The sequence below is a fragment of the Mesoflavibacter zeaxanthinifaciens subsp. sabulilitoris genome (assembly GCF_014191595.1).
Lineage (GTDB): Bacteria > Bacteroidota > Bacteroidia > Flavobacteriales > Flavobacteriaceae > Mesoflavibacter > Mesoflavibacter zeaxanthinifaciens.
On the sequence record NZ_JACHWV010000002.1, the window covers coordinates 173,015 to 230,685 of the forward strand.

Sequence of the window (57,671 nt, forward strand, 5' to 3'; positions counted from 1 at the left end):
GATAAGCATGGTGTTTTCTTGCAATTTTTCTTCAGGTAAAACAAAAGCTTCACCCATTTTTGCATGAAAACGAGAGGCTACATCTCTTGTAAATTCGATATGTTGAAGTTGGTCTTTACCCACAGGAATAATCTCTGCATCATACAATAAAATATCTGCAGCCATAAGCATTGGGTACATAAATAATCCAGAGTTTACATCTTCTAAACGGTCTGCTTTATCTTTAAAACCATGGGCTAATTGCATTCTTTTAAACGGAAAAAAACAGTTTAAATACCAAGCAAGTTCTGTAACTTGAGGTATATCACTTTGTCTATAAAACACTGTTTTTTCTATGTCTAATCCAAAAGCTAACCAGGTTGCAGCAACAGAGTAGGTGTTGTGTCTTAACTCTTCTGCATTTTTAATTTGTGTTAAGGTGTGCAAATTTGCTATAAACAAATAAGACTCATTATCACTGTTTTCTGATAATTTTATAGCAGGTAAAATTGCACCTAATATATTACCTAAATGTGGTGTTCCTGTACTTTGAATTCCTGTAAGTATTCTTGCCATGATTAAATTTAATTCTGAATGGCAAAGGTAATTTTTTTAGTAGAATAGCTCAATTAATTTAATTAGTTTTGAATCCAAATGAAGATATTTAAGTACATTTTTTGGACATTTTACCGTATTTGGTTTTACGTTTTGGTAGCCTTACCAATAATTGTGTTATTTCCGTTGCTTTTAATTTCTATTTCTAAAGAATCTTGGTATCCATACTTTTTTAAATTAGCCCGCTTTTGGGCGCGTTTTATTTTAGTTGGAATGGGTATGCCAACAAAAATTAATTATCTGCAAAAAACCGAGCGCAAAAAAAGCTATATGTTTATTGCTAATCATACGTCTATGATTGACATTATGCTAATGTTGGTAGCAGTAAAAAATCCTTTTGTTTTTGTTGGTAAAGCCGAGTTGGCAAAAATTCCATTATTTGGGTTTTTCTATAAGCGCACTTGTATTTTAGTTGATCGTGGTGATGCAGAAAGCAGAAAACGTGTTTTTATGAGGGCACAAAAGCGATTAAAACAAGGTTTAAGTATTTGTATTTTCCCAGAAGGCATGGTGCCTGAAGAACATATAGATTTAGCCGAGTTTAAAGATGGTGCTTTTAGACTAGCTATAAACCACAAAATACCAGTTGTACCATTAACGTTTGCAGATAATAAAAAACGTTTTTCTTATACCTTTTTTAGCGGTGGACCAGGTGTATTAAGAGCAACAATGCATCCTTTTATACCGACATTAGATTTAAGCGTTAATGATACTAAGTCTTTAAATGAAAAGGCTAGATCAATTATATTAAAACAATTAAATTTATTCAAAGTTTAATAATTGATTTTTAGATACTAATTGACCAGATTCTGTTATACCTTCAATAAATATTTTAGCTTCTTTTTGATAGTTTTTAGGGACACTAAAAGTTATAGTTTTATTAGGCTCTAATATGATGTTTGGTTTCCAATAAATTGCACCAAATTCTTTATATGTTGAGTTTGAAAAAGATGGATATTTTGGTGAGTAGTATTCTTTTTCTTGGTTAAAGCCTACAGGTATTTTGACTGTGGAAAACTGATTTTTTTTAGAAGTATATTCTTGAGGTGAAAGAGTATAGATGTAAATTATTTCACCAAATCTACCTGGGTCTTCACCATAATAAACTTCTTTGACTGTATTTGTGTAGATGTTTTCTAATGCCCAAAGGGTATTAGTGATTTCATTATTATTTAAATATACTCGAACAGATGGATGTATTAATAAACCATCATCTTCTTTTTTTATTTGGTTTAAAACACTACCATCTATTGAGTTCTGATCTGTAGAGTTTCCTGTATTTTGATCCGTAGAACTTTCTATAATATCAAGTCTTATTTTTCCATTACTTAACTTTCTTCTAGGGAGAAAGCGATTATTTACATATCCAAACCCTTTAAATTTTAAAAACTCAATAATTGTTTCGCCAGAAGGGATTAAGACATCTTTCATTTTAACATTAGTAAGGATAGTAGCAGCACCATAAGGTTTAATTTCTTTATCTTTTTTATTAGCTTTAAGGATGACCTCTTCAAGAACTGTAACATTAGATGGTAAATCTTTAAAGTTTGAAACTTTAATTTCAAAATTTTTATTAAGTATTAAGTTTTTTTTATCAAATACATCTTTTAAACTATAGTTGTAATAGTTTATATAAGGGTTTATTTTTAGTGTGTTTTCGTTAAATTTTAATCCAAAATTAAAGTCACTATCTTTTTTTAAATAAAGGTTAGTTAATTCTACAGGAGATTGATTGTCTTTTATTTCTTTAACTAGGTTATTTTTATCAGAGAAGATTAAAATAGATTGTTTAGAGTTTAGTTTTTCTTTAAAAGTTAGAGTTACATCTATACCGTTTTCAAAATTAAAGTTGTCTTTAGGAGGATTGTTAAAGATATTGCCCCAGTTATACTTGCTCCAGCCTTGTGTAAGTAATAATAGATCTAAATCTTTAGATTTATTTTTTGAAGTGTTAAAATAATAATTAGCGTTTTCTATAAACCCTTTTACATAAGGTTGTAGTAAAATTTGTGATTTAATATTATTGTTAGGCTTATAAGCTTTAGTACTAGAAGGCAAAAAGCTTGAGCTTAAAAATATTTTTTCGTTAGAGTAGTTAATTATCGTAGCTTGAATAGAGTCATATTTGATTTTAGAGGTTGTAACTTTAATCTTATTAGAAGTATCTTCAAGATCGTTATAAATTAATCGTTCTAAGACAGGTTGATTTTTTTCGTTAAATAATGTAATAATATTTATGCCTTTAAAGAGCTCTTGTTTTTTAAGTAATAAAACGTAGTTTTTATCAGTATTATTAAAGTCAAAGAAAATGTTTTTAAAACTTCTAGTAGTATGTATAAAGACTCTATACTTTTTACCATTAAGGATGTTTAAAGATTTTTTATTGGTAAGTATATTTAACACAAAATAATCATCTAATATTTTTGTATTAAGCGTAACACCTGTTTGTTTTGGCACATTGGTATTTTGTGTTAAAGTAGTCCCATTGTTAAGTGTAGCTACAAAAGTATAAATTTCACCTTTTGTAATAGGTATGTTTACATTTGCAAAACCTAAAGTGTTAGTGTTAAATTCTCCAATACTATTACCGTTACTATCTTTAATAATACCTGTTTTAGTTTTTACACCTTTATTGTTTTGATTTTTAATCAATATAGCAATGTTATTAACTGTATTTTCAAGTAAATGACCACCTTCAGGCATAAGTTTGAACTCAAAAAAATCATCTTCAGAGCTTGCTTTAGCATTAATATTTTTTTGGTCAGATAGGATTGAAATTTTTTGAGTAAAAGAATTATCTTCACTAAAGTTTTTCATCCAGTTTGTAGACGCCTTAATGTAATAGTTGTTTTGAGTAAATGTAGAATCTATTGGGATACTACCATAACCAATACCATTTTTAACATGTATTAAATGTTGTTCTTTTTGTTGTCCGGCTTCATCAAAGATAGAAACATATAGATTAGATGTTGTCGGGTGAAGTTTATTAGAGTTTTGTTCAATAACGTAAGATTGAAACCAAATTTCTTCACCTTTTATAAAGGAAGTTTTATTAAGATGTAGGTAAGGTATTTCTCTAGTGTTTTCAAAATAATTAGAATAAAGTTGATCTATATTTTGAGATATACATTGAATAGAAAGAAAAAGAGCGATTAGTAAGTTGATTTTTTTCATGAGCTGGTTATATTGATTATTTATTCTAATCAAACTTTATGCCAAAAAAAAAGCTACTCTTGGCACAGAATAGCTTTTTTGTAATAGCAGTTTTTCTTCTATTTGAAGAAGAACAACTAAAACTTAGAATTTATAACTTAAGCCAGAATATAACCCAATAATATAAGGATTAAACTCTCCAGATGTATTATTGTAAGCATTAATTTGATATTTAAAAGTTGGTTCTAAATTTAACTGAAGATGTCTAGAAAAATTGTAATATAATCCAACACCGAAGTTTGTAGAAAAACTCACAGAATTTAGATTATTAGCTTCTCCTATTTTAGTTTGATTTCCTTCAAATTCAGATATTAACTCGTTATCGTCTAAAAAGAAAGAACTAACACCACCAATAATATTTAAACTAATTTTTTTATTTATTAAATTATATTCTACTTCTAAAGGAACTTCGAAATAAGATATACGTTGACTTAAAGAAACATTTCTAACAAAACCTATATTTGGTACTTGTAAAAAAGATTCATTTCCGCTAATAACGTTTATATCCAAGTTGTTAATTTTATTTAATCTAACGTTTCTCATAACTTTAGGGTTGTTACTTACGTTTTGATAAACAATTACATCATCGGTATCATAACTTAAATTTAGTTTATTAATACCTGTTCTAATTTTAACTTTATCGTTTACAGCGTAACCAAACTTAAGTCCGTAAGCAGTATTTATTTCGCCGGTTTTATTATTACCCATAAATTGCTCATCTATAGAAGACCCATTACCAAAACTATTGTAATAAACAGGTGCAGCATTAGCATAGATACTCCACCTGTTAAAATCTTCTTCTTTTTCATTATTTGATTCTTCGTTTTCTGCAATTGCAGTTTCAATTGCGTTTTCTTTTTGGTCTTCTTTTTCTTCTTTATCTAAATTATTTTTTTCTAAGCTGTTTTCTGCTAAAGCCTTACTGCTATCAAGTTTTAAATTATTGTTTTGTATGCCTTTAAGATTATTTGATGGCACTTTGCTATTATTAGTATTGTTAGAAGATTTTGCAATACCAGTTTGATCTAATTTATCTTCTAAAACAGCCTTTTTATTATTAGAAGTACTTTGTTTTTTTGTAGACGTTGTCTCAGAGTTATTTATTGCTGTTACAGCAGATTTTACACTAGAAGTAGTTAAGTTATTTGTGTTTTGATTATTTAATGGTTCTTTTTTATTAAAAGATTCTGTTTTATGTAAGTTAGATTCTGTAACAGAGTTCTTATTTTTTACTGTAGTAGTAATATTAGTTTCTTTATTGTTTAGCTCTGATTTAGGCTTTTTAGTTGTTGTGTTACTCTCTGTTTTTTGTGGAGAATCTACAATTATAGGCTGATTTTCTATATTAGTATTAAATAAAGAGTTGCCTAAAAACAACATTAATAATATAGAAACAGCAACACCAGAAAGTTTTAACCATAGTGGAATGATTAACACTGGTTTGTCGTTTTTTTCTTCTTCAAGTTGTTTTTTAATGTTTTGCCAAACATGTTTATCTGGCTTAGTATCAAAATCTTTAAACTTTTCTTGAAATAGTCTATCTAAATTCTTTTTACTCATCTATAAACTTTGCGAATTGTTACCGCTAGTATATGTTGTTATTTTTTCTTTTAATATTAGCCTAGCTCTTGCTAGGTTAGATTTGCTAGTACCTGTATTTATGTCTAGCATTTGTGATATTTCTTTATGAGAATAACCATCTAAAACGTATAAGTTAAAAACTAGCCTGTATCTATCTGGTAACTCTTGTATACAGTTTAATAAAAACTCAAGGCTTACGTTATTTTCATCTATATCTACTTCTTCTTCCTCTTCAATTGCATCCTCGTTAACAATGTCAAATACTTTTTGTTGCCTGTAACGCTGTAATGCAGTGTTGATTGTTATTCTTTTAAGCCAACCTTCAAAACTTCCTTTATTTTTATACTGTTTTATTTTGTTAAATATGGTAATAAAACTGTCTTGTAAATTATCTTCTGCTTCTGCGTAATTACGAGAATACTTTAAGCAGATTGAGAATAATTTACTTGAAAAAAGTTCATATAATTCACTTTGCGCTTTTGTGTCATTTTTTTGACAATTATATATGAGCTGTTCTAAACTCAATGCATATTTTATTAATTAAAAAAAATTATTGCTCAACAGGTACTTCAACGGTTAAGTAAATATCTTCTCCGCTATCATCAACACCTTGCCAAAACTTAAAAATATAGTTTTCTAATTGAGTTGCTTTAACTGTAAATGTTTTTTCTTCTATGCTTTGTAAGTCTACACAATTTACTACGTTATCCCATACTGTGGTCATTACTGCAACATTTCTTACATTATTGTTTTTTAAGAAATATATGTCATTAAATTCGTAACAAGTGCTAGGTCTAATATAGCTAACCGTAATTTCATGATCTTCTCCATATGTAAAAGATTCTGGCACAGTAGCAGACTCTACAGGTAGTATTTCTATATGATAATTTTCTGTTGGTGTATCATCCTCTACACTACAAGAAGTAATCATAAAGCTAAAGCTTATCAGTAATAATATTAATTTTTTCATCTATGTTTATTGCTATTAAGTACTTAATAGATGCATTAGTTGTAAAAAGGTTGCGTATAAAAATAAAAAATCCCGAATTAATCGGGATTTTATTTTATTGTTCTTCTTTTATTGCGGTTTTTATTTTGCCTTCTAGTTCTTCAAATAATTCTGGATTATCTTTTATAACTAGTTTTACAGCATCTCTACCTTGTCCTAATTTAGTGTCTTCGTAGCTAAACCAAGATCCGCTTTTCTTTACAATGCCTTTATCTACAGCTACGTCTAAAATTTCTCCAACTTTACTAACACCTTCACCGTACATAATATCAAATTCTGCTGTTTTAAATGGCGGTGCTACTTTGTTTTTAACCACTTTAACTCTTGTTTTGTTACCCATAACATCTCCGTTAGAGTCTTTAATTTGTGTAGATCTTCTAATATCTAATCTAACAGAAGCATAAAATTTAAGAGCGTTACCACCAGTAGTAGTTTCTGGGTTACCAAACATGACTCCAATTTTTTCACGTAATTGGTTAATAAATATTACGGTACAATTGGTTTTACTAATAGAAGCTGTTAATTTTCTTAATGCTTGAGACATTAAACGTGCGTGTAATCCCATTTTAGAATCACCCATTTCTCCTTCAATTTCACTTTTTGGAGTTAATGCAGCAACCGAATCGACTACAACAATATCTATAGCTCCAGAACGGATTAAATTATCTGCAATTTCTAAAGCTTGCTCACCATTATCTGGTTGAGAAATAATTAAATTATCGATATCTACATTTAGTTTTTCAGCATAAAAACGGTCAAAAGCATGTTCTGCATCAATAAATGCTGCAATACCACCTGCTTTTTGTGCTTCAGCAATTGCATGTAAGGTTAATGTGGTTTTACCAGAACTTTCTGGTCCATATATTTCTATAACTCTTCCTCTTGGGTAACCACCAACACCTAAAGCGATATCTAAACCTAAAGATCCAGAAGGTATAGCATCTACATCTACAACAGCAGCATCACTCATTTTCATTACTGTTCCTTTTCCGTAGGCTTTATCTAGCTTGTCTAGTGTTAGTTGTAAAGCTTTTAATTTTGCTTCGTTTTCTTTGCTCATTTTCAGTTCTTTTTATAAAATTTCAATGCTAAAATACTACTTTTTTAACCATTTTTATTTTTCTCACGCAACCTTTTTAAACTTTTTGCATCTACTTAACAAAAGAGGGAAAAAATAGCTATGAAAAAGAAAAAAATTTATTCCTCTTTATAGATATTAATTCTAAACTGCTAAGGAATGAAATATTTAAAAAAAATAATCTTGATTAATGCATTAGGCGTTTCAATCTCTATTTTCTTAAATAGCAGTTGTAAAGCCGATGGAGGTTAACTCGTAACATTTTTTAATAAAAAAATTAAAAAATTATTAACGAGTTAGTCTGTTAAAAGTCCTTTGTAAAACACAAAGGACTTTTTTCTTTTTATAAGTTAACTGTTTGTTTTTCATTAAAATAACATCAAAATGCAATCTTTAATCTTGCAATACCCATTTTAAATTCTACCTTTGCACCTCATTTATTAACTCTTAAAACGAAAGTATAGCATGCAACTGTACAACAAATTAAGTGCTAATGAACGTGCCGAACTTATTGAAAAAGCAGGTAAAGAACGTCTTACACTGTCTTTTTACAAATATGCGCGCATTAGCAATCCACAAGAATTTAGAGACCAACTATTCATAAAATGGGATAGTTTAGATGTTTTAGGTCGAATTTACGTCGCTACCGAAGGTATCAATGCCCAATTATCACTTCCAGCAGATAATTTTGAAAACTTCAAAACTCATTTAGACCGTATTGACTTTTTAGAAAATGTAAGACTTAACATTGCTGTAGAGCAAGACAACATGTCTTTTTTAAAGCTGAAAGTTAAGGTACGTGATAAGATTGTTGCAGATGGATTAAACGACGAAACTTTTGATGTTACTAACAAAGGAATACACGTTAATGCCGAAATGTTTAACGATTTAATAGAAGACGAAAACACGGTATTAGTAGATATGCGTAACCACTACGAAAGCGAAATAGGTCACTTTAAAAACGCCGTAACGCCAGATGTAGACACCTTTAGAGAGTCTTTAGATATTATTGAAGATGATTTAAAAGCACATAAAGAAGACAAAAAATTAGTAATGTATTGTACTGGTGGTATCCGTTGCGAAAAAGCTAGTGCCTACTTTAAACACAAAGGGTTTAAAAACGTCTATCAACTTGATGGTGGAATAATAGAATACACAAGACAAGTCAACGAAAAAGCTTTAGAAAATAAGTTTATAGGAAAGAATTTTGTGTTTGACGAAAGAAGAGCAGAAAAAATTAGCGACGATGTAATTGCACAATGCCACCAATGCGGAAAACCTTGTGATACGCACGTAAACTGTGCAAATGATGCTTGTCATTTATTATTTATCCAGTGTGAAGATTGTAAAGCTGAAATGGATAATTGCTGTTCATCTACGTGTAAAGATATAAACGCATTGCCTTATGAAGAGCAAAAAGCACTACGTAAAGGACAAGGTAACAGTAATGACATCTTCAAAAAAGGTAGAGCAGACCATTTACCATATAAAAAAGACTTACGCAATATTTTTGAAACTTTAAAAAAGTAAACAAGATTAGTGCGATGCAAAAGATAGAATTAATGGCGCCTGCAGGAAATTTTGAATCCTTGCAAGCTGCTTTAGATAATGGCGCAGACTCGGTTTATTTTGGTGTAGAGCAACTAAATATGCGTGCTCGTGCGTCTATTAATTTCACTTTAGACGATTTAGAAGAAATCTCTAAACGTTGTCAAGCTAAAAATGTAAGAACTTACCTAACTCTTAATACTATTATTTACGATCACGATTTATCCATCGTAAAAACCTTAGTAAAAAGAGCTAAAGAAGCTAATATTACTGCAGTAATCGCAATGGATCAAGCGGTAATTGCTGTAGCTAGAGAGTTGGGTATGGAAGTTCATATTTCAACACAAATTAATATCACAAACATAGAAACAGTTAAGTTTTACGCCATGTTTGCAGATACAATGGTGTTAAGTAGAGAGCTTAGTTTACGCCAAGTAAAACACATTACAGAGCAAATTGAAAAAGAACAAATTAAAGGACCATCAGGTCGTTTAGTAGAGATCGAAATTTTTGGTCATGGTGCATTGTGTATGGCGGTTTCAGGTAAATGTTATATGAGTTTACACTCACATAACTCGTCTGCAAATCGTGGTGCTTGCAAACAAAATTGCCGAAAAAAATATACCGTTATCGATCAAGAAACTGGTTTTGAAATGGAATTGGATAACGAGTATATCATGTCTCCAAAAGATCTTTGTACAATTGACTTTTTAGACCAAGTAGCTGATGCTGGAATCAAAGTTTTAAAAATTGAAGGTCGTGGTCGTGCACCAGAATATGTTGCTAGAGTGATTAAATGTTACCGAGATGCAATTGATAGTGTAGAAAATGGCACTTACGATAAAGACAAAGTTATTGGTTGGATGCAAGAGCTAGAAAAAGTCTATAATCGTGGATTTTGGAGTGGTTATTATTTAGGTCAAAAATTAGGCGAATGGAGTAAAGGTTCAGGATCTCATGCAACGCAAAAGAAAGTGTATATTGGTAAAGGCGTTCATTTTTATCCAAAAGCTAAAATTGGCGAATTTAAAATTGAAGCTTATGATTTGTCATTAGGTGATACTTTGCTAATTACCGGTCCAACAACAGGTGCTAAAGAGTTTGAGCTTAAAGAAATGTTGGTTAATGATCAAGCGTTAGAAAAAGGAACAAAAGGAGACTCAATCACTATTCCATTAGACTTTAGAGTAAGACCATCAGACAAACTTTATAAAATTGTAGAAAATAAAGTAGAAGCCTAATGGTTGTTGTTACCTTACAAAGAAACAAATGTATTGGTTGTAATTACTGTGTAGAGTTGGCACCAAACCAGTTCAGGATGTCAAAAAAAGACGGCAAAACAGTGCTGCTGCATTCAACAGATAGAAAAGGGTTTTTTACTCTAAAATCTAACGATTACGAGATTTTAGAACCATGTACAGAAGCTTCAAAAGCATGTCCAGTAAATATAATTTCGGTTAAAGACGTGTAAAAACACCTAAATTTTATTATTTTAAAGTCATAAGAATAATCTTATCTTTACAAATTGAAGTGGCTCATTTTCCGCGAAAGCGAAAAGTCACAAATTATTAATCGTCATCTAAAGCTAACTCCTTTAGATTCAATATATACATAAAATAGTATGGCTTGTCAAAGTTGCGCTACAGGAAAGGATGGACAGCCTAAAGGTTGTAAAAATAACGGAACGTGTGGTACAGATAGTTGCAATAAATTAACGGTTTTTGATTGGTTAGCAAACATGTCTTTGCCTAACGGAGAAGAACCTTTTGATTGGGTAGAAGTACGTTTTAAAAACGGACGTAAACACTACTATAAAAACACCGAAAAATTAACACTTAGTATTGGAGATATTGTAGCTACTCAAGCTCAATCTGGTCACGATATTGGTATGGTTACCCTTACGGGCGAATTAGTGCGTGTACAAATAAAACGCAAGAAAGTAGATACCAAAAACGATGTCTTAAAAATATACCGTAAAGCATCACAAAAAGATATAGATATTTGGAGCGAAGCAAGAGACCGTGAAGAACCAATGAAGGTTAAAGCACGTCAATTTGCTATAGATTTAAATCTTAAGATGAAAATCTCTGATATCGAGTTTCAAGGTGATGCAAGCAAAGCAACCTTTTATTACACTGCTGAAGAACGTGTAGATTTTAGAGAGCTAATTAAAGTATACGCTAAAGAGTTTAGAATAAGAATAGAGATGAAACAAGTTGGCTTTCGTCAAGAAGCTTCAAGACTTGGTGGTATTGGTTCTTGTGGTCGTGAGCTATGCTGCTCTACCTGGTTAACAGATTTTAGATCGGTAAGCACAAGTGCAGCACGTTACCAACAATTATCACTTAATCCACTTAAATTAGCTGGTCAATGTGGTAAATTAAAATGTTGTTTAAATTACGAGCTTGATGCGTATTTAGATGCTTTAAAATCGTTTCCTAAAACAGATACAAAATTATATACCGAAAAAGGTACTGCAGTATGCCAAAAAACAGACATTTTTAAAGGACATATGTGGTACGCTTATGAAGGCGAATGGATGAATTGGCACTTAATTACCACAGAACAAGCCAACGAAATTATAGAAATTAATAAACAAAAAAAGAAAGTTGCTAGTTTAGAAGAATACGCAGCAGACTTAACTGTAGATACTAAAACCGAGTTTGAAAACGTTGTTGGTCAAGATAGTTTAACACGCTTTGATAAACCAAAACACAATAAGAAACGTAAAACTAATAAAAACCGAAAGCGTAATAGACCAAATAAAGTAGAAGCTAAAAGTAATACAAACACTAATAGCAACTCAAACAATCATAAAAGAAGACCTCAAAAACGTCGACCAAATAAAAACAAACCAAACAACAACAATGAAAACAAATAATATAATTGTTTTATTACTATTTGTTTTAGCAATGTCGTGTGATTCTAAAGCTGTTTATGACGAATATAAAAGTGTGTCTACAGCTTGGAATAAAGAAGATGTAGTAAGTTTTAAAATAAATCCACCAGATTCTATAAAACCTTACAACCTGTTTGTTAATTTAAGAAACACCAATGCTTATAAATTCAGTAATTTATATTTAATTGTTGAAATGAAATTCCCTCACGGAAAAGCAATAACAGACACTTTACAATACGCAATGACAAAACCAAATGGCGAGTGGCTAGGCGAAGGGTTATCTTCTGTAAAAGAAAATAAGTTGTGGTATAAAGAAGGTGTAATTTTTAAAGAAAAAGGAGAATATAAAGTAAACATACAGCACGCAATGCGCCAAAACGGAAATGTAAATGGCGTAGTAAATTTAGAAGGTATTACAGACGTAGGTTTTAGGATAGAAAAAACAGAATAAATTGGCATAGATGGCAAAAACTAAAAAACAAGAAACAACAGGTTTCGAAAAATACATCAGATGGTTTTGGATGCTTTTTTTAGGAGGCATTCTTTTAATCGTTTTAATATTCTTTTTAGCATCTGTTGGTGCTTTTGGTGAAATGCCAGACCATACACAATTAGAAAACCCAGAAACCAATTTAGCTACCGAAATTATTTCTTCAGACGGTAAAACATTAGCTAAATTTTATTTAAACGATAATCGTACTCCAGTACGATATGAAGACTTACCTCAAAATTTGATAGATGCTTTAGTAGCAACAGAAGATGCTAGATATTATGATCATTCTGGTATTGATGCAAGAGGTTTATTACGTGCAGTCTTAAAACCAGGAAGTGGAGGAGCAAGTACCATTTCTCAACAGTTAGCTAAACAGTTATTTCATGGTGAAGGATCAAAAAATATCGCAGAGCGTTTAATACAAAAAATTAAAGAGTGGATTATTGCAGTTCGTTTAGAACGTCAGTATACAAAAGAAGAAATCATTGCTCAGTATTTCAACATATACGATTTTGGTAACAATGCAGACGGTATTAGGTCTGCAGCAAGAATTTACTTTGGTAAAGAGCCAAAAGAGCTAACAGTAAAAGAATCTGCCATGCTGGTAGGTATGTTTAAAAATTCATCTCTATACAACCCAAGACCAGATAGAAATCCTATAGGTGTAAAAAACAGGAGAAATGTTGTACTAGCACAAATGACCAAATATGGTGTTTTAGATCAAAAAATTAAAGATTCACTTCAAAAAACAGAGTTGGATTTAAATTTTAATCCAGAATCTCATAACGATGGTACAGCTACCTATTTTAGAGAATACCTTAGAGCATTTTTAAAAGACTGGGCAAACGATAAGAAAAATTATAAAGCAGACGGTTCTAAATATAATATATATCAAGATGGATTAAAAGTGTATACAACTATCGATTCTCGTATGCAAAAATATGCAGAAGATGCAGTTGTAAAGCACATGAAAAAATTACAAGCAGAATTTTTTCATCAAAATACACCAGACCGTAACCCAACAGCACCATTTTTAGATCTAGATAAAGATGAAATAGAAAGTCTTATGCAACGTTCTATGCGACAATCAGAACGTTGGAGACACATGAAGTACGATTTAAAAAAATCTGAAAAAGAAATTATAGCGTCTTTTAATAAGCCAACAGAAATGACCATTTTCTCTTGGGATAGAGGAGAAATAGATACCATTATGAAACCAATGGATTCTATGCGTTACTACAAACACTTTTTACAACCAGGTTTAATGAGTATGGATCCACAAACCGGACATGTTAAAGCTTGGGTTGGTGGTATGAATTATAAACACTTTAAATACGATCACGTAAAACAAGGTAAGCGCCAAGTAGGGTCTACATTTAAGCCATTTGTTTATGCAACAGCAATTAATCAATTGCACATGTCGCCATGTGATAAATTACCTAAAGCACCATACACTATTGAGGCTGGTAAATTTGGAAATCAAAAGGCATGGGCACCTAAAAACTCAAATGGAGATTATAGTGGAGAAATGACCTTAAAGGCAGCATTAGCCAACTCGGTTAACACCATTACAGCTAGATTGATGGATAAAGTTGGTCCTGAACCAGTATCTAAATTAGCAAGAGATTTGGGTGTAGAATCAGAAATACCAGCAGTACCATCAATAGCATTAGGTACACCAGATATAAGCTTATATGAAATGGTAGGCGCATATTCTGCATTTGCAAATCAAGGTGTTTATACAAAACCAGTAATGGTTACTACTATTGTAGATAAAAATGATACTGTTTTATACCAATTTGTACCAGAAACTAGAGATGTTTTAAGTGAAGAAGCTGCCTATGTTACAGTTAAGCTTATGGAAGGAGTAACCACTGAAGGATCTGGAGCTAGACTACGTCGTACTTGGATGCCAAATAGTGGTGTTTATAAAGAAATTATCACAGGATATCCATATGGATTTACAAACCCAATAGCAGGAAAAACAGGGACTACACAAAACCAATCAGATGGTTGGTTTATGGGTATGGTACCAAATCTAGTAACTGGCGTTTGGGTTGGTGCAGAAGATAGAGCAGCTCACTTTAAATCGATTACATACGGTCAAGGTGCATCTATGGCATTACCAATTTGGGGTATGTACATGAAAAGTTGTTATGAAGATAAAGAATTAGATGTATCAAAAGATCAATTTGAAAAACCTAAAGACCTTTCTATTATTGTGGATTGTGATAAGTATGGGGAAGGAAATAATTCAAATTCAGGAGATTTAGATATGCCAGAAGAAGATGTTCCTGATGAATTAGAATTCTAAAATATTTCAACGATAAATTTTAAAAGCCATTCTTTTCAGAATGGTTTTTTTTATTCTTAAATTTAAACCACTAAAAAACTAAATGATGATAAAAAAAACCGTTAATACAGTTCAGGAAGCTTTAGATGGTGTCGAAGATAACATGACTTTTATGTTAGGTGGTTTTGGGTTAAGCGGAATTCCTGAAAATGCAATAGCAGAATTGGTAAAACGAAACGTAAAAAACGTAACATGTATTTCTAATAATGCAGGAGTAGACGATTTTGGCTTAGGGCTATTACTTCAAAAAAAGCAAATTAAAAAAATGGTATCTTCTTACGTAGGAGAAAACGACGAATTTGAAAGACAAATGCTGTCTGGAGAATTAGACGTAGAACTTATTCCACAAGGGACATTAGCCGAAAGATGCCGAGCAGCTCAAGCTGGTTTTCCTGCTATTTATACACCAGCAGGTTATGGTACCGAAGTTGCAGAAGGTAAAGAAACCAGAGAATTTGATGGTAAAATGTATGTCTTAGAACATGCCTTTAAAGCAGACTTTGCTTTTATAAAAGCTTGGAAAGGTGACGAAGCAGGAAACCTAATATTTAAAGGGACAGCACGTAATTTTAATCCAGTAATGTGTGGCGCAGCAAAAATTACCGTAGCTGAGGTAGAAGAATTAGTACCGGCAGGAGAATTAGATCCTAATCAAATACATATACCAGGTATTTTTGTGCAACGTATCTTTAAAGGAGAAACTTTTGAAAAGCGTATAGAGCAACGTACAGTAAGACCAAAAAATTAAATGTTTATAAGGCTTATAGTTTTATAAACCACAACCTTAAACTAAATAAAATGTTAGATAAAAACGGAATAGCAAAACGCATTGCAAAAGAAGTTAAAGATGGTTATTACGTTAACCTTGGTATTGGTATACCAACTTTAGTGGCTAATTTTGTAAGAGACGATATTGAGGTAGAATTTCAAAGTGAAAACGGAGTGCTTGGTATGGGACCATTTCCTTTTGAAGGTGAAGAAGATGCAGATATAATCAATGCAGGAAAACAAACCATAACAACCTTACCAGGAGCTAGTTTTTTTGATAGCGCCATGAGTTTTTCTATGATTCGTGGTCAACACGTACACTTAACCATTTTAGGCGCAATGGAAGTGGCGGAAAATGGAGATATTGCAAACTGGAAAATACCAGGAAAAATGGTAAAAGGTATGGGAGGAGCAATGGATCTTGTAGCTAGTGCAGAAAATATTATTGTTGCTATGATGCATACCAATAGAGCAGGAGAGTCTAAACTTCTTAAAAAATGCTCTTTACCATTAACAGGTGTTGGTTGCGTTAAAAAAATAGTAACTAATATGGCTGTTTTAGAAGTAACAGACCAAGGGTTTAAACTATTAGAACGTGCTCCAGGAGTTTCAGTTGAAGATATTAAAAATGCTACAGAAGGCACATTAATTATTAATGGAGATATACCAGAAATGGATATTTAGATAATATTTTTTTGTAAGAAAAATAACACGAATATTTATAAAATTTCGATGAAATGTTAAAAAATAACGCATTTCATCGAAATTTTATGTTTTTAAACCGATTTAATTAAAATAAATCTCATATTAGTAATCCCAAATTATACCAAATAGATATCCCAAATCTACCATAAACTTTTGCTTATGTATTACGCTTCAAACCTACCTGAACAACCTACAAATTATATAAGCAAAGTTTATGTTGGTTTAAAAAATACATTTAGATTAACTAAAAATCTTTTAGTACTTACCAAAAAACTATTTATGCTATAATCCTTTAGGGATAGCTTCTATTAATTTTTTTGTGTACTCTTTCTTAGGAGATTCATAAATGGCATCTGCATCATCTAGTTCTTCAATTTTACCCTTATTCATAACTAATAATTGATCACTCATGTATTTAACAACTGCTAAATCATGAGAAATAAAAATATAGGTAAAGCCAAAGTTTTCTTTTAGTTCATTAAGAAGATTTAAAACTTGTGCTTGCACAGAAATATCTAATGCAGAAACAGACTCGTCACAAACAATTAGTTTTGGTTGAAGCGCAACTGTACGTGCTATACCAATACGCTGGCGTTGTCCGCCAGAAAACTCATGTGGATAACGGTTAAAAGCACTTTCATCTAAGCCTACACGGTTTAAAATGTCTATTGCTTTTTCCTTTCTTTCAGATTTTGAGTTGTAAAGCTTATGTACTTGCATAGGTTCCATAATTGCTTCTCCAACGGTTAAACGCGGATTTAAAGAAGCAAATGGATCTTGAAAAATAATTTGAATGTCTTTACGTAATACTTTTTCTTCAGCTTTATTAAGAATTGTAATATCCTTTCCTTTATAAAAAATGTGACCTGATGTTGGTCTGTTAAGCAATAAAATAGCGTTTCCTAAGGTAGATTTACCGCAACCAGATTCGCCAACCAAGCCTAAAGTTTCGCCTTCATATAATTTAAAACTCACGTTGTTAACTGCTTTGAAACTTTCTGGTTTAGAGAAAAGACCTGATTTAGAAATGTACTCTTTTTCTAAATTAACAACTTCAAGAATAGGAGCTTTACTATAGATTTCCTTGTGTGTTTTGGCTCTCAATTCGGCAGTAATAGTTTCTTTAGAAACCGTCTTTTGCATGACATCTTTTATGGTTGGTAGACGTTTAAGCCTTTCTTTTAAAGAAGGTCTAGCTTTAATAAGTGCTTTGGTGTATTCGTTTTCTGGATGTTTAAAAATAAGATTGGTTTTGTTTTGTTCTACAATTTCACCTTGATACATCACTAACACACGTTGCGCAATTTCAGAAATTAAAGACAAATCATGAGTAATAAATAAAATGCTCATTTTTGTGTCCTGCTGAAGTTCTTTCAATAATAAAATAATATCTTTTTGTACGGTAACATCTAATGCTGTTGTTGGCTCGTCTGCAATTAATAATTTAGGTTTGCAGGCAATAGCCATAGCAATCATGACACGCTGTTTTTGTCCACCAGAAATTTCATGAGGATAGGCTGAGTAAGCACGATTTGGATCTGGTAGTTTTACTTTTTCAAAAAGTGAAATCACTTCTGCTTTAACTTCCTTTTTGTTTAATGATGTGTGTTTAAATAAAATTTCCTCGACTTGTTTACCGCAACGCATAGATGGATTTAAAGAACTCATAGGTTCTTGAAAAATCATGGCAATCTCGTTACCTCTTATATTTTGTAATTGTTTGTAATTAAGAGATGTTAATTCTGTTTTATTAAAAACAATTTCTCCTGAAGTTATTTGACTTATTTTTTTAGGTAATAGTCCCATTATTGCTAAAGAAGAAACAGATTTTCCAGAACCTGATTCGCCAACAACACCAACAATTTCATTTTCAAAGATGTCGTATGAAATATTTTTAATAATTGGTTTTAATTCTTTATCAGATTTAAAGCCAATAGAGAGGTTTTTTATTTGAAGTAAATTTTTGCTCATTTAAGGTAAAAGTAATCAAATTCTTTCAATGCAATACGGTTAAAACCGTAAGTAAAGTCTTATATAATTTTTTGGTAAGTTATTTGATTATAATTTTAGTTTATTGTTGTGTATTTAATGTAATTGTTAATATATTCATAAAATATTAACTATTTTTTTAAACATTAAATATGAAAAACAAAATTACCTTAACTATTTTAGGTTTGTTTTTTGTGGCTTTCTCCTTTGCACAAAAACGTCATTGTGCAACAATGGAAAATTTAGAGTACAGAAAACAACAAAACCCAAAACTTGAGCAAAGAATGGCTCAAATAGAGGCATTTACTAAAACAAAAGTACAGCAAATGCAAAACAATACCAATAGGGTAGATGGTAGTGTAATAACCATACCTGTTGTAGTACATGTTTTGTATCGAAACTCTACAGAAAACATTAGTGTAGCTCAAATACAATCTCAGTTAGATGTATTAAACGAAGATTTTAGAAGGACAAATCCAGATGCAGATAACACTTGGTCGCAAGCTGCAGATACAGAGATTCAATTCTGTCTAGTAACTGTAGATCCTAACGGAAATGCTACAACTGGTATTACTAGAAAGCAAGTAACTAGACAAGATTGGGGAACAAGTGATGATATGAAACGTTCTTCTACTGGCGGAGTAGATCCTTGGAATACTAGTGAATATCTTAATATGTGGATTGTACCAAGAATGACAAGTAACGGTAATACTATTTTAGGATACGCACAGTTTCCAGGTGGTAATGCTGCAACAGATGGTGTTGTGATGGCATATAATTATTTTGGTCGTGTAGGTAGTGTTTCTGCACCTTTTGATGGTGGTAGAACAACAACTCATGAGGTAGGTCATTACTTAAACTTAAGACACATTTGGGGAGATTCTAATTGTGGTAACGATTTTGTAAGTGACACACCAACACACCAAACCGCTAATTATGGATGTCCAACAGGACAAACGTCTTGTGGATCTACAGATATGCCACAAAATTATATGGATTACTCAGACGATTCTTGTATGAACTTATTCACGCAAGGTCAAAAAAATCGTATGCGTGCTGTTTTAGAAGCTGGCGGAGTAAGAAGAAGTCTTGCTTTATCAGATAAATGTGGTGCAGCGCCACAACCAACATGTAACGATGGTGTACAAAATGGAGACGAAACAGGTGTTGACTGTGGCGGTTCTTGCGCGCCTTGCCAAACTGGTCCACAATATTGTGCATCACAAGGAAATAATGTTAATGACGAATATATTTCTAGAGTACAATTAGCAAGTATAGATAATACATCAGGAGCTCAAACGTATTCAGATTTTACAAGTATTTCTACAGACTTATCTAAAGGTTCTGGTTATACGGTAACAGTAACTCCAACTTGGACAGGAACTACTTATGCAGAAGGTTATTCTGTATGGATTGATTACAACCAAGATGGCGATTTTACAGATTCTGGTGAGCAAGTTTGGACCAATGCAGCAACACAAAATTCACCAGTTAGCGGAAGCTTTACAGTACCAGCATCTGCAACTAACGGAGCAACAAGAATGAGAGTTTCTATGAAATATAACGGTATACCAACATCTTGTGAGGCTTTTTCTTATGGTCAAGTTGAAGATTATACGGTTAACATTATAACAGGAACACCAGATACAACGCCACCAGTAATTACATTAACTGGAGCATCTACAATTAATTTAGAAGTTGGAGATACTTATACTGAATTAGGCGCAACTGCTACAGATAATGAAGATGGAGACATTTCTTCAAACATTGTCATAACAGGAACTGTTAATACAGACACAGCAGGAACATACACAAGATTTTATAATGTTAGTGACTCAGCAGGAAACGCTGCTTCACAAGTAACAAGAACAATAATTGTTACACAACCAACAACAGGATCTTGTTCTGACGGTATTAGTGCATTCCCTTATTCTGAAAGTTTTGAAAATACTTTAGGTGCTTGGACGCAATCAACATCAGATGACTTTAACTGGACTGTTGATGCCAACGGAACACCTTCTAGTAACACTGGACCATCTAGCGCAAGTGCTGGTACGTATTATGTGTATATGGAATCTTCTTCACCTAATTACTCGACAAAAAGAGCGATTTTAAACTCACCTTGTTTTGATTTAAGTGCAGAATCTCAAGCAACTTTTAGTTTTGATTATCATATGTACGGTGCAACTTCTATGGGAAGTTTAGCTTTACAAGCAAGTGATAATAATGGCGCAAGCTGGACTAATGTTTGGAACCAATCTGGTAACCAAGGTAATTCTTGGCAAACAGCTACTGTTGATTTAAGTGCTTATGTTGGTGGTACTGTTCAATTACGTTTTAATGGTGTAACTGGTACAACTTGGCAAGGCGATATGGCTGTAGATGCTGTTAACCTATCTACTTCTGGTGGCGGTAATGCAGGTTGTTCTAATGTAACATTATCAATTACTTTTGATAACTATCCAGAAGAAACCGCTTGGACATTAACCAACAATTCTGGTCAAACAGTTGCGTCTGGCGGTACTTATGGATCACAAGCAGATGGATCTACTTTAAATATTCCTATTGGATGTTTAGAAGATGGTTGTTATAACTTTACAATTACAGATGCTTACGGAGATGGTATTTGCTGTTCATACGGAAATGGATCGTACACATTAACAAATACAGATACAGGTGCTGTTTTAGCTTCTGGTGGATCGTTTACAAGTAATGAAACGACTAATTTCTGTTTAACAAATAACGTTAAAACATTTACTAGCATAGTAACTACAAAGGATGATTTTGATAAGCAGTTTAAACTATATCCAAACCCTGTTAAGCAAATACTTAACATAGATTTAGTTGGTTTTGAAGCACAAAGTTTTGAAATTAAAAATATGCTAGGACAAACAGTACTAAAAGGTAATTACAAGTCTAGTATAGATGTTTCTAAGTTTAATAGTGGAGTTTATATTTTACAATTGAACATTGGCGAAAAAACCAAAATCAAAAGATTTATAAAAGAATAATCCCTTAACTAACCAGCCAACCATTAAACTTGAAAATCCAGAGTGAAAACTCTGGATTTTTTATTTTCAGTTACCTCAAATGTGGTTTAGAATTAAAAAGAGTTAGGTCTTGACTACGCTCGACCTGACAACTTTAAATTTGAATAAAGATTTTAAACATGAAGTATTTCGTCTTCTTCTAATAAACTATCGCCTCTTAAGCGCAATAACACTTGTGCTACAGCTATAGTATCTTTTTCGCAATAGGTAATTATTCTGTCAATATTGTTTTCTTCGTAATACACTCTGCATACTTCACTACCATCTATATCATCTTTTGGAGAAGGTATACCTAAAACATTAGTCAATAATTTAAGAGAAGTAAAGGTTTTATAGTCGCCAAACTTCCATAATTCTAAAGTATCTAGATGAGGTACTTCCCAAGGTTTTTTACCAAAAAGGTTAAGTTTATATGGTAACTCTATATTATTTATAATCATACGTCTTGCAATGTACGGGAAGTCAAATTCCTTTCCATTATGCGCACAAAGTAAATGTTTTGCGTGACTAAAATGTGTAGTAAGCAGGTTTTTAAAATCCTGTAAAAGTTGACGTTCTTCACCAAAAAAAGAAGTTGTTCTAAACACTCTTGTATCACCATGAATTTTAAAATATCCAACCGAAATACATATAATTTTACCAAACTCAGCCCAAATACCTGCACGTTCATAAAATTCTTCAGCGGAAAAATCGTCTTTACGTTGGTATTGCGATTTGTGTTCCCAAAGAGCTTGTTTAGTAGTATCTAAATCAGAAAAATGCTGAGTTTCAGGAACGGTTTCAATATCTAAAAATAATATGTGTTCTAGGTTTAGTTTGCTAATCATTACTAAGGTTATTAATTAGTTTTCATCTAGCATTTTATAAGCTTCTTCTATATATGTTGAAATATCTGGTGTAAAAGTAGCTAAAGCGTCACCAGGTCCTTTACTGTGCCCAAGTCTAACAATAATTACGTTGTCTTCTGGCTCTACAATAACATATTGACCTAAATGACCGCGCATCATAAAAAAGGATTTGTCTCCTACCTTTTTTAACCACCAACCGTAACCGTATTCTGGACTTTCTTTAAATCTAGGTGTTACCGATTTTGCTATAAATGCCGAATCTAAGACTTGTTGTCCATTCCATTTACCATGGTCTTTGTATAGTTTTCCTAAACGTGCAAAATCTTTAGCATTGCTAGCAATACAGCAATAGGCTTTTACTAAATCATGTGCTTCGCTGTCTAATTGCCAAAGGGTTTGGTTTTCGCTACCTAAAGGTTTCCAAAAGCTTTCTTCTAAATAGTCGTATAGTTTTTTACCTGTTGCTTTTTCTATAACCATAGCTAGCATTTGTGTGTCACCACTTGCGTATTTAAAGGCTTGTCCTGGTTGATTAACAACCTTTAAACCATTGATTACTTTTGCTAAATCGTCATCAAAATAAGCACGTGTAGTGATGGATAAAGGCGAGTAGTAAGCTTCGTCCCAATTGGTTCCAGAACTCATTGAAGATAAATCTCCAACCGTCATTTGCGCTGCTTTACCATCGCAAAAAGCTGGTAAAAAATCACAAACTGGTTGATCTAGACTTTTTATATGACCTTCCATAATAGCTTTACCTAACATAGCAGATACATAGCTTTTTGCCATAGAGAATGAGTTTGATTTTGAGTTTTCATCATAGCCATCATAGTATTTCTCAAACCAAATGCTGTCATTTTTTATAATAACGTAAGCTATAGTTTTATTTTGTTTGTTTATTTCCTCAAGCTTTTTGGTAGGTTTAACAGTATTATAGTCTTTATGATTAGTCCATGGTTGAGGTTGGCTAATATCTATTGTTGCATTGTCAAAACGCTTATAATCATCTAAAAATGCAGTAGTATAACCACGTAGATAGATGGTGCGTACTGCTTTTATTAAATAGTCTGTATCGGTAATGTAAAGGGTTGCAATTATTAGTGCAAAAAGTTTGATTATTACTTTTAAAGTTTTTTTTAAGATTCTCATTTTAGAAAGTTAGTTTAGAAAAATTAAATATAAATAAATTCTAGTTAGTTTTTTTCTTTGCGTTTCTTGACGCAATTTTTTCTTTGTAAAACGTCTTTGTAGCGATGTATAAAGTTTTATCAAATTCGGCAATCGTGTCTCCTTTATCATTCACTAATTGCATGGTTTTTATAATGTCTATTTGAGGTGTTTGTTGTAGTTGTGATTTTAAATCAAGGATTTCATTTTTATCAAAAATAAATTCGCCATAAATTGTCCCTTTTCCTGGTCGTTTATATCGTGCAGTAACAGCTTTATCCCAAACAACGTAATCGTTACCAAGTATTTGAATTAGTTGTATCATATAAATTGGATCTGTTGCTGCAAGCATGCTTCCTCCAAATATAGAACCAGCATAATTTCGGTTTTTCCAATTTAAAGACATTTTGATTTTTACGTAATGTAAATTATCACTTACTGAAATTATTTTTGCAGTAGTACGTCTATACATTGGCGACCAATTAAAACCATATTTGTAAATGGTTGAAGGTTTTAAAAAACGTGTTAGAATCTGTGTCGCTGTTTTATACATTAAAATAAAGTTTGTTGTTTGTAAGGACTTTCATGCTCTAACAACCATTGTTTACGGTGCAATCCACCAGCATAACCTGTTAAACTTCCATCACTGCCAATAACGCGATGACACGGAATAACAATCCATAGCGGATTTTTACCATTGGCGTTTGCAACAGCTCTAATAGCTTTTACATCGCCCAATTGTTGTGATAATTTTAGGTAAGTGGTTGTTGTACCGTAAGGAATAGTTTGCAAAGCGTTCCAAACTTTTTGTTGAAAATTTGTGCCTTGCGGATTTAATTTTAAACTGAAGGTTTGTCGTTTACCTTCAAAATACTCGTTAAGTTGATAAACGCAGTCTTGTAAGAGTTCTGGAATGATATCGGTTAGTTTTTCATTAGAATTTAATACCGAAATAGACATTATACCATCTACATCACCTTCGATTTTAGTGACTCCTAAAGGCGAATTGATGTAGCAGGTTTCCATTAATTTTCGTTTTCTATAATTCCTAGTTTTTTAGCACGTGCTTCCCAACTTTTTCTTGCTAAATGTTGAAGATCTGAAACGTTATCACTTTCGTCCATAATTTCAAGTCCTAAAAGCGTTTCTATAACGTCTTCCATAGTTACTAAACCACTTACACTTCCGTATTCGTCAACTACTAAAGCCATGTGGTTTCTAGTTTCTACTAGTTTTTCAAAAAGGGTTGGTATTGGTAAATTTCTTTGAACAATTATAATATCTCTTCTTAAATCTGCTAGCTTTTTTGTGCCATTACCTAAAGCCATTTCTTTAAAGATTTCGTCTTTTAAAACTAATCCTTTAATGTTATCTTCTGCATCGGTATAAATAGGAATTCTTGAAAAACGAAGGTTTAGGTTTTTCTTGAAAAAGTCTTCTACAGATGTGGTATCACTTTCAGTTTTTATAACTGTTCTAGGCGTCATAACATCTTTAGCCATTACATCCTTAAAAGTTAAAAGATTTTTTATGATTTTACTTTCGTTTTCTTGAAATACACCTTCTTCGTGAGCCATATCTGTCATCGCATGAAAGTCTTCACGACTTAGTACGCTACCATGATGACCTTTACCACCAATTAACTTTGTAGTAAGTTGTAAAATCCATAAAATACCTGTCCATTTTAGCGGAAATATTAAAATATGAAGCGCTTTTGTAGTAAAGTTAGCTAACTTTTTCCAATACGTTGCGCCTATGGTTTTTGGGATAATCTCTGATGCAACTAATATTAAAACCGTCATGATTGATGATACAACACCAACCATTAAATCTTCTGTAAAACTTACACCTAAAATAGTTTTTGCTTCAGTGCCATAAAGTTCTGCATATGCTGCTTTTGCTTGTACACCAACTAATATTGCTCCAACTGTATGTGCAATAGTGTTAAGTGTTAAAATGGCTATTAACGGACGATCTACGTCTTTTTTTAATGATTCTAAATCTTCAGCATAATGTTTACCTTCTTGTTTTTTTACATTAATAAATGTTGGCGTAATACTAAGTAAAACAGCTTCTAAAATAGAGCATAAAAACGAAAAGAAAATAGATATAAAAGCGTAAAATAGGAGTAATCCCATAGGTTGTTTTTGATTTTAGTTTATGCTAAGTTACGATAATAATTTTACAACATCTTTAGCAAAGTAACTTGCAATGATGTCTGCGCCAGCACGTTTTATTGCTGTAACTTGTTCTAGCATTACAGCATCGTGATCTAGCCAACCTTTTTCGGCAGCAGCTTTAAGCATGGCATACTCACCAGAAACTTGATATACTGCAACAGGAACATCGACTTCGTTTTTAATTTCTCTTACAATATCTAGGTAGCATAATCCTGGTTTTACCATGACAATATCTGCACCTTCGTCTATATCCATTTCGGTTTCTCTTATGGCTTCAAAACGGTTTGCATAATCCATTTGGTACGTTTTTTTATCCTTTGGTACATCAACCATATCTACAGGAGCAGAGTCTAACGCATCACGAAATGGTCCATAAAAAGCAGATGCATATTTAGCAGAATAACTCATGATACCAGTGTTGATAAAACCTTCGTCTTCCAAAGCTTCACGAATGGTTAAAATACGTCCATCCATCATATCGCTTGGCGCAACAAAATCTGCACCAGCTTCTGCATGAGAGACGCTCATTTCTGCTAAAACTTCAGCAGTATCATCATTAATAATTTGCCCGTTGTCTACAATACCATCATGACCGTAAGACGAAAATGGATCTAAAGCCACATCTGTCATTACTAACATGTTTGGACATGCGTTTTTTACAGTTTTGATAGCGCGCTGCATTAGTCCATCTGGATTTAAAGCTTCTGTCCCTTTATTGTCTTTTAAGTTGTCGGGTACTTTTACAAATAGCAATACCGATTTTAAGCCTAACTTCCATAGTTCTTCGACTTCATTTTCTAATAAATCTAAGCTGTAGCGATAGTAGTTTGGCATAGAAGCAATTTCTTCTTTTACGCCTTTACCTTCTACTACAAAAAGTGGTACTAAAAAATCGTTTGGAGATATAATGGTTTCTCTAACTAAGCTTCTTATAGCCTCGTTAGTTCTTAGTCTTCTGTTTCTTCTTAAAGGATACATGTAATTATGTTTTTTAAGTGTTTACTTAAATGATTTATTTTGCAAAACCTAGATAATACCAATGGTTATTTTCTTTTACAAATTTAGAATTTTCGTGGATAACATCTGGTTTTCCGTTTTCAAAAAAAAACGCATTAAATTTTACTGTATTTACAGTAGTTTCTAATACTTCTAATTTTATCCATTGAACAGATTTTGCCCATTTTTCGATATTTTTCTTGTCTTTTGTAGGTCTTGTACTTTTATGATGTGTTTGCATTAGGTAATCGCCATTTGCCAATACAAAAGCAGAATATCTTGAACGCATTAATTGTTCTGCTGTTTCTGTTTTACCTCCATTTTTATGAAAGATTTCGCAGCACTCTTTATAGGACTTTTGTGATCCGCAATAGCAATCCATAAATTATACCCAGTTTTTAGGGTTTTTTAGTACGTCTAACAATTTAGCTTCGTCACTACCGTCTTCTGGATTATGGTCGTAAACCCATTGTACATGTGGCGGAAGACTCATTAAAATACTTTCTATACGTCCGTTTGTTTTTAAGCCAAACAAAGTCCCTTTATCATGTACTAAATTAAATTCGACATAACGACCACGACGTATTTCTTGCCAATCGCGTTGTACTTTTGTGTAAGGTAATTCTTTACGTTTTTCTACTATAGGGAGATAAGCTTCAAGGAAACTATTACCAACTTCGGTTACAAAATTGTACCAGTTTTCCATGCTCATTTCTTCTGTTGCTTTGCAATAGTCAAAAAATAATCCACCAATTCCTCGTGCTTCGTTACGATGTGTATTATAAAAATACTCGTCGCAACGGGCTTTGTATTTTGGATAAAACTCTGGATTGTGTTTATCGCAAGCTGTTTTACACACTTGATGAAAATGTTTCGCATCTTCTTCAAAAAGGTAATAAGGCGTTAAATCTTGTCCGCCGCCAAACCATTGGTCTACAATATTTCCGTCTTGGTCATACATTTCAAAATAGCGCCAATTAGCGTGTACCGTTGGCACCATTGGACTTTTTGGGTGAATAACAAGACTTAAACCACATGCAAAAAAATCGGCATCTTCTACACCAAAATACTTTTGCATACTATCTGGTAATTTACCGTGTACACCAGAAATATTGACGCCACCTTTTTCAAACACATTTCCGTTTTGGATTACGCGTGTACGTCCGCCGCCACCTTCTGGTCTAACCCAAATATCTTCTTCAAATTTGGCTTTTCCGTCTATAGCCTCTAAGCCAGCAGTAATTGTGTTTTGTAAGTCTTGTATGTATTGGTAAAATTTATGTTTCATTATGTAATTCGTATAATTCCATGTCTAATGGCTTTTCGCCATTTGGAGTAAATTCGTTTTTTAAAGTTTTAATCCATTTAAAATTAGTATTCTCGGCGACTTTTACGCTTCCAATATTATCTTTATGAACTATAATTTGTAAGGTGTTTAAATGTAATTGATTAAATGCAAATTCGCTTAAACATTTAACAGCTTTAGAGGTAATGTTTTTTCCTTCAAATGGATAACCAATGCAGTAGGCAAATTCCCCTTGTTTTGTATCCCAATTTAGCTCTTTTATATAGGTAATACCTGCTAATTCTCTTGACTCAGATTGTTTTATTGTAAATAGAAATTCTTCTTTATTATTAAACTGTTTTACTTTTTTGTCGACAAATAATTGAGATAACGTTGGAGTTAAATTTTGAGCTAATGTTTTAGGAAAATAGCGTTTTAACCTATCTTGATTTGCAACCATAAAATCGCATAATTTCCAAGCGTCACCGTTATGGATTGGATTGATTTCAAAGTTGTCAAATCTTAAATTCATTTTAATGGCTTAATTTTTCGGCATTAATCACTTGTACAGTTTTTAAAGACGCAGCTGTAACAGACAAAGGTAATACTAGTATGATACCAAAAATAGGGATTAAAAGTAGTAGCATAAAAACAATACCATTACCTATTGCAATACCGCGATAACGTCTGACAAAACTTATACTTTCGTTATACTTAAAATGTCTTTCTAAGGTGTAATCCATATTACCAAAACCAGCATAGTAGGCTTGTGTTAAAAATAGTAATATACTTGATACTATGCCAATTACAGGAATAAAACTAATTAATAATATTGGTATGGTTAGTAATAATTCTCTAGTTAAATTTCTTAGGTTTATTTTGATACCTCTTGATAATTGCTCTGAAAACGATGTGTTACGATGTTGGTGTTTTTGGATGCCTGTTAAATGTGCTTCAATTTTTTCTGAAACTGGACTCATAAATGGTGCAGAAAGTGCCATAATGATATGTCTGTAAAGAATTAAGCCTAAAGCAACAACTACAAAACCACCAATAAAAGAAGAAACGGTTGTAAAGGTTTCTTTTCCCCAATCCCAAAACCATATTTTTGCAATAAAATTTCCAATGTTATCTGATAATCCGTAAGCTGAAATACTAATAATTACTGCTGTTACAAAGCTAATGATGATGGGAATGAAAAAATATTTCCAGAGTTTTAATTTTGAAATTAAGCCAAAAGCTCCTGCATAACCTTGTAACCCTTGTAGTATGTGTTTTATCATAACTTTAGTTTAAAAAGTTGTGCTTTGACTACGCTCTCCTTGACACGTTAGCGATTGAACGGTTTGTTTGAGCTCCTCGCAGAGAGCGAGTAGTGAAAGCGCGACCTACTTTTTTACGTCTATTAGTTGAAATTTATGACTAAATGTTACTAAAAAAGTAGGTAACGCCTTAAAAATTTTAAGCTTTATAGTTTTTTACAGCATCTATAAATGCTTTTGCGTTTTCTAAAGGTATGTCTGGTAAAATACCATGACCTAAATTAACGATGTATTTGTCTTTTCCAAACTGGTTAATCATATCTGTCACCATAGTTTTAATTTTTTCTGGTGAAGAATATAATCGTGTTGGATCAAAATTACCTTGTAAAGTAATGTTATTGCCAGTTAAATAACGCGCGTTTCTTGGTGAGCACGTCCAATCTACACCTAAAGCAGATGCGCCAGATTTTGCCATAACGTCTAAAGCAAACCAACAACCTTTACCAAATGCAATTACTGGAGCATCGTCTTTTAAGGCATCTATGATTTGTTGAATGTATTTCCATGAAAACTCTTGATAATCTTCAGGAGAAAGCATTCCGCCCCAAGAATCAAATACTTGCACAGCGTTACAACCTGCTTTTACTTTTTCTTTTAAGTAAGCAATGGTTGTATCTGTTATCTTTTGAAGCATTTGATGCGCTGCAACTGGATTTGTAAAACAGAATTTTTTGGCTTTATCAAAGTTTTTACTGCCTTGTCCCTGTACACAGTAGCATAAGATTGTCCATGGTGAACCTGCAAAACCTATTAACGGAATCTCGTCATTAAGTTTTTCTTTGGTTGCTTTTATGGCTTGGTAAACGTAGTCTAAAGCTTCTGTAACATCTGGTACAATTACATTGTCTACATCTTGTTGTGTGCGTATTGGATTTGGTAAATAGGGACCAAAATTAGGCTTCATTTGTACCTCAATATTCATGGCTTGAGGAATTACCAAAATATCACTAAATAAAATAGCTGCATCCATACCGTAACGACGTATAGGTTGTACGGTAATTTCGCTTGCTAATTCTGGTGTTTGACAACGTGTAAAGAAATCGTATTTGGCTTTAATTTCCATAAATTCAGGAAGGTAACGACCTGCTTGACGCATCATCCATACTGGTGGACGTTCTACGGTTTCTCCTTTTAATGCTCTTAAAAATAAATCGTTCTTAATCATATTTTTGTCATTCCTGCGAAAGCAGGAACCTATTTAATTAATATTTCATTTTTATGGATTCCTGACTATGCAGGAATGACAGCTATCTTAATTTAATCATTAAGATTCCTACTTTTGCAGGAAGTAATCATTTACTAACTCTATAACGCTTTCTACAGTTGGTACTTTTGCAATACGTACATCTTTAAAATGTTTGCTTGCTTCTTTTGCTGTAGTTTCGCCAATGCAAAATGCAATACCATTAGCAATGTTTTCTTTTTTATAACTCTGTACTGTAGAAGGACTATAAAACATAACTCCTTCTACAGACTCAGGTACTTTTAAACTATCGTATTTTGTTTGGTAGGCTTCAATTTCGTTTACCTTAATATTGTTGTTTTCTAAAATGCTAGGTAAGTCGTCTAAGCGTAAGTTGCTACAGAAATAAGTTACTTCTGTACCTTCCATATATTCAACCAAATAATTGGCTAGTTTTTTTGCGTTTTTTTCGCTGTGTTTAACCTTGCCAATTCTTTTTTCTATTAGTTTTTTGGTACGTCTTCCAACGCAATAGATGTTTTTAAATTTAAGCTCGATAGGAGAGAAGCTTGTCAATAAAGCTTCGACAGCATTTTTACTAGTAATAACTACGTTTTCAATCTCGTTTTTTACAAATCTTGGATGAATGCGGTTAAGGCTTATTTTAATGAAGTCGCTACTTTCTGGCGTTACTTTTTCGTTGAATAAGAAGCGTTGATCTTCTGTAAATGATTTTGTAGAGTAGATATTAACCTGTTTATCTTCATCTTTTAACTGGTCCATTAAACGTTTTCCGCCACGTTCAATGATGTATTCTGCAGCCCATTCGGCTAAATCATAATGTTCACCAACAGGTTTTGTGCGCTTAACTTCAATTTTTTTAGTGCCATCTTTACTTAGTAATACACCATGGAAGTGAATTTCGTCATTTTTAATGTAAGCAGATCCACCTATTGGCGCACTACAACCACCTTCTAATTTATTTAAAAATGTACGTTCTATAGTTGTGCAGATCTCAGTTTCTTCGTGATTAATTTCAGAGATGATGTTTTTAGTTTCTTCGTCATCATCTAAAACTGCAACCATAATAGCGCCTTGTGCTGGTGCCGGTACCATCCATTCTAAATTTACAGAATTTTCTGGTCTTAAATTTAGACGACCTATTCCTGCTGCTGCAAAAATGGCGCCGTCCCAATCGTTATCTTCAAGCTTTTGTAAACGTGTGTTTACATTTCCTCTTAAATCTACAACGTTATGGGTTGGATAGCGGTTTAACCATTGTGCACGTCTACGTAAGCTACCAGTTGCAATGGTTCCGTTTTTTGAAGCTAAAAACTCTTCATTTTTTTTAAACACCAATGTATCACGGATGTTGCCACGTTTTAAAACAGCTCCTTGTACGATGCCTTTTGGTAATATTGTAGGAACATCTTTTAAAGAATGTACAGCAATATCTATATCGTTATTAAGCATTGCAATATCTAATGTTCTGGTAAAAATTCCGGTAATACCAAGCTCGTAAAGTGGTTTGTTTAAGACAATATCTCCTGTAGATTTTAAAGGTACTAATATGGTTTTATGACCTTTTTCTTCTAATAATTTTTGTACTACTTTGGCTTGATAAAGAGCTAGCTCGCTATCGCGAGTTCCTATTCTAATGGTTTTAGACATTGGTTGTGGTGTTTTCTAATTGAAACACTTTTTTTATAAGTTCTAGACTATCGTCTGTTGAGGTTAAATCGTCTTTTAAGTGATGCGCAAAATGGTTAGTAATTTTTTGAATGATATTATTACTAATTAATTCGGCTTGTTCTTCGTTAAAGTTAGCCATTTTTTTGCGTTGCGTATCTAATTCAGCAGCTTTAAAGTCTAATAGTTTATCTTTTAATGCTTTAATTGTAGGTGCAAATTTGCGTGTAGTTAACCAAGCATCAAAATCTGTTTTAATATCTTCTATAATAGACTCTGCTACAGGAATATGTTTTTTTCTACGTTCTAGAGTCTCATCGGTAATTTGTGATAAATCATCTAAATGTACCAGCTTTACATTTTTTAAGTCGGTTACATTTTCGTTGACATTTTTAGGTATAGATAAGTCTAAAATTAATAAGCCTTTTTTGGATTGGATAAGATGTTTGTCTACTGTTGGGTTTTGTGCACCAGTAGCAACAATTAAAATATCGGCTTTATTAATCTCTTCTTGCAGGTTTGCATAATCTTTTACAATGAGGTTAAATTTTCCTGCAATAGCTTCGGCTTTATCTTTTGTTCGGTTTATTAATGTGATGTGCGAATTTTTAGAGTGTTTTACTAAATTCTCACATGTGTTACGACCAATTTTTCCTGTTCCGAATAGTAAAATATTTTTTTCTGAAACATTATCTACATTATTTAAGATATAATGTACCGATGCAAATGACACGCTTGTTGCGCCCGTAGAAATATCTGTTTCTGTTTTTATGCGTTTACTAGCTTGTATTACCGAGTTAAGTAAACGTTCTAAAAAAGGGTTTAATAAATTATATTTTTTTGATTCTGAAGCACTCTTTTTAAGTTGCCCAATAATTTCAAAATCACCTAAAATTTGACTATCTAAACCAGATCCTACCTTAAATAAGTGAGAGACTGCATCATTACCTTTGTAGATATAAGCGTATTTTTGAAACTCTTCTACATTGCCTTTTGAGTTGTCACAAAGTAATTGAATTAGTTGATATGGATGTTGTGCAAAACCATAAATTTCGGTTCTGTTACATGTTGATGTGACTACTAAACTCTCTATTCCGTTGGCTTTAGCTTGTTGCAATAACGCAGTTTTAGAATTTTCATCTAAACTAAAATGACCTCTAATTTCTGCGTCTGCTTTTTTATAACTTAAACCTAAGGCATAGAAATAAGTGCCTAAAGACTTTTGATAATGCTCCATGTTTACCTGACTGGGACTTTATTACGATACAAATTTATATAGTAAGCTAAATAAAAAATAACGCTAAAGGAACTTTTAATATCGATTAGCGTTTTTTATGCATGTTTTTTTCAAAACAATGACAATTATCATACTTTTGTAGTAATCACAATGGTTTTAAGCGCTTTTGTTTAGAATCATTCTAAATAAAAGATAAATATGTCACTTTCAATAGCTAAAAAAAATAACGCTAAAGGTTCTTTTAATGAAACCCAAGTTGATGATGAGGTTTTTGTTTTAACTTATCAAAATGAAACCTCTGAAAATCAAGTTATTGAACGTTTTATAGATAGTGGTTTTATACAGTTTCATTTTTGCTTAAAAGGTGAAAGTACTTTTGTTTTTAATAATGGAACTTATCGTTTGGACATTAAGGAAGAATCTTCTTTATTGCTTTACAATCCAGAAAGAGATTTACCGATACATCTAGAAGTAAACTCAAATTGTTGGTTGGTGACGTTATTGATTTCAATAGAAAAATTTCACGGTTTATTTTCTCAAGAAGCAAATTATATCACCTTTTTAAGTGAAGATAATCGTGATAAAAAATATTATAAGGATGGAAAAATTTCGCCATCTATGGCTATTACATTAAATCAAATTGTGAATTATAATTTAAATTCGTCTATCAAAAATCTATACTTTAAGGGAAAAGCTTATGAGCTTTTAAGTCTTTATTTTAATAAAGGTGAAGATGCAGATATAGAGCAATGTCCATTTTTAGTAGACGAAAGCAATGTTGCAAAAATTAAAAAAGCTAAATATGTTATAATTACAAGGATGTCAGAACCACCAACTTTACAAGAGCTTTCTGACGAAATAGGTTTGCCTTTAAAAAAATTAAAAGAAGGTTTTAAACAAATTTACGGAGATTCTGTATTTAGTTTTTTATTTGATTATAAAATGGAAGTTGCTAGAAAACTATTAGAGTCTGGAGCGCATAATGTGAATGAAGTTGGGTTAAGGGTTGGTTATAGTACAGCAAGTCATTTTATAGCTGCTTTTAAGAAAAAGTATGGCATAACACCAAAAAAATATATTTTATCAAAATAAAAGAGGCGCTTTTTAGCGCCTCTTTTATTATTAATCATTAAGTCGTTTTCTGTCTTTGTATTTGACTTGATCTAGGACTTCTTCAATAAGTTTATCGTCTTCTTTATTGTCGTCAATATAATCACCACTATAACCAGATTTGTAGAATACTTTTGTTTGTAGTTTTTTAGGGTCTTCTGGATTCAAAAATGCAGCGTAGTAGAAGCGTTTATCTTCATCTTTTTCACGTTTTTTGATAAACATGTAAAAGTAAATTTCACCTTCTTTATTGTTGTCTGTTGTAAATTTTCTTTTGCCTATAAATTGAATAGAATCACGTTCTTCTTGAATTGTTTTATTTTCAAAAAGAGTAGATTTTGCATACATCTCTTGAGTTATTTTTTCTTTTAAGTATGGCTTAAATAGCTTATGGCGATACATTTTATCTACTAATATAGCTTGATTTTTAAATTCTTCTATGGTTTTTTTCTTAAGCTTTTCTGGGATATCTTCTTTAGCTTTTTCTAACAGTACGTAATAGGTTGTTAGTGCTTGGTTGTTGTCGCTGTCTAAGAGTTTTTCGAAAAAGATTTTTACGTTTTGTTCGTTTCTATAAGGAAATAGTAGTTTTACATATTGTGGTAAGATACTATTATAGGATTTGTAACCATAATTGTTACCATTACTTAAACTACGTTTTATCTCAATTTTACCGTCTGTTAAGATCTGTTTTTTGTATTTTTTGTAAATCTTAGTTTTTACTACATTACTATCTTTTAGTCTAGTTAAAAGTTTGTATACAGGTTCTTTGTATTCTTTTATTGTAGTGTATTGCATGATGTTAGGAAACAGCATCTTTTTTAATTCTAAAGAATCTTGATAGCTGTAAAACATGTAATTGATAGATTTATCTAGAGGTAAATCTTTACTTAGTAATTCTAAAAACTGACTATAAGACTTTTTTGTCTTTTTATTAATTAAAGATTTTAAAATGGTTGTTTGTATGTCTGGCTCTGAGTAGGAATCTAAGTATAATTGTCTTAGAAAAGCATCGGTACGAGGATCTTCTAAGTTATTTAATTCTGAAATTAAAAAGGTTTTTAAATCTTCTTTATTCTGTGGGAATTCGAAGTTTTTAATCAAATCTATCATTGTGCTAGCATTAGCTTTGCTAAACTTAATTTTAGATTCTGCATTTAAGACAATGCTGTCATTATTTTTTAATGCTTCAAAGAATAGAATGGTTTTATCGTTAAATACCGATTTACCTAAAAGTGTATCTAACGGTTCAAAGGTGTCGTAAAATTTAGTGATAAATTCTGAAGGTTCAGCAATAGAATCTGTTAAAGTTTTAAGTTCAAAAAGAGCACCTTTTTTAAGGATGTTTTTTACCAAGATTTCTTTAGCGCTTAACGAGTCTTTTATAGTGAAATCATAGTAATATTTATCATCTCTTTGATACTTTTTCTTATCTGTTATTATATATTTTTTATAATCACTACCGTAGTCTTTATAATCCTTAAAAGGATTTAATTTATTGTCAATCTCGTTCCATAAACTATCAATGTTTTTGTACATCTGCAGGTCATGAAATTTGATTTTAGTGATGTTTATTTGCTCGTTAGCTTTAGAGAAGTAAGTAGTGCTTTTTGTTTTTTCTTCATAATCTTTTTTCTTGCTGCTGTAACCGTAGTAATTATCAAAAGATGGTGCTTTTGTGTTTGTAATTACCGAAAAATATAGTGTAGTATCTATAGTTTTTTTAAATCCGTGATGTTTGGTAGCTTTAAATTTAAACGAATCGAAAAATGCTTTTGCTTTTTGGGTATCTTCACCAACGTAACCTAACAGATAATAACTACCATCTTTTATAATGCTTTTAAGATGTATGTTTTCTGCGTTGGTCGAATCTTTTTTTGCAATACCAGTATAACTGTAATATGGTTTTTTATCGAAGCTACCAGTATGGTCGTCAATATCTAAATCTTTAAAAAAGTTAGTGACAATAAATTTAGCTTCAAACTTATCTTCTTCTATGTAAAAAGTATCATTAAAAGCGCCTTCTTTTAAGAAGTAGTAGTTATTATCAACTTTACCTTGTATAAGTTTTTGTCCTGCATTTTCAAGGTTTTCTGTAATCATATATTCAGGAAAGTCAACTTCATATTTATTATAGTTTGAAGTGAAATTTTTAAACTCTGAAGTCTGTGTTTTAAAAGTAATAGAGTCAAAAATATCTGCCTCTTGATTTAAAACATAATTTTTTGGACCAGCTAATTTTATAATAATTATCTCTAAAGGTGTTTTGTAGATATGGTATTTTTGATAATCGCCTTTTTTGGTTTTATTCAAAATACTTATGCCAGGATAAGGTGATGTTATTTTTTCCTTTTTAATGATGTCTCCAGGAATATCTTCAAATAAAAAGTCATTTAAACGTTTTAAAGTAATGTCTTTTTCATGAGGTAAATAGTTAAAAGTATTAAAGCGATTAATGGTTAAATATGCACCATTAGTCATATCTGGAGAGATGTAATATTTTTGACTTCCGTAAGCAAACTCATATAGTTTGGTAAAAGTATTTAGGCTTATAAAATGATCTGGTGTACTATTTAAAGTTGTTTTTTCTGGTAGGATATAATCTTCAATTGCATCTTTTTTAGCCTTGCCAACCTCGGTTTGTTTAGATAATAATGGTTTTACTGTGTATCCTTTTTTTCTAAACATTTCTAGCATGCCTTTAGAGCCAGGTAAATGTGCGGCACCAACACCTGCAAATACAGTTTTAGATTGCATTAAACTATCCATAACATGCACCATATTTGCATTACGCTTGTATAGCATATGTTCTCTAAAAAACTCTGTATTTGTAGCTTCTCCAATAGAGTCTAAAAGCTTTAGGTTTCTGTCTCTGTAGGTGTTTTCTTGAAGCAAATACGGACTTTCTTTTTCGTAAATTTTTTGTAACCACGGGTCTATTTTTGGTTTTGTGGCATTGTGTTGAGCTTTACCAACTAAAAACCGAGACTCTTCTAAATCTTCTAAACTATAAACACCTTTTCCTTTTTTCTTACCAGCTTGGTAAATAAACATATCTAGGTAAGTTTCTTCTTCAAAGTTGTCAGAATATCCATCTTTACGATACAAATAACCGTTAATCATACGATTATCTGCTCTTATACTTCCTCTAATTTCTACTTCTTCAGGATGTTCAATTCCCATTAAATTAGAGTAAAAGTTTTTGTCATAATTTCTGTAACTATAATTTTGAGGAGAAAGTGTAAGGGTTTGGTAATTAAAAGGTAACCAAGAAGAAGGATCAGACTCTAAAGCTACAATTTCACTTTTATCTAAAGCTTCAAAAAAAACATCGTCTAGTCTAAAAGCTACTTTTTTACTAACGTGCATTGTCCCATAAATATAGGATGGTTTGGTTAGACCATTACCTGATATTTCCCATAATAAACTTTGATTTTTTTCTTGAGCAATTGATGTAAGCGAAATTGCGCAGAAAAGCGCAATGATATATTTTTTCATATGTTAATGTAATAGCAGTAAGGTAAATATATTAAACTAAATTTGATAATAAAGGTTTTATTTATGTAATCATAGACTTTAAGTATGTATAACTAAAAGAAATAAAATGGTATTATAAAATTAGAGTTGTATTTTTACACTCTTAAATTTTTGCAAATGAAAAAAGGAGTACTTCTAGTTAATTTGGGCTCTCCTGATAGCCCTAACCCGAAAGATGTAAAAAAATATTTAGGAGAATTTTTGATGGATCCGCGTGTTATTGATGTGCCAAAATGGGCAAGAACCCTTTTAGTTAAAGGGATTATTCTTAACACAAGACCAAAACAAAGCGCTAAAGCGTATCAAAAAATTTGGTGGGAAAACGGATCGCCTTTAATTGTTATTAGTGAAGAATTACAACAAAAAGTACAAGAGCAAGTAGAGTATCCTGTAGCGTTAGCAATGCGTTATGGAAGTATGACCATAAAAAAAGGATTGCAAGAGTTAGTTGATAAAGGTGTAGAAGACGTATATTTAATACCGCTTTATCCTCAATTTGCTATGGCAACTACAGAGACTATTTTGGTTTTAGCTGAAGAAATTAGGCAGCAACATTTCCCTAATTTAAAGATTGAAAGCCTGCCAGCGTTTTATAACAAACCAGAGTATATAAAGACGCTTTCAGAATCAATAAAATCTCATTTACAAGGTAAAAATTACGACCATTTATTGTTTTCTTATCATGGTGTTCCAGAACGCCATATTAGAAAAAGTGACATCACCAACGGACATTGTAAACCAAGTGATATTATAGATTGTGCATGTTGTAAAACCGAAAGTAAAGCACATGAGTTTTGTTACAAACATCAATGTAAAGAAGTAACACGATTAGTTGCAGAATATTTAAATTTAGAAGAAGGAACTTACTCAACATCCTTTCAGTCTAGGTTAGGGTTTGATCCATGGTTACAACCTTATACAGACCGTACTATAGAGCGTTTAGGTCAAAGTGGTATAGAAAATATGGCAATAGTAACGCCAGCTTTTGTTAGTGATTGTCTAGAGACTTTAGAAGAAATTGCTATGGAAGGTGAAGAGATTTTTCATGAAGTTGGCGGTAAAGATTTTACCACGGTACCATGCTTAAATACCGATCAAAATTGGGTAAATAATTTAGTCAAATGGATTGAAGAATGGGCAAAAACACCTGCAACAATCTAAATGAAAAATAGTAATTCATCTAATTTAGGAACAGAAACTATAAGTAAATTATTGGTTAAACAAGCAGTTCCGGCATCCATAGGTATACTAGTAATGTCTTTAAACATTTTAGTAGATACCATTTTTGTGGGTAATTGGATTGGATCTGTTGCTATTGCGGCAATTAATGTAGTACTTCCGGTATCTTTTTTTATTGCTGCTTTAGGGATGAGTATTGGTGTTGGAGGATCTTCTATTATATCTCGTGCTTTAGGTGAAAATAATTACAAAAAAGCATTACGTGTTTTTGGTAATCAAATTACGTTAACTCTATTATTCACAATAATATTTGTAGTTTTTGGGTTGTTTTTTGTAGATAATATCATTCCCGCTTTTGGCGGAAAAGGTGATATTTTTGAGCCAGCAAAAGTCTATTATACAATAGTTCTTTATGGCGTTCCGTTTTTGGCGCTTTGCATGATGGGTAATACAGTAATAAGAGCAGAAGGCAACCCAAAATTTGCAATGTACGCTATGCTAATACCATCTATCGGTAATCTTATACTTGATGTTGTTTTTATCAAGTTTTTAGATTTAGGAATGGCAGGCGCTGCTTGGGCAACAACAGGATCTTACTTATGTTGTTTTATGTATATTTTATGGTATTTCTACTCAAAATATTCAACCTTAAAAATTCAAACTAATCAATTTAGGTTAGATACTCCAATAGTAAAAGAAATAGCTAGTCTTGGATTTGTCACTTTATCTAGACAAGCTGTGGTTAGTGTTACGTATTTATTTTTAAATAATATTTTATACAAATTAGGAGGAGAAACATCGGTTACAGCTTACGCTATTGTTGGTCGTATGTTAATGTTTGCTCTATTTCCTGTGTATGGTATTACACAAGGGTTTTTACCAATAGCTGGTTTTAATTACGGTGCAAAAAACTATAAACGGGTCAAAGAAACCATTTTCACAGCCATTAAATACGCTGTTGTTTTAGGAACATTAGTATTTATTTTGTTAATGGTTTTTCCTGAGTTTATCACAAAACTATTTACTTCAGATACCGAAGTTTTAAAAGAAACACCTCATGCTATGCGTTGGGTTTTTGCAGTAACACCAATTATAGCCATACAACTTATTGGAGCAGCTTATTTCCAAGCAATTGGTAAAGCTACACCTGCATTATTACTTACTTTAACAAGACAAGGTTTTATTTTTATACCGTTGTTGTTGGTATTGCCAAATATGTTTGGAGAACTTGGTGTCTGGATTAGCTTTCCAATTGCAGATGTCCTATCTACTATAATTACAGCTTATTTTTTATATCGTGAAGTTAAAACTAACTTAGCACCAAAAGACTAATGGAATATTATAATTACATAAAAGCGTTACACCTTATTTTTGTTGTGACTTGGTTTGCGGGTTTATTCTACATTCCGCGACTATTTGTATACCAAATAGAAGCGTATCATAAACCATCGCCAGATAAAGAAATTTTAGGAGAACAATTAAAGTTAATGGCAAAACGCTTATGGTTTATCATTACTTGGCCAAGCGCAATTTTAGCAACTATTTTTGCAATTTGGTTGCTTATTTTGCAGCCTGTTTGGTTAAAACAACCATGGATGCATGTTAAATTAACCTTTGTAGTTTTATTATATATTTACCATTATATGACCCATGTTTACTACAAACAATTACAAAAAGATGAAGTTAAAAAGACTTCAAATTTTATGCGACTTTGGAATGAAGGAGCAACATTTATACTCTTTGCAGTTGTGTTTTTAGTAATTTTAAAAAGCGCCATAAACTGGGTATTTGGTGTTATAGGTATTGTAGTTTTAGGAGTGTTATTAATGCTTGGATTTAAGATCTATAAACGCATTCGCGAAAAAAATCCTAACGCTTAAATCTTAATCTAATATTTTGGTTTGATTATTGCTATATTTAAGAAATGAAATTCGGAAAACTTTCTTTACGATTACGCATATTTATAGCAATGATTTCTTTAGTGCTATTAGCTTCTATATTAATAGCATTAGTAGCTGCGTATCAATATAGAGAAGAAACACAAGATTACCACAAACAACGTTTAGAACGTAAAGAAACTAGTATAAAACGTCACATAAATTTTGTGATAAGAGAAACGTCTTTTGAGGTTGTTCCCGATAAAATTCCCTTCATTTTTAAAGAAGAAATCTATAAAATAGCAGACGTACATGGGCTTCAAGTTAATCTGTATGATTTAGAAGGTACTTTATTAATTTCGTCTAAAGCAGCATTACCACAAGATGTCAAAGAAAAATGCTTAAATGCAGAGGTACTTAATATTTTAAATTCGACTGTTGATCATAGATATGTGCAAAAACGTGATGTAAAAGGACAAAGTTTTAGGTCGTCTTATACCTACATTACAGATCAAAAATTTAAGCCTTTAGCAATTTTAAATTTACCATATTTAGAAAATGACGATTTTCTATCACGCGAGTTGAATGAGTTTTTTGAGCGTTTAGGATATGCTTATTTACTGATGTTAATCATAGCAGTGTTTTTAGCATTTTTAATTTCAAAATATATTACAAAATCCCTAAAAACGATTAGTGAAAAGATTAAGCAGATTAGACTTGAAAAACGTAATGAAAAAATTGCTATTAAATCGTCTTCTTCTGAAATTGATACACTTGTAAAATCTTACAATAGTATGATTGACGAGTTAGAGGAAAGTGCTGTTAAATTAGCAAGAAGTGAGCGTGAGCAAGCTTGGCGAGAAATGGCAAAACAAGTAGCGCACGAGATTAAAAATCCTTTAACGCCAATGCGTTTGACGGTACAAAGTTTTCAAAGAAAATTTGACCCACAAGATCCCGATATTATCAAAAAGTTAGACGAATACAGTAAAACACTTATCCAGCAAATAGACACAATGAGCTCTATAGCAAGTGCATTTTCTAACTTTGCAAAAATGCCTGCACAGCAAAACGAAATGCTTAACGTAGTTAAAATTATAGATTTAGCACTAGATATTTTTAACGAAGATTATATAGAGTTTTTACCAGAAAAAGAAGAAATTATTGCCAAGTTTGATCGTACTCAGTTAATACGTGTAGTTACTAACTTGGTTAAAAACGGAATACAAGCCATACCAGACACTAAACAACCAAAAATTGTAGTGCAGGTACTAGATTTAGGTACAGAAGTAAAAATTAATATTTCTGATAACGGTGTAGGTATTTCAGAAGAAAATTTACACAAAGTTTTTGAGCCAAAATTTACTACCAAGTCAAGCGGAATGGGGCTTGGGTTAGCTATGGTAAAAAATATTGTAGAAACTTATAAAGGAACCATTACCTTTGTAACTCAAGAAAACACAGGAACTACTTTTACGGTTTCATTTCCTAAATAACTAAAACTTTTCTATTATGAATTTTGAAAATATTTTAAGTACATCCAATCAAGGTGTAGCAACAATTACAATTAACAGACCATCAAAGTTAAATGCTTTAAATAAAGCTACAATTGAAGAACTTCATCAAGCTTTTAAAGCGGCAGATCAAGATAAAGATATAAAAGTGATTGTTGTTACAGGTAGCGGCGAAAAAGCTTTTGTTGCAGGTGCAGATATTAGTGAGTTTGCAAATTTTGATGTAGAAAACGGAGGTAAATTAGCAGCAAAAGGACAAGAAATTTTATTTGACTATGTACAAAATTTAAGTACACCAGTAATTGCTGCTGTCAATGGGTTTGCACTTGGTGGCGGACTAGAATTAGCAATGTCGGCTCATTTTAGAATTGCAAGTGATAATGCAAAAATGGGCTTACCAGAAGTTAGTTTAGGTGTAATACCTGGTTATGGTGGTACTCAACGTTTACCTCAATTAATAGGTAAAGGTCGTGCTATGGAAATGATTATGACTGCAGGAATGATAGATGCACAAACGGCGTTAAGTTATGGCTTAGTAAATCATGTGGTGACTCAAGAAGAATTATTACCATTAGCAGAAAAAATTGCTGGAAAAATCATCAAAAACTCTAGTGTTGCAATAGCTAAAGCTATAGATGCTATTAATGCTAATTATAAAGATGGTATTAATGGTTTTGAAGTAGAAGTTAAGCATTTTGGAGATTGTTTTGGTACCGAAGATTTTAAAGAAGGTACAACTGCGTTTTTAGAAAAAAGAAAAGCAGATTTTCCTGGTAAATAATCTATTAAAACATAATTTTATATAGGTGAGCTAAATATGGCTCACCTTTTTTATATAATATGTTTTAATGAGTGCTATTATTTATTAAAAATTAAAACATAAGCATAATATTGTTTTGTAATTTTACAAAAAATATAAAATATGTTTAATAGTTTGATAAAAAAAGGACGTGGCGCGCAGCAAAACATAAACAATCGTTTTTTTGAATTATCTCAAGAAGTAAGAGACGATTTTTTAGAATATTGTGAAAAAGAAGGTGAGGTAGCAGACAATGACAAAACACAATATTTAGAAGTCTATCCAAAAACTATTGTAAATAAAGTAAATTCTCCAGATGTTGGTATGTCATATTCTATGAATATGTATCAAGGTTGCGAACATGGATGCATTTATTGCTATGCAAGAAATAGTCACGAATATTGGGGCTATAGTGCAGGTTTAGATTTTGAAAGACGTATTCTGGTAAAAAAAAATGCGCCACAACTTTTAGAAGATTTTTTAAAGAAGAAATCATGGAAAGCACATCCAATTGTTATGTCTGGCAATACAGATTGCTACCAACCGGCTGAAAAGCAATTTGAAATAACCAGAAAATGTTTAGAGCTATTTTTAAAATATAAACATCCAGTCTCAATAATTACTAAAAATGCTTTGGTTTTAAGAGATTTAGATCTTTTAAAAGCATTGCAAAAAGACCAGTTAATTAGTGTAAATATTTCCATTACATCTTTATCAGAACAGACAAGGCGTATACTAGAGCCAAGAACAGCTACCATAAAAAAACGACTTGAAACCGTAAAAATTTTAAGTGAAAATAATATACCTGTTAATGTCATGTTAGCGCCAATAATACCATCTATAAACAGTCATGAAATTTTACCGTTAGCAAAAGCAGTAAGTGAAGCTGGAGCATTAAGTATTGCGCATACCATAGTAAGGCTTAACGGTGCAATTGGGCAAGTATTTACAGATTGGATACAGAAAAAAATGCCAGATAGAGCAGAAAAAGTACTTAATCAAATTAAAGACTGTCACAACGGAAATTTAAACGATTCTAGATTTGCAACACGCATGAAAGGTGAAGGTAATATTGCAAAACAAGTTTCAGATTTAATGCAACTGGCTAAACTTAAATATTTTAAAGATAAAGTAATGCCAACATTAAACACAAACCTACACGAAAGTTGTAAAGACGGACAATTAAAGTTATTTTAGTATTAATTTGTTAGTCATTTCGAACGTAGAGAGAAATCGCATAACGTATAAAAGATGGTGTGTTTTACTTTTTTATTTCACTTCGACTTCGTTCAGCGAACAAGATTAGGAATAATATTTTAAACTACTTCTCACCATGCCATTCAGCATAAAACTGCTTTAAAAAATCGACCATGTAGTTGTGTCTTTCTTCAGCAATTTTACGACCAGTTTTAGTGTTCATTTTGTCTTTTAACAATAATAATTTTTCGTAAAAATGATTTATAGTTGGTGCAGTAGATTTTTTGTATTCGTCTTTTGTAAGGTTTAAATTAGGTTTAATATCTGGATTGTAAAGTGCTCTATTTTTAAATCCACCATAATTAAATGTACGTGCAATACCAATAGCACCAAGTGCATCTAACCGATCTGCATCTTGTATCACTTCTAATTCTTTAGATTTAAATGCAGAAGCATTATCTATATTAGAACTAAAAGACACGTTTTCAATAATTTTAATAACGTGATTAATTACTTTGGTAGATACGTTTTGTTTCATTAAAAACTCTCCAGCTATTTTTGGTCCAACAGTATCGTCACCATCATTAAATTTACTGTCTGCAATATCATGTAATAAAGCGCCAAGCGCAACAACTAATTCGTCTACCGTTTCACCTTTACTAATTAATAACGCATTGTTGTAAACACGTTCTGTATGAAACCAATCGTGTCCACCTTCGGCATCTTTTAAAGTCGTTTTTACAAAGGTTTTAGTAGCTTCAATAATTTGATTATTTTTCAAAAGTGATGGCGTTTTTAATGGTGTTTTCTGTAGTTTCTATAAGTGTTTGTGTATCGTAATCACTAATTTTTAAAGGTTTATGTACAGTATATTTTAGGCGATAACCAATACCCATAGGAAATTTTCCGTAAATCAATGTTTTCCAAGAATTATTTATCGTAACAGGAAAAATATAAGCATTAGGCGCATGCTCGATTAAAGTTGCTAAACCACGTGTCTGAAACGGTTTTGGTTGTCCATCACGACTACGCGTTCCTTCAGGGAAAATAACTACGCTTCTATTATTTTTTTCAATATAAGCAGCCATTTCTTTAATCTTGCTAAGTGCTTGTTTGGCATCTTTACGATCTATTAAAACCGATCCACCATGACGTAAATTATAAGAAACACTTGGCAAGCCTTTACCTAATTCTTTTTTGCTAATAAACTTGACATGAAACTTGCGCATAAACCATATTATTGGTGGGATATCGTTCATGCTTTGGTGATTAGCAACAATAATTACAGGCACATTAGTAGGTAAATCGCTTGGCACTTTAAATTGATAAGTACAGCCTAAAAAATGCAAGCAACGTGTCAAGCAAAAATTAAGATAATCTACACTTTTTTTATGTGCTTGATAGCCAAACACATTAAAGCAAAACCATTGTATTGGATGAAAAACAAGTAAGCTTAACCCAAAAAATAGGAAGTAAATACAAGTTAACGGATAAGCTAAAAGTTTTCTCATTAGTAGTGATTTTTTAAGTTTCAAAAATAAAAAAACCACGATAAAAAATCGTGGCTTTTAAATAATACTTTAATCTTGTTAAGGCTTAGCAATGCTCATTATAAGCATCCATAAGGTTTTGTGCAATAAGTTCTGCAGGTCTACCTTCAATATGATGTCTTTCTAACATGTGTACTAATTCGCCATTTTTAAAAAGCGCCATACTTGGTGAGCTTGGAGGAAACGGTACCATGTGCTGTCTAGCAACATCAGTAGCTTCTTTATCAACACCAGCAAAAACCGTAACCGCATGATCAGGTTTTTTAGGATTGTTTAAACTCATTTTTGCTCCTGGACGTGCGTTAGCAGCAGCACAACCACAAACCGAATTTACAACCACTAACGTTGTACCTTCTTTTGCTAATGCAGCCTTTACCGCTTCAGGTGTATGTAATTCTTCAAAACCAACGTTTGTTAAGTCTTCGCGCATTGGTTTTACTAATTCTGCTGGATACATATTTATGTAATTTTTGTATTTATAAATCTATTCTTTGCAAAGATAAGCAAAAACCATGCAAAAGTTATTTTGGCGTTACCTTATAACACTTATGGTGTCATAAGGTCAGGCTATCGGCAGTCGCGCTTTGCAAGGCGCTCCAACAAAGCCTCTATCCTTAACGCAGTTACCAGCCAAAACCAGTAACAAAACCAACAAAAAGTATACTTACAAAGTATTATATTTACAACAAAAACAAATTAATGAGTGCATTAAAATGGATTGGTGCCACTTTAGGTTGGTCTTTAGGCGGACCAATTGGTGCAATAATAGGGTTAGCTTTAGGTAGTTTAGGAGACGCATTAGCAGACGGTAAAGAAACTTTGTTAGGCGACGGGCAACCAAAACAACAAAGACCAAGATACAGAACACGACCAGATTACCGTACACAGCAACAAAAAAGAGCACAAACCACTTCAGGAGATTTTGAAGTAAGTTTATTAATCTTAGCTTCTGTAGTTATAAAAGCAGACGGTAGCCAAGACCAACGCGAGCTTGATTATGTTCGTATGAAGTTTGTAGAAATGTATGGTAAAGACAGAGCTAACAAAGCCTTTAGATTATTTAAACAAATTAATAATCAAAATATAAATACGCGACAGGTTTGTTTGCAGATCAAAACTATGATGGATCATGCAGCGCGTTTGCAATTACTTCATTTTTTATTCGGAATAGCACAAGCAGATGATATTGTTGTAGATGAAGAAGAGCGTCAAATCTATACCATTGCAGGTTATTTAGGAATAAGCAGTCGTGATTATAATAGCATTAAAGCCATGTTTTATAATCAATCTGACAATGCTTATAAAATTTTAGAAATAGATAAAACAGCAACTGTAGACCAAATAAAACGTGCGTATCGTAAAATGGTGATGAAATATCATCCAGATCGTGTAGAGCATCTTGGCGAAGAACACAAACAAGGCGCAGAAGCAAAGTTTAGACAAGTACAAAAAGCTTACGAACAGTTACAGAAAGAACGTGGGTTTTAATTTGTCTTCCTGTGATTAATATAGAAGTCAACTTTTCAATTGTTTTAATATGAAATATAGCATTGCTCTTTTATTTTTTATTTGGAGTGTTTCAAGCACAGCGCAAGATATTTCTGGTGTGTACCTTTTGCATACAAATACTGAAAAATTCGAATTAAAGCGTACCTTAACGTTACATCAAGACGGAACTTTCAGCTTTCATAATTATAAAAGAGATGAAAACGGAATACCTAAAGAAACTAACACTTACGGTAAAGGATATTGGCAAATAGATAAAAAGGTTGTTTCTTTTTCATCTTCATCTCTAGACGATAAATTTACTTTAGATTTTAATGAAACTAATGCAAGATACATATCTAAATCACCAAGAGATACATCGGATAGAGTTATTAAAACAGCTTTACGTTTTTATCAATCTAACTTGTTTTGGGTAAAAGGTATGACTTTAGAAAAACAATAGAGTTACTTTAAAGTATAACGCATCCCAAAAAACACTCTAATTCCTTGGTTTGGTGCATAGACATAAGAAGGATCAAAGGTTAATGCATAAGGGTTATCTGGTGTTGCAACAACATTACCACTATTATCAAATTGAACATTTTCGTCAAAAGGATCGTTTGCTCTAGCAATGATAAAAGGGTTGCCTTTATTTGGTGTCCAGTCTAGTAAGTTTTTTACGCCACCATAAATGTCAAGGTTTTTAAACTTATCGTAGGTTAATTGTATGTTTTGTATGCTCCAAGTAGGCGAGTAGTCTTGTCTTGGATCTAAATCGCCTAAAGTTGGTAAACGCATTGGTCCATAAACATTACCCGTATAATCAATGGTTAAATGCGTTGGATAATGTTTATATGATATTCCCCAAGTTCCTGTAAAACGTTCGGTTAAAATTTGTCGTGTCGTTATGTTCTTTTCAGTTTGTGTAACATCTTGTACTGTCGCGCCAATATTAGCTTTAAAACCTGTTGCAAAAATAGCATCAAAGTTTAAGCTTAACCCTTTAGAAACCGAATGTCCATCTAAATTATCATATATAATTTGATTAGGATTAGTATCGTAATCTGGTAAAATTGCATTAGTAAAATAAGTATACCAAGCCGAAGCATCTAAAGTGAAAATCATACCTTTTTTAGTGTAAAATCTCTTTAGATAGTTAAGGTTAATATTGTACGATTGTTCTGGATCTAATGTCTCTTCAATTATTACATCTCTTGCTCCAGTTAGTGCAGCATGATCTTCGGTAAAAAGGTTTACAACTCTAAAACCTGTTCCTGCATTTAGTCTAATAATATCGTCTTCAGTTGGTTTGTATTTGTAAGCAATACGAGGTGTAAGGATAGACCCATGTCTGTTATCATAATCATACCGTACGCCTAACAATAAATTTTGTTTGTCGTTTAGCTTAATTTCATCTTGAACAAAAAGAGAAGGTATAGTAACTTCATCTGCATTTATAGTTGCAGTTGTATTATCGTTGTAATAGTTATAACGTAACGCTGCGCCAAATAATAAATCGTGATTTCTTAAAGGTTTATCCCAAACCAATTGCGTAAAACCAATACGTTGTTTTGCTAAATATGGCGTATCTCCATACACTGAGTTTTGATCATGATCAGAATATGAAAATTGCAGATTGATATGCTCATTAACCGGTAATTGATACTTACCTAAAATTTCAAATCGGCTAGTGTAAATGCTTTCGCCATAAACTTCGTTTCCACCTCGAAAATTTTTATTCCATTGTAATTCTCCACCATATCTATCTTCATAAAAATAGCGTCCAGCAATCGAAAATATGCGGTTATCTTGTCGTTTAAAATCCCATTTATTAAATATTGAAATTCGATCTTGAAGCGTTAAATCGGTAAAATTATCGTTGTTATTATCTATTGGATTATCATATTTAAAGTAGTTAGTTCCAAACAGCAACGTTGCTTTTTCGCCAACTTTAGCTTTAAAACCAGCGTCAACATTAAGTTCGCCCCAAGAATTTATAAAACTATCTGCAAAAACCGTTGGCGCATTGTCTGGACTTTTCGTGATAATATTTATTAATCCACCAACTGCTTCGCTACCGTACAAAGAAGATGCAGGACCTTTAACAATTTCGACTTGTTCTATTAAAGAATTTGGAATACCAGATAAGCCATAAACAGTAGATAAACCACTAACTATGGGCATACCATCTATCATTACTAAGGTGTACGGACCTTCAAGTCCGTTAATGTGTATATCGCCAGTATTACACACATTACAATTAAGTTGAGGTCTTACACCGTTTACGTTTTGCAACGCTTCAAAAATATTTGGAGTTGGGTTTTTTTTGAAAAATGTTGGCGTATACACTTCTACTGGAACAGCACTTTCTAATCGGTTTACAGCTTTTAATGTTCCAGAAACAACGACTTCATCTAAAGATTGGTCATTTATAAGTTGAAATGATAGGTTTTTAAAGTTTTTATCAACTATAATTTCTTTCTTTTCAGTTTTAAAACCAACGTAAGATGCAACAATTGTATAATTACCACTTGCGATGTTTTTAATTTCAAAATAACCATTTTCATTAGTTGTAGTTCCAATTTTGGTGTTTTCCAAATAAACGTTAGCGTAAGGTATACTTGCGTTTTCTGAAGAAACTGTGCCTGAAATTGTATATGTGTTTTGCGCAACACATATTACAGAAAATAGAGATATTAAGAGCGAAACTAGCTTCATTAGTCAATTATTTTTATGCAAATATAAACATATTTTTAGGCTTGTCTAAAAATATGTTTTTGAATATATTAAATTTGTATCTTTGTTTATCTAAAAATGAACTAGTGACTTTATCTGAAGAGAATTATTTAAAAGCAATTTATCATCTTGGTAAGCATGGAACTACTGCGGTAAGTACCAATGCAATTGCAGAGCAAATGGAGACTAAAGCGTCTTCTGTAACCGATATGGTTAAAAAATTAGCCGAAAAAGACTTGGTTAATTACGTAAAATATCAAGGTGTTAGCCTAACCAAAGATGGTAAAATTGTAGCGACTTCAATTATTAGAAAACATAGACTTTGGGAAGTGTTTTTAGTGCAAAAGCTAAATTTTACTTGGGACGAAGTACATGATGTAGCAGAACAATTAGAGCATATTAAATCTGATAAATTAGTCAACCAATTGGATGCGTTTTTAGAGTTTCCTACGCATGATCCACATGGAGATCCTATTCCGGATAAAAACGGAAATATGGTTACTAGAGAAAAAACAATTTTATCTAAAGTAAACATTAACAGTGTTGGTGTTTGTGTTGGTGTAAACGATTCTTCATCAGATTTTTTAAAATATTTAAGTAAGCATAACATAGCCTTAGGAACATCTATAGAAGTGGTTGGAAAAGAAAAGTTTGACGATTCTATGACTATAAAAATTGAAGACAAAACACTTCAAATTTCTAAATTAATTTCAAATAATATTTACATAAAACTAGTATAAAATGGATAGCATTATTCAATATTTTGAAAGTATAGATCCTATATTAGGTGCATTGTACGCCTCATTATTCACATGGATTTTAACAGCATCTGGTGCTGCACTAGTATTTTTATTTAAAGGAATGAATAGAGCCTTGCTAGACGGTATGCTTGGTTTTACTGGCGGTGTTATGGTTGCAGCCAGTTTTTGGAGCTTATTAGCACCAGGAATAGAAATGAGTCCAGGCGAAGGATTTGTAAAAGTGATTCCTGCTGCAGTAGGATTTGCTTTAGGTGCATTATTTATTTTTGGATTAGATAAAGTATTACCGCATTTACACATTAATTTTAAAGAAAGCGAAAAAGAAGGCGTAAAATCTCCTTGGCACAGAACAACCTTATTAGTTTTAGCAATTGCGCTTCATAATATTCCAGAAGGTTTAGCAGTTGGTGTGCTTTTTGGAGGTGTTGCTGCAGGAATACCAGAAGCTAGTATTGGTGGCGCTGTTGCTTTGGCATTGGGAATTGGAATACAAAATTTTCCAGAAGGTTTAGCTGTTTCTATGCCATTAAGACGTCAAGGCGTTAGTAAATTTAAAAGCTTTTGGTATGGACAAATGAGTGCAATAGTCGAGCCTATTTTTGCAGTTATTGGTGCTGTTGCAGTCACCTTTTTTATTCCAATTTTACCTTATGCATTAGCTTTTGCTGCAGGTGCTATGATTTTTGTAGTTGTTGAAGAAGTCGTGCCAGAAACCCAAAGAGATAAATATACAGACATAGCAACACTTGGATTTATTGGTGGATTTATTGTTATGATGACCTTGGATGTGGCTTTAGGATAGAGCTAACTACATCCACAATTATCAGTTCCGCAAGCTTTTTTCGATTTCTTTTTGTAGAAGAATTTTTTGATTAAAAATGAAATAGCTAAACCAAAGGTTAAAAAAACTAATATGTTTTGTAAAATGTTCATTTTATTTTAAAAATTGAAATGCCATTAAAGCAGTAATATAAGCAATTGAGGTCATAATTACAAGCTGTAAAATTGGCCATTTCCAGCTGTTTGTTTCTCGTTTTACAATTGCCAACGTACTCATACATTGCATTGCAAACGCATAGAATAATAATAAAGAAATACCAGATGCAAAATTAAATAAAGGTCCGCCAAGTATTGGATTTACTTCTCCTGCCATTCGGTTTTTTATAGTGTCTTCATCATCATTACCAACGCTATAAATGGTTGCTAATGTACCAACAAAGACCTCGCGAGCAGCAAAACTACTTACAATTGCAATTCCTATTTTCCAGTCGTAACCTAAAGGTCTAATAGCAGGCTCTATTGCATGTCCTGCAATACCAATAAAGGAATGTTCTAATTTTTGAGCAGCTATTTTTTGGCTTAATTCGTCTTCACTTAAATTTTGTAACGCGTATTCGGTTTTAATAATGTCTTCAGCATTATTAAAGTTTTCACCAGGACCATAGGATGCTAAAACCCAAAGTATAATAGAGATCGCTAAAATAATTTTACCAGCACCAAAAACAAACGACTTTGTTTTTTCTAATACCGTTAAGCCAACATTTTTAAACAATGGTAATTTGTAGTTTGGCATTTCTACCACAAAAAAGGTTTTACTTTTAATTTTAAGCACTTTATTTAAAATGTATGCCGAAATAATCGCAGTACCAAAACCTAGTAAATACAACAGCATTAAGGTTAATGCTTGGTAACTTAACCCTAAAAATCGTCCTTCTGGAATTACTAAAGAAATGATAATTAAATAGACAGGCAGTCTAGCCGAACACGTTGTAAAAGGTGTTACTAAAATGGTGATTAGGCGCTCTTTCCAGCTTTCTATATTACGCGTAGCCATTATTGCAGGAATAGCACATGCAGTTCCAGAAATTAGTGGTACAACACTTTTACCGCTTAATCCAAATCGTCTCATTATACGATCCATTAAGAAAACAACACGACTCATGTAACCACTTTCTTCTAGTATAGCTATGAATAGAAATAAAAATGCAATTTGTGGTATAAAAATGACAATTCCACCAAGTCCAGATATTATTCCTTCTGCTAATAAATTAGTAAATGCGCCTTCTGGTAATGTATTTTTAACCCAATCACTAAGATTAGCAAAAGCATTATCAATAAAATCCATAGGAACTGAAGACCAGTCGTAGATAGCTTGAAAAATTAGAAGTAAAATGATAAAAAAGATGGCGTATCCCCAAACTTTATGGGTTAAAATACGGTCAAATTTTGTGCGCAAATCTTTAGCTTGACTAACATCTATGGTTTGTCCAACTTTTAAGGTATTGTTTATAAATTGATAGCGCTTAATAGTTTCTTTTTGCTGTAGTCGTTTTAAATCGCTTTTAGATTTGGTTTTAAAACTAGCAATAGCTTCAATTTCATTTCTATCTGTTTTACCAAAGTTAACATCTTGTGTAATTACCAACCAAAGTTTATAAAGTAGTTGGTTAGGAAAGGCTTTACGTAGTTTGTTAAAATAATCTGGATCAATCTCAGATGCGTTTAAACACGGTTCTGTAGACAATTCTCTAAAATTAGAAATTAAATCTTTTAAACCTTCGATACCTTGTTTTTTTCTTGTACTTATTAAGGCGATTTTAGTGTTTAGCTCTTGTTCTAAATAAGGAATATCTAAAGAAATACCTTTGTAACTCATTCTGTCTGCCATATTAATAACAAGAATGGTTGGAATTTCTAAATCTTTTATTTGTGTGAAAAGTAAAAGGTTACGTTTTAAATTTTCTACATCACTTACTACGACAGCAACATCAGGAAAATCTTTATCGTTTTTATTTAAAAGAAGCTCTATAACTACATTTTCGTCTAACGAAGATGCATTAAGACTATAAGTTCCTGGTAAATCAATGATGTGCGCTTTAACGCCTCTTGGTAATTTACAGATACCTTCTTTTTTTTCTACAGTAATTCCTGGATAGTTTCCAACTTTTTGATTTAAACCTGTTAAGGCATTAAAAACAGAAGTTTTACCAGTATTAGGGTTACCTATTAAAGCGACATTTATTTGCTTACTCATGCAGTTTCTTTTTCAATTAAAATATGAATAGCAGTTTCTTTTCTAATTGCCAGATGACTACCGTTAATGTTTAAATACATTGGATCTGCAAAAGGCGCTAATTGAACCAACTGAACACTATTACCGGGCAAACATCCCATTTCTAGAAGTTTTAGAGGTATATGTTTTGAAGAAACATCTATTATAGTTGCTATTTCTCCTTTTTTTAATGTGTCTAGTGTATTGTTCAAGCTTATTTAGATTGATTTTAAAGAAGCAAAAGTAATGGAAAATTTTAGCCTAAAAAAATTGAAAGCTAAAAACTAATCTTCATATTCTTTTTTTAAAGTTTTTAAATCTTGTAAAAGACGTTTAATTTCATCTTTTTTGGTACCATCGTAATAGCCTCTTATTTGTCTCTTTTTGTCTATTAGCATAAAATTTTCGGTGTGTACCATGCCATAATCGTCTGGCATTCCATCATCCTTAACAGCTAAATAACTTTTTCTGGCTAATCGGTAAATTTCGCCTTTATCTCCGGTAACTAAATTCCATTTACTATCAATAACACCTTTTTTGATGGCGTAGCGTTTTAGCTGTGCAACACTGTCAATTTTTGGTGTAACAGAGTGAGAAAGCAGCATAACTTCATCATCATTTTTAATTTCTTTTTGAATATCTACCATGTTATCTGTCATAATAGGACAAATGGTTTGACAGGTTGTAAAAAAGAAATCGGCTACGTAAATTTTATCTTTATAAGTCTCTTGGGTAATTGTATCTCCGTTTTGGTTGATTAAACTAAAATCTGCTATTTTATGATATTTTATTTTGTGTTGAATGGTGCTATCAACCAATTCAGTACTTACATCTGCAGGTTGATAAATAGGTAAAGGTTTGTCTACCTTCAAAATGTTGTAAAAAATTGAAATAATTATAATTGAAATAATAGCAAATACGATAGCAAATTTTTTATAAGCTTTAAAAAAGTTAAGCATACCAAGTTAATTTAAATTCGGAATACAAAAATACGAGTAAAAAGAGGATTAACTACATGATATAGCTCATAAAATTTGTTAATTATACTTAAGCATAAGGTATTAAGTTTTTTATACTAAGCTTAAATACTTACTTTTGCCGACTACTATTGAATAACAATACTAAATGGAATTTATCATAAAAATTGGACAGTTTTTATTAAGTCTGTCATTACTAATTGTCTTACATGAATTAGGACATTTTATCCCTGCAAAAGCATTTAAAACCAGAGTCGAAAAGTTTTATCTTTTTTTTGATGTAAAATACTCTCTTTTTAAGAAGAAAATAGGCGAAACGGTTTACGGTATAGGATGGTTACCATTAGGAGGCTATGTAAAAATCTCTGGTATGATCGACGAAAGTATGGATACAGAGCAAATGGCGCAAGAACCACAACCTTGGGAGTTTAGGTCTAAACCAGCATGGCAACGCTTAATAATAATGTTAGGTGGTGTTTTTGTAAATTTCTTACTAGCATTAGTTATTTATATTGTAGCATCTTTTGTGTACGGAGATACAGATATATCTGCTTCAAGCTTAAAAGATGGGTTTGTAATAGAAAATCCAATCTTAACTAAAATAGGTTTTAAGACAGGAGATAAAATTACTAAGGTAGATGGAGAACCTGTAAAATATGAATCTGATATTAGACGAAATATTATTGGAGCTAATAATGTTACTATAAAAAGAGGAAAAGAAGAAAAAACAATAGAATTACCCATAGATTTTTTAGGACAATTATCTTCAAGTGATGATAGATCTTTATTTGATTTGCGTCAACCTTTTATAGTTGAAAAGATAATGGATACTTCTTTAAATAAATCTGTTGATCTACAAAAAGGAGATATTTTTAAATCCATTAATGGTAAACCAGCAGAATACTTTGATCAAGTAGCTCCGATTTTAGAAGATACAAAAGGGCAAACTATTAATGTAACTATACAAAGAGGTAATACTACAATTAATAGAGATTTAAAAGTTGATCAGTATGCTAAACTTGATGTTGTAACAACAAGAAGTTTAAAAACTTTTGAAGAATTAGGTTATTTAAAAATTATAACAAAAAATTATTCTTTTGGAGAAAGTTTTGGCGTTGGATTTAAAAAGTTTACCAGTCAAATCACCTCATATTTTGGACAATTAAAAGCAATTTTTAATCCTAAAACAGGAGCATATAAAGGTGTTGGTGGTTTTAAAGCTATTTACGATATATTTCCAAGCACTTGGAGCTGGCAAGCCTTTTGGGGATTAACCGCATTTTTATCTATAATGTTAGGTGTTTTAAATTTATTGCCAATACCAGCATTAGATGGTGGTCATGTAATGTTTTTATTATACGAAATGATATCTGGACGTAAGCCTGGAGAGAAGTTTTTAGAAAAAGCTCAAATGGTTGGTTTCTTCATTTTAATAGCTTTAGTGCTGTTTGCAAATGGTAATGATATAGTAAAAGCAATTTTTAATTAAATTTTTTAAAATTATTATTTGTAGTATTTAAAAAAACATATATATTTGCGCTCGCAACAGCGAAAATAAACACTCCTCCTTAGCTCAGTTGGTTAGAGCATCTGACTGTTAATCAGAGGGTCCTTGGTTCGAGCCCAAGAGGGGGAGCTTTCATGGACACCCCGTCATTTTGGCGGGGTGTTTTTATTTTCAATCTCTTGAAAGGCGCATGTTTACTAATGATTAGAGAGATGAAGGGATCCAAATTAGCGGTTCGATACTTGTTTTCTAAAAAAACGAGTTTTTCAGGGAATATCGAACCAACAATCTTTTTTTTAATATTTGAAGGCGAAGTTTTATAGAGTCTGTCTATACCGTGAAGAAATGAGATACCAAGTTTCAGATATTCTTCAATGTTTTTATCAAGGCTTTTAATATTAGTCATTTCACTCTTTAGGTCATTGATTTTCATCTGAGTTTTTCGTTTCAATGTTTTAAAGATAGATGCCTCAATCAAATCATCTAAAAATTTATTCTCTATAGATTCCATTCTAGCGTTTAGCGTCTCTAGCTCCCTATTGATTTGTTTAATACGCAATTGCCTATCTTTCTTTTCTCCATTAAAAGTTTCATCAAGAAGTTCCTTGTAGAGTTTTTTCACATCTTCCTTAATAACAAACTCCTTTAATAAGTTTTCAAAAAGAGCGTTGACTTCATCTGCTTTATAACGTTCCTTACATTTGGGTTGACAATGATAATAGAAATGACGTTTTCCATTTCTACCCTTGGAAGCGCTACCTGTTAATGCCCTTCCACAAGACTTGCACTCCAGATAGCCACGAAGAGGAAGCTCTTCATCAATTTCAGAAAACTTATGAATTTTAGCTTTCTGTTTCCCTTTTAGTAGACGTTGAACACTATCAAAAGTATCCTCATCAATAATTGCTGGATGAAGTCCCTGAACCAACACTTCCTCTTCCTTTCTCCAGGGTTTGATGTATATTTTCCCACAATACACAGGATTTTTTAAAAGGTTAAGCATGGTGTTTTTAGAGATTTTTAATCCTTTATGATAGTATTTCTTCCTTACTTCTTCAGCAGAAAGTATTCCTTTAGAATAATCTAAGAAAGCTTTTCTAATAAGAGGAGCCATAGTTTCATCAAAAGCTAAGGTTGACTTTCCTTGAGGATTTCTATGGTTAATGTAACCCTTAGGAGCTAAACCAACAAAACAGCCTTCCT

Annotated in this window: 51 protein-coding genes and 1 tRNA gene (2 of these 52 running past the window's edge); 23 read left to right on the forward strand and 29 right to left on the reverse strand. The window is 32.0% G+C overall.

The window, feature by feature from the left end; all coding sequences use genetic code 11:
• Positions 1-555: the 5' portion of a tryptophan--tRNA ligase gene (trpS, locus tag FHS04_RS03600; RefSeq protein ID WP_106680644.1), read on the reverse strand. Its footprint begins 414 nt before the window's first position; only the first 555 of its 969 coding nucleotides appear in the window; it begins with the start codon at positions 553-555; the stop codon falls past the left edge of the window.
• A gap of 78 nt (positions 556-633) precedes the next feature.
• On the opposite strand from trpS, the gene FHS04_RS03605 reads away from it, so the two are divergent.
• Positions 634-1,371, forward strand: coding sequence for a lysophospholipid acyltransferase family protein (locus FHS04_RS03605; protein WP_106680642.1), 738 nt, complete (start codon positions 634-636; stop codon positions 1,369-1,371).
• Here FHS04_RS03605 and FHS04_RS03610 read toward each other — a convergent pair.
• From FHS04_RS03610 to recA, 5 genes are all read right to left on the reverse strand, one after another.
• Positions 1,357-3,768 (reverse strand): hypothetical protein, encoded by a 2,412-nt coding sequence (locus tag FHS04_RS03610; RefSeq protein WP_106680639.1) that lies wholly within the window; start codon positions 3,766-3,768, stop codon positions 1,357-1,359. The two genes, FHS04_RS03605 and FHS04_RS03610, sit on opposite strands and share 15 nt — an antisense overlap.
• A 123-nt stretch (positions 3,769-3,891) precedes the next feature.
• Entirely contained in the window at positions 3,892-5,367 is a 1,476-nt protein-coding gene (locus tag FHS04_RS03615) for a hypothetical protein (RefSeq protein ID WP_106680637.1), read from the reverse strand.
• On the reverse strand, positions 5,368-5,913 hold the full coding sequence (locus FHS04_RS03620; RefSeq protein ID WP_106680634.1) for an RNA polymerase sigma factor: 546 nt from the start codon (positions 5,911-5,913) through the stop codon (positions 5,368-5,370).
• Between the two features lie 25 nt (positions 5,914-5,938).
• Positions 5,939-6,358 carry a hypothetical protein gene (locus tag FHS04_RS03625; protein WP_106680632.1) on the reverse strand — a complete coding sequence of 140 codons (420 nt, stop codon included), beginning with the start codon at positions 6,356-6,358 and terminating at the stop codon, positions 5,939-5,941.
• Positions 6,359-6,452: 94 nt separating this feature from the next.
• Positions 6,453-7,457, reverse strand: a complete 1,005-nt coding sequence (gene recA / locus FHS04_RS03630; protein ID WP_027879226.1) for a recombinase RecA — start codon at positions 7,455-7,457, stop codon at positions 6,453-6,455.
• Positions 7,458-7,940: 483 nt separating this feature from the next.
• Here recA and trhO point away from each other — a divergent pair, with 483 nt between their 5' ends.
• From trhO to FHS04_RS03670, 8 genes are all read left to right on the forward strand, one after another.
• A complete protein-coding gene (gene trhO, locus FHS04_RS03635) occupies positions 7,941-9,005 on the forward strand; it encodes an oxygen-dependent tRNA uridine(34) hydroxylase TrhO (RefSeq protein ID WP_106680629.1) in 1,065 nt (354 codons plus the stop codon).
• Between the two features lie 14 nt (positions 9,006-9,019).
• Positions 9,020-10,264: a peptidase U32 family protein gene (locus FHS04_RS03640; protein ID WP_221184955.1), complete on the forward strand. Its 1,245-nt coding sequence runs from the start codon at positions 9,020-9,022 to the stop codon at positions 10,262-10,264.
• Positions 10,264-10,494 (forward strand): ferredoxin, encoded by a 231-nt coding sequence (locus FHS04_RS03645; protein WP_106680623.1) that lies wholly within the window; start codon positions 10,264-10,266, stop codon positions 10,492-10,494. Before FHS04_RS03640 ends, FHS04_RS03645 begins: the two co-directional genes overlap by 1 nt.
• Before the next feature lie 150 nt (positions 10,495-10,644).
• Positions 10,645-11,904 (forward strand): PSP1 domain-containing protein, encoded by a 1,260-nt coding sequence (locus FHS04_RS03650; RefSeq protein ID WP_106680621.1) that lies wholly within the window; start codon positions 10,645-10,647, stop codon positions 11,902-11,904.
• Positions 11,891-12,373 carry a gliding motility lipoprotein GldH gene (locus tag FHS04_RS03655; protein ID WP_027879222.1) on the forward strand — a complete coding sequence of 161 codons (483 nt, stop codon included), beginning with the start codon at positions 11,891-11,893 and terminating at the stop codon, positions 12,371-12,373. Before FHS04_RS03650 ends, FHS04_RS03655 begins: the two co-directional genes overlap by 14 nt.
• A 10-nt stretch (positions 12,374-12,383) precedes the next feature.
• On the forward strand, positions 12,384-14,729 hold the full coding sequence (locus FHS04_RS03660; RefSeq protein WP_106680619.1) for a penicillin-binding protein 1A: 2,346 nt from the start codon (positions 12,384-12,386) through the stop codon (positions 14,727-14,729).
• Positions 14,730-14,814: 85 nt separating this feature from the next.
• On the forward strand, positions 14,815-15,516 hold the full coding sequence (locus FHS04_RS03665; protein ID WP_106680617.1) for a CoA transferase subunit A: 702 nt from the start codon (positions 14,815-14,817) through the stop codon (positions 15,514-15,516).
• 50 nt (positions 15,517-15,566) lie between these two features.
• Complete coding sequence (locus tag FHS04_RS03670; RefSeq protein ID WP_106680615.1) at positions 15,567-16,220, forward strand: 3-oxoacid CoA-transferase subunit B; 654 nt, start codon at positions 15,567-15,569, stop codon at positions 16,218-16,220.
• A 303-nt stretch (positions 16,221-16,523) separates the two neighbouring features.
• Here the strand turns inward: FHS04_RS03670 and FHS04_RS03675 are convergent, their stop codons facing one another.
• Positions 16,524-18,212 carry an ABC transporter ATP-binding protein gene (locus FHS04_RS03675; RefSeq protein ID WP_106680613.1) on the reverse strand — a complete coding sequence of 563 codons (1,689 nt, stop codon included), beginning with the start codon at positions 18,210-18,212 and terminating at the stop codon, positions 16,524-16,526.
• Positions 18,213-18,382: 170 nt separating this feature from the next.
• On the opposite strand from FHS04_RS03675, the gene FHS04_RS14395 reads away from it, so the two are divergent.
• Positions 18,383-21,241: a GEVED domain-containing protein gene (locus tag FHS04_RS14395; protein WP_317044640.1), complete on the forward strand. Its 2,859-nt coding sequence runs from the start codon at positions 18,383-18,385 to the stop codon at positions 21,239-21,241.
• Between the two features lie 152 nt (positions 21,242-21,393).
• On the opposite strand, the gene FHS04_RS03690 is transcribed toward FHS04_RS14395, so the two are convergent.
• The 13 genes from FHS04_RS03690 to hemA all read right to left on the reverse strand — a co-directional run bounded on the left by FHS04_RS03690 (position 21,394) and on the right by hemA (position 33,187).
• On the reverse strand, positions 21,394-22,107 hold the full coding sequence (locus FHS04_RS03690; protein WP_106680611.1) for a 3'-5' exonuclease: 714 nt from the start codon (positions 22,105-22,107) through the stop codon (positions 21,394-21,396).
• 15 nt (positions 22,108-22,122) lie between these two features.
• Positions 22,123-23,277 carry a serine hydrolase domain-containing protein gene (locus FHS04_RS03695; protein WP_106680609.1) on the reverse strand — a complete coding sequence of 385 codons (1,155 nt, stop codon included), beginning with the start codon at positions 23,275-23,277 and terminating at the stop codon, positions 22,123-22,125.
• A 40-nt stretch (positions 23,278-23,317) separates the two neighbouring features.
• The gene (locus FHS04_RS03700) at positions 23,318-23,848 is read right to left on the reverse strand and encodes a DUF4442 domain-containing protein (protein ID WP_036227042.1); all 531 of its coding nucleotides are present in this window, start codon (positions 23,846-23,848) and stop codon (positions 23,318-23,320) included.
• Positions 23,848-24,321 (reverse strand): methylated-DNA--[protein]-cysteine S-methyltransferase, encoded by a 474-nt coding sequence (locus FHS04_RS03705; RefSeq protein WP_106680607.1) that lies wholly within the window; start codon positions 24,319-24,321, stop codon positions 23,848-23,850. The genes FHS04_RS03700 and FHS04_RS03705 overlap by 1 nt, the downstream gene beginning before the upstream one ends.
• Entirely contained in the window at positions 24,321-25,433 is a 1,113-nt protein-coding gene (locus tag FHS04_RS03710; protein ID WP_106680605.1) for a CNNM domain-containing protein, read from the reverse strand. The genes FHS04_RS03705 and FHS04_RS03710 overlap by 1 nt, the downstream gene beginning before the upstream one ends.
• Before the next feature lie 30 nt (positions 25,434-25,463).
• Complete coding sequence (hemB, locus tag FHS04_RS03715; RefSeq protein WP_106680603.1) at positions 25,464-26,453, reverse strand: porphobilinogen synthase; 990 nt, start codon at positions 26,451-26,453, stop codon at positions 25,464-25,466.
• 34 nt (positions 26,454-26,487) lie between these two features.
• Positions 26,488-26,853, reverse strand: coding sequence for a YchJ family protein (locus FHS04_RS03720; RefSeq protein WP_106680601.1), 366 nt, complete (start codon positions 26,851-26,853; stop codon positions 26,488-26,490).
• Positions 26,854-26,856: 3 nt separating this feature from the next.
• Positions 26,857-27,759, reverse strand: coding sequence for an oxygen-dependent coproporphyrinogen oxidase (gene hemF, locus FHS04_RS03725; protein ID WP_106680599.1), 903 nt, complete (start codon positions 27,757-27,759; stop codon positions 26,857-26,859).
• The gene (locus tag FHS04_RS03730) at positions 27,749-28,288 is read right to left on the reverse strand and encodes a GNAT family N-acetyltransferase (RefSeq protein ID WP_106680597.1); all 540 of its coding nucleotides are present in this window, start codon (positions 28,286-28,288) and stop codon (positions 27,749-27,751) included. The genes hemF and FHS04_RS03730 overlap by 11 nt, the downstream gene beginning before the upstream one ends.
• Before the next feature lies 1 nt (position 28,289).
• Entirely contained in the window at positions 28,290-29,039 is a 750-nt protein-coding gene (locus FHS04_RS03735; protein ID WP_106680595.1) for an EI24 domain-containing protein, read from the reverse strand.
• A 178-nt stretch (positions 29,040-29,217) separates the two neighbouring features.
• The gene (gene hemE, locus FHS04_RS03740; protein ID WP_027879207.1) at positions 29,218-30,243 is read right to left on the reverse strand and encodes a uroporphyrinogen decarboxylase; all 1,026 of its coding nucleotides are present in this window, start codon (positions 30,241-30,243) and stop codon (positions 29,218-29,220) included.
• Between the two features lie 108 nt (positions 30,244-30,351).
• Complete coding sequence (hemC, locus tag FHS04_RS03745; protein WP_106680593.1) at positions 30,352-31,932, reverse strand: hydroxymethylbilane synthase; 1,581 nt, start codon at positions 31,930-31,932, stop codon at positions 30,352-30,354.
• On the reverse strand, positions 31,925-33,187 hold the full coding sequence (hemA, locus tag FHS04_RS03750; RefSeq protein WP_027879205.1) for a glutamyl-tRNA reductase: 1,263 nt from the start codon (positions 33,185-33,187) through the stop codon (positions 31,925-31,927). Before hemA ends, hemC begins: the two co-directional genes overlap by 8 nt.
• A 198-nt stretch (positions 33,188-33,385) precedes the next feature.
• Between hemA and FHS04_RS03755 the strand changes: the two genes are divergently transcribed.
• A complete protein-coding gene (locus FHS04_RS03755; protein ID WP_106680591.1) occupies positions 33,386-34,279 on the forward strand; it encodes an AraC family transcriptional regulator in 894 nt (297 codons plus the stop codon).
• Positions 34,280-34,309: 30 nt separating this feature from the next.
• On the opposite strand, the gene FHS04_RS03760 is transcribed toward FHS04_RS03755, so the two are convergent.
• The gene (locus FHS04_RS03760; protein ID WP_106680589.1) at positions 34,310-37,795 is read right to left on the reverse strand and encodes a TraB/GumN family protein; all 3,486 of its coding nucleotides are present in this window, start codon (positions 37,793-37,795) and stop codon (positions 34,310-34,312) included.
• Between the two features lie 156 nt (positions 37,796-37,951).
• Between FHS04_RS03760 and hemH the strand changes: the two genes are divergently transcribed.
• From hemH to FHS04_RS03790, 6 genes are all read left to right on the forward strand, one after another.
• Positions 37,952-38,995 carry a ferrochelatase gene (gene hemH / locus FHS04_RS03765; protein WP_027879202.1) on the forward strand — a complete coding sequence of 348 codons (1,044 nt, stop codon included), beginning with the start codon at positions 37,952-37,954 and terminating at the stop codon, positions 38,993-38,995.
• On the forward strand, positions 38,996-40,345 hold the full coding sequence (locus FHS04_RS03770; protein ID WP_106680587.1) for an MATE family efflux transporter: 1,350 nt from the start codon (positions 38,996-38,998) through the stop codon (positions 40,343-40,345).
• A complete protein-coding gene (locus FHS04_RS03775; RefSeq protein ID WP_106680585.1) occupies positions 40,345-40,893 on the forward strand; it encodes a CopD family protein in 549 nt (182 codons plus the stop codon). Before FHS04_RS03770 ends, FHS04_RS03775 begins: the two co-directional genes overlap by 1 nt.
• A 44-nt stretch (positions 40,894-40,937) precedes the next feature.
• Complete coding sequence (locus tag FHS04_RS03780) at positions 40,938-42,386, forward strand: sensor histidine kinase (RefSeq protein ID WP_106680583.1); 1,449 nt, start codon at positions 40,938-40,940, stop codon at positions 42,384-42,386.
• Positions 42,387-42,402: 16 nt separating this feature from the next.
• The gene (locus FHS04_RS03785; RefSeq protein ID WP_106680581.1) at positions 42,403-43,185 is read left to right on the forward strand and encodes an enoyl-CoA hydratase/isomerase family protein; all 783 of its coding nucleotides are present in this window, start codon (positions 42,403-42,405) and stop codon (positions 43,183-43,185) included.
• A 141-nt stretch (positions 43,186-43,326) separates the two neighbouring features.
• Positions 43,327-44,400 carry a PA0069 family radical SAM protein gene (locus FHS04_RS03790; protein ID WP_106680579.1) on the forward strand — a complete coding sequence of 358 codons (1,074 nt, stop codon included), beginning with the start codon at positions 43,327-43,329 and terminating at the stop codon, positions 44,398-44,400.
• Between the two features lie 124 nt (positions 44,401-44,524).
• Here the strand turns inward: FHS04_RS03790 and FHS04_RS03795 are convergent, their stop codons facing one another.
• The 3 genes from FHS04_RS03795 to FHS04_RS03805 all read right to left on the reverse strand — a co-directional run bounded on the left by FHS04_RS03795 (position 44,525) and on the right by FHS04_RS03805 (position 46,407).
• Positions 44,525-45,181, reverse strand: coding sequence for an HD domain-containing protein (locus FHS04_RS03795; RefSeq protein WP_106680577.1), 657 nt, complete (start codon positions 45,179-45,181; stop codon positions 44,525-44,527).
• Complete coding sequence (locus FHS04_RS03800; RefSeq protein WP_106680575.1) at positions 45,171-45,911, reverse strand: lysophospholipid acyltransferase family protein; 741 nt, start codon at positions 45,909-45,911, stop codon at positions 45,171-45,173. The genes FHS04_RS03795 and FHS04_RS03800 overlap by 11 nt, the downstream gene beginning before the upstream one ends.
• A gap of 85 nt (positions 45,912-45,996) precedes the next feature.
• Positions 45,997-46,407: a BrxA/BrxB family bacilliredoxin gene (locus FHS04_RS03805; RefSeq protein ID WP_027879194.1), complete on the reverse strand. Its 411-nt coding sequence runs from the start codon at positions 46,405-46,407 to the stop codon at positions 45,997-45,999.
• 242 nt (positions 46,408-46,649) lie between these two features.
• Between FHS04_RS03805 and FHS04_RS03810 the strand changes: the two genes are divergently transcribed.
• Entirely contained in the window at positions 46,650-47,438 is a 789-nt protein-coding gene (locus FHS04_RS03810) for a TerB family tellurite resistance protein (RefSeq protein WP_106680573.1), read from the forward strand.
• 49 nt (positions 47,439-47,487) lie between these two features.
• The gene (locus FHS04_RS03815; protein ID WP_106680571.1) at positions 47,488-47,898 is read left to right on the forward strand and encodes a hypothetical protein; all 411 of its coding nucleotides are present in this window, start codon (positions 47,488-47,490) and stop codon (positions 47,896-47,898) included.
• Between the two features lie 2 nt (positions 47,899-47,900).
• On the opposite strand, the gene FHS04_RS03820 is transcribed toward FHS04_RS03815, so the two are convergent.
• The gene (locus FHS04_RS03820; RefSeq protein ID WP_106680569.1) at positions 47,901-50,153 is read right to left on the reverse strand and encodes a TonB-dependent receptor; all 2,253 of its coding nucleotides are present in this window, start codon (positions 50,151-50,153) and stop codon (positions 47,901-47,903) included.
• A gap of 104 nt (positions 50,154-50,257) precedes the next feature.
• Here FHS04_RS03820 and FHS04_RS03825 point away from each other — a divergent pair, with 104 nt between their 5' ends.
• Both FHS04_RS03825 and FHS04_RS03830 read left to right on the forward strand, forming a co-directional pair.
• Positions 50,258-50,911 (forward strand): metal-dependent transcriptional regulator, encoded by a 654-nt coding sequence (locus FHS04_RS03825; RefSeq protein ID WP_106680566.1) that lies wholly within the window; start codon positions 50,258-50,260, stop codon positions 50,909-50,911.
• A gap of 1 nt (position 50,912) precedes the next feature.
• Positions 50,913-51,734, forward strand: coding sequence for a ZIP family metal transporter (locus FHS04_RS03830; RefSeq protein WP_027879189.1), 822 nt, complete (start codon positions 50,913-50,915; stop codon positions 51,732-51,734).
• Positions 51,735-51,866: 132 nt separating this feature from the next.
• Here FHS04_RS03830 and feoB read toward each other — a convergent pair whose 3' ends face one another.
• The 3 genes from feoB to FHS04_RS03845 form a co-directional block, all read right to left on the reverse strand.
• Positions 51,867-53,966, reverse strand: a complete 2,100-nt coding sequence (gene feoB, locus FHS04_RS03835; protein ID WP_106680561.1) for a ferrous iron transport protein B — start codon at positions 53,964-53,966, stop codon at positions 51,867-51,869.
• Complete coding sequence (locus tag FHS04_RS03840) at positions 53,963-54,196, reverse strand: FeoA family protein (protein WP_106680559.1); 234 nt, start codon at positions 54,194-54,196, stop codon at positions 53,963-53,965. Before FHS04_RS03840 ends, feoB begins: the two co-directional genes overlap by 4 nt.
• Before the next feature lie 72 nt (positions 54,197-54,268).
• Positions 54,269-54,943, reverse strand: a complete 675-nt coding sequence (locus tag FHS04_RS03845) for an SCO family protein (RefSeq protein ID WP_106680557.1) — start codon at positions 54,941-54,943, stop codon at positions 54,269-54,271.
• 166 nt (positions 54,944-55,109) lie between these two features.
• On the opposite strand from FHS04_RS03845, the gene rseP reads away from it, so the two are divergent.
• On the forward strand, positions 55,110-56,450 hold the full coding sequence (gene rseP, locus FHS04_RS03850) for an RIP metalloprotease RseP (RefSeq protein WP_106680553.1): 1,341 nt from the start codon (positions 55,110-55,112) through the stop codon (positions 56,448-56,450).
• A 73-nt stretch (positions 56,451-56,523) separates the two neighbouring features.
• A tRNA-Asn gene (locus FHS04_RS03855) sits at positions 56,524-56,597 on the forward strand.
• On the opposite strand, the gene FHS04_RS03860 is transcribed toward FHS04_RS03855, so the two are convergent.
• On the reverse strand, positions 56,563-57,671 hold the 3' portion of the coding sequence (locus FHS04_RS03860) for a recombinase family protein (protein WP_106680551.1). The gene runs 445 nt beyond the window's last position; only the last 1,109 of its 1,554 coding nucleotides appear in the window; its start codon lies beyond the right edge, outside the window; the stop codon is at positions 56,563-56,565. The two genes, FHS04_RS03855 and FHS04_RS03860, sit on opposite strands and share 35 nt — an antisense overlap.

Coding starts and splice junctions, on each gene's coding strand:
- FHS04_RS03605 (WP_106680642.1), top strand. CDS start 634: ATGAAGATATTTAAGTACATTTTTTGGACATTTTACCGTATTTGGTTT.
- FHS04_RS03610 (WP_106680639.1), bottom strand. CDS start 3,768: ATGAAAAAAATCAACTTACTAATCGCTCTTTTTCTTTCTATTCAATGT.
- FHS04_RS03615 (WP_106680637.1), bottom strand. CDS start 5,367: ATGAGTAAAAAGAATTTAGATAGACTATTTCAAGAAAAGTTTAAAGAT.
- FHS04_RS03625 (WP_106680632.1), bottom strand. CDS start 6,358: ATGAAAAAATTAATATTATTACTGATAAGCTTTAGCTTTATGATTACT.
- recA (WP_027879226.1), bottom strand. CDS start 7,457: ATGAGCAAAGAAAACGAAGCAAAATTAAAAGCTTTACAACTAACACTA.
- trhO (WP_106680629.1), top strand. CDS start 7,941: ATGCAACTGTACAACAAATTAAGTGCTAATGAACGTGCCGAACTTATT.
- FHS04_RS03640 (WP_221184955.1), top strand. CDS start 9,020: ATGCAAAAGATAGAATTAATGGCGCCTGCAGGAAATTTTGAATCCTTG.
- FHS04_RS03645 (WP_106680623.1), top strand. CDS start 10,264: ATGGTTGTTGTTACCTTACAAAGAAACAAATGTATTGGTTGTAATTAC.
- FHS04_RS03650 (WP_106680621.1), top strand. CDS start 10,645: ATGGCTTGTCAAAGTTGCGCTACAGGAAAGGATGGACAGCCTAAAGGT.
- FHS04_RS03655 (WP_027879222.1), top strand. CDS start 11,891: ATGAAAACAAATAATATAATTGTTTTATTACTATTTGTTTTAGCAATG.
- FHS04_RS03660 (WP_106680619.1), top strand. CDS start 12,384: ATGGCAAAAACTAAAAAACAAGAAACAACAGGTTTCGAAAAATACATC.
- FHS04_RS03665 (WP_106680617.1), top strand. CDS start 14,815: ATGATAAAAAAAACCGTTAATACAGTTCAGGAAGCTTTAGATGGTGTC.
- FHS04_RS03670 (WP_106680615.1), top strand. CDS start 15,567: ATGTTAGATAAAAACGGAATAGCAAAACGCATTGCAAAAGAAGTTAAA.
- FHS04_RS03675 (WP_106680613.1), bottom strand. CDS start 18,212: ATGAGCAAAAATTTACTTCAAATAAAAAACCTCTCTATTGGCTTTAAA.
- FHS04_RS14395 (WP_317044640.1), top strand. CDS start 18,383: ATGAAAAACAAAATTACCTTAACTATTTTAGGTTTGTTTTTTGTGGCT.
- FHS04_RS03690 (WP_106680611.1), bottom strand. CDS start 22,107: ATGATTAGCAAACTAAACCTAGAACACATATTATTTTTAGATATTGAA.
- FHS04_RS03695 (WP_106680609.1), bottom strand. CDS start 23,277: ATGAGAATCTTAAAAAAAACTTTAAAAGTAATAATCAAACTTTTTGCA.
- FHS04_RS03700 (WP_036227042.1), bottom strand. CDS start 23,848: ATGTATAAAACAGCGACACAGATTCTAACACGTTTTTTAAAACCTTCA.
- FHS04_RS03705 (WP_106680607.1), bottom strand. CDS start 24,321: ATGGAAACCTGCTACATCAATTCGCCTTTAGGAGTCACTAAAATCGAA.
- FHS04_RS03710 (WP_106680605.1), bottom strand. CDS start 25,433: ATGGGATTACTCCTATTTTACGCTTTTATATCTATTTTCTTTTCGTTT.
- hemB (WP_106680603.1), bottom strand. CDS start 26,453: ATGTATCCTTTAAGAAGAAACAGAAGACTAAGAACTAACGAGGCTATA.
- FHS04_RS03720 (WP_106680601.1), bottom strand. CDS start 26,853: ATGGATTGCTATTGCGGATCACAAAAGTCCTATAAAGAGTGCTGCGAA.
- hemF (WP_106680599.1), bottom strand. CDS start 27,759: ATGAAACATAAATTTTACCAATACATACAAGACTTACAAAACACAATT.
- FHS04_RS03730 (WP_106680597.1), bottom strand. CDS start 28,288: ATGAATTTAAGATTTGACAACTTTGAAATCAATCCAATCCATAACGGT.
- FHS04_RS03735 (WP_106680595.1), bottom strand. CDS start 29,039: ATGATAAAACACATACTACAAGGGTTACAAGGTTATGCAGGAGCTTTT.
- hemE (WP_027879207.1), bottom strand. CDS start 30,243: ATGATTAAGAACGATTTATTTTTAAGAGCATTAAAAGGAGAAACCGTA.
- hemC (WP_106680593.1), bottom strand. CDS start 31,932: ATGTCTAAAACCATTAGAATAGGAACTCGCGATAGCGAGCTAGCTCTT.
- hemA (WP_027879205.1), bottom strand. CDS start 33,187: ATGGAGCATTATCAAAAGTCTTTAGGCACTTATTTCTATGCCTTAGGT.
- FHS04_RS03755 (WP_106680591.1), top strand. CDS start 33,386: ATGTCACTTTCAATAGCTAAAAAAAATAACGCTAAAGGTTCTTTTAAT.
- FHS04_RS03760 (WP_106680589.1), bottom strand. CDS start 37,795: ATGAAAAAATATATCATTGCGCTTTTCTGCGCAATTTCGCTTACATCA.
- hemH (WP_027879202.1), top strand. CDS start 37,952: ATGAAAAAAGGAGTACTTCTAGTTAATTTGGGCTCTCCTGATAGCCCT.
- FHS04_RS03770 (WP_106680587.1), top strand. CDS start 38,996: ATGAAAAATAGTAATTCATCTAATTTAGGAACAGAAACTATAAGTAAA.
- FHS04_RS03775 (WP_106680585.1), top strand. CDS start 40,345: ATGGAATATTATAATTACATAAAAGCGTTACACCTTATTTTTGTTGTG.
- FHS04_RS03780 (WP_106680583.1), top strand. CDS start 40,938: ATGAAATTCGGAAAACTTTCTTTACGATTACGCATATTTATAGCAATG.
- FHS04_RS03785 (WP_106680581.1), top strand. CDS start 42,403: ATGAATTTTGAAAATATTTTAAGTACATCCAATCAAGGTGTAGCAACA.
- FHS04_RS03790 (WP_106680579.1), top strand. CDS start 43,327: ATGTTTAATAGTTTGATAAAAAAAGGACGTGGCGCGCAGCAAAACATA.
- FHS04_RS03800 (WP_106680575.1), bottom strand. CDS start 45,911: ATGAGAAAACTTTTAGCTTATCCGTTAACTTGTATTTACTTCCTATTT.
- FHS04_RS03805 (WP_027879194.1), bottom strand. CDS start 46,407: ATGTATCCAGCAGAATTAGTAAAACCAATGCGCGAAGACTTAACAAAC.
- FHS04_RS03810 (WP_106680573.1), top strand. CDS start 46,650: ATGAGTGCATTAAAATGGATTGGTGCCACTTTAGGTTGGTCTTTAGGC.
- FHS04_RS03815 (WP_106680571.1), top strand. CDS start 47,488: ATGAAATATAGCATTGCTCTTTTATTTTTTATTTGGAGTGTTTCAAGC.
- FHS04_RS03820 (WP_106680569.1), bottom strand. CDS start 50,153: ATGAAGCTAGTTTCGCTCTTAATATCTCTATTTTCTGTAATATGTGTT.
- FHS04_RS03830 (WP_027879189.1), top strand. CDS start 50,913: ATGGATAGCATTATTCAATATTTTGAAAGTATAGATCCTATATTAGGT.
- feoB (WP_106680561.1), bottom strand. CDS start 53,966: ATGAGTAAGCAAATAAATGTCGCTTTAATAGGTAACCCTAATACTGGT.
- FHS04_RS03845 (WP_106680557.1), bottom strand. CDS start 54,943: ATGCTTAACTTTTTTAAAGCTTATAAAAAATTTGCTATCGTATTTGCT.
- rseP (WP_106680553.1), top strand. CDS start 55,110: ATGGAATTTATCATAAAAATTGGACAGTTTTTATTAAGTCTGTCATTA.